Here is a 53,129-nt window from a genome sequence, read left to right as displayed (position 1 = left end):
GCGGTTCAGGGCCTGGCTGACCTGGGCCGATTCCTCGGCCTGGCCGGAGAGGGATTCGGTGACGTCGCGGATCGCCGCCACGTTGCGGTTGATCTCCTCGGCCACCGCGCTCTGTTCCTCGGCGGCGGATGCGATCTGCAGGTTCATGTCGGTGATCACCGTCACCGCCTCGCCGATGCGTTGCAGGGCGGCCACCGCCTGCTCCACCTGCTCGACGCTGCCTTGCGCCTGGCGGTGGCTGCTATGCATCGAGCCGACCACCTCGCGGGTGCCGTGCTGCAGGCCCTCGATCACCTGGCGGATTTCCTCCACCGAGTCCTGGGTGCGCTTGGCCAGGTTGCGCACCTCGTCGGCCACCACCGCGAAGCCGCGCCCGGCCTCGCCGGCCCGCGCCGCCTCGATGGCGGCGTTGAGGGCCAGCAGGTTGGTCTGCTCGGCGATGGCGCGGATCACTTCCAGCACCGAGCCGATCTGCTCGCTGCTGTTGGCCAGCGCCTGCACTTCTTCCATCGCCGCACTCATCTCGCTGGCCAGTTGCTCGATGGCACTGGTGGTCTTGCCGATCACGCCGAGGCCTTCCTGGGTGGCATGGTCGGCGCCGCGAGCGGCTTCGGCAGCCTGGGCGGCGCTGCGGGCGACGTCCTGGGCGGTGGCGCTCATCTCGTGGGAGGCGGTGGCCACCTGGTCGACTTCGCGGTACTGCTGCTGCATGCCGGCGCTGGTCTGGCTGGCCACGGCGGCGGACTGGTCGGCGGTGCCGCGGGCGTCCTGCACCGAGCGTTTCACGTCGGCGATGATCGGCTGCAGCTTGTCGAGGAAGCGGTTGAACCAGCCGGCCAGCTCACCCAGCTCGTCCTGGCGGGCGTAGTCCAGGCGGCGGGTCAGGTCGCCTTCGCCGCTGGCGATGTCCTTGAGCATGCTGGCCACGCCCTGGATCGGCCGGGTCACGCCCCGGGCGGTGAGCCAGACCAGCAGCAGGCCGGCGACGCCAGCGACGAGGCCGATCAGCAGGCCGACGAGGTTGGCGGTGTGGTTCTGCGAATCGAGTTTGGCGTCCAGCTCCAGTGCCGGCGCGAGCAGGACCTTTTCCGGTACTTCCAGCAGCACGCTCCAGGGCGCGGCGGTGGGGATCGGTTTGAACGGTTGCATCACCCGCAGCATGCCGTTGTGCTGGAGCTCCACGGTTTTACCGGCCTGGAGGTTGCCGGCCAGTTCACTGGCGTTTTCGCCAAAAGCTTTTTCCAGCTTTGCACTGAGCAGGCTGGCGTCGCGGCTGTGGCCGGCGAGCAGGCCAGCCGGGCTGAGGATGCTGACGTGGCCGTTGCCGTCATACAGCTCGTGGTTACCGGACATGCTCAGCTGCTGGAGGCTTTCCAGGTTGATGTCCAGGCCCATGACGCCGACGGTCTTGCCGTTGAGCTGCAGCGGGAAGGCGATGCTGGTCATCAGCACCTGGCGGTCGCCGACGTTATCGAAGTAGGGGTCCAGCACGCAGGCCTGGCCGGTTTTCATCGGGCAGGTGTACCAGGCGTTGTAGGGCGCGCCGCTAGGGCCGGTGCTGCTGTCGGCGAGCAGCTCCTCGGTCATGGATTCCGATTCCAGTTTGCCGGGGGTGGGTTGGGCCCAATAAAGAGAGAAGCGGCCTTTGTCGTTGCTGCCCAGTTCCGCCTGGTCGACGAAGAGTTCGTCCTTGCCGTCCAGGGCGTTGGGCTCGAAGACCAGGTAGAGGCCGAGGATTTCCGGGTTGGCTTCCAGGCTGGTGCGGACCTGGCGGGTCAGGTCCTCACGCAGGTCGAAGGCGTCGAGGAAGCGCTTTTCCGCCTGTTCCTTGAGGAACAGCACCTGGCGCGAGAAGCCCTTGCCGTACTGGTAGTTGTCCATGAAGTAGCGCTGGATGCGGATTGCCTGCAACTCCGCGCGGGCCTGCAGGCGCTGACGGGCGCTCTGGTCGAGCATCCGGCTACTGTCGGCCTTCACCAGGCTGGCGCTGCGCTTGGACTGGTAGAGGGACGAACCGACCAGCAGGGTCACGATGGCCAGCAGGCATAGGCCGGTTAGCAGGGTGATTTTCCACTGGATGGACAGGCGATTGAACGGCATTGGGACTTCCTTCTGTCTCGTCGGAACTTCATTCGTTGTCGGCACGGACGGCAATTTCTTGACGCGAAGACGACGAATAGCCGTGCGGAATGCACGAGGGCGCAATTTGCAGGCAAGAATTATGCACGCTACGCCCAATATTCCGAACGCTTTTGACAGTCGCTCCCGGTTTGGGCAGAGTGCGCGCTTTTTTTCGCGGCCGGCATGGCCTGCAAAGCTGAGGAGAGGCGATGAATGCGGTAGTGGCGGCGGTGGGGATCATGCTGGTCCTCAGCCTGTGCCGGGTGCACGTGGTGGTGGCCCTGATCATTGGCGCACTGGTGGGTGGCCTGGTCGGCGGCCTTGGGATCGACGGATCTCTTGCGGCTTTCAACAAGGGGCTGGGTGGCGGCGCCACCGTGGCACTGTCCTACGCGCTGCTGGGCGCATTCGCTGTAGCTATTGCGCGTTCCGGCCTGGCCCATGCGCTGGCGGACAAGGCCCTGGCCCTGGTGGGCCGCCAGGAGGCCAACGGCGGCAATGCACTGAAATGGCTGCTGGTCGCCCTGCTGCTGTGCGTGGCGATCTCCTCGCAGAACATCCTGCCGATCCACATCGCCTTCATCCCGTTGCTGGTTCCTCCTCTTCTGTACGTACTGACGCGGCTTTCCATCGACCGCCGGCTGATCGCCTGCGTGATCACCTTTGGCCTGATCACGCCCTACATGTTCTTGCCGGTGGGCTTCGGCAACATCTTCCTGAACGAGATCCTGCTGGCGAATGTGGTGAAAAGTGGCGTCGACGTTACCGGAGTGAATGTCACCGAGGCGATGTTGATACCGGCGCTGGGTATGGTCGCCGGCCTGTTCATCGCGGTGTTCGTCAGTTATCGCGGCAAGCGTACCTATGACCTGGAGCGCATCGCCCAGGCCGAGCAGGTGAGCGTCGCCTACAACCCGATGAGCCTCGGCGTGGCCGGCGTGGCCATCCTGGTTGCGTTCGTGGTGCAGCTCTGGCTGGACTCGATGATCATCGGCGCGCTGCTGGGCTTCGTGATCTTCTCGTTGTCGGGCGTGGTGCGCTGGAAGGAAGCGGACGACCTGTTCACCGAGGGTATGAAGATGATGGCCATGATCGGCTTCATCATGATCGCCGCGTCGGGCTTTGCCGAGGTGATGCGCGAAACCGGCCAGGTGGCGACCCTGGTGGATGCTTCGGCCGGCTGGATCGGCCACAGCAAGCCGCTGGGGGCGCTGCTGATGCTGCTGGTGGGCCTGCTGGTGACCATGGGCATCGGTTCGTCCTTTTCCACCGTGCCGATCATCGCGGCGATCTTCGTGCCGCTGTGCGTGCAGCTGGGCTTCAGCCCGCTGGCGATCGTCAGCATCGTTGGCACCGCCGGTGCGCTGGGCGACGCCGGGTCTCCCGCGTCTGACTCCACCCTGGGTCCGACTTCGGGTCTGAACGTGGATGGCCAGCACAACCATATCTGGGACACCGTGGTGCCCACGTTCCTGCACTACAACCTGCCCCTGCTGGCCTTTGGCTGGGCCGCGGCGATGGTGCTCTAGGGCACGTCAGCACGGGCGTTCGCTTCATCATTTCGACCCATTAGCAGCGGGGTTGCCGAGAAATCGGCAACCCCGCTGTGCTTTCTGGCTGCGGCTGCATCAACCGGTTTACCCGCTCATAACCCAGCCTTGACCGTCGGCGTTTGCGCCGCTGTCGATAATGTCGCTTGTGGAGGAGGGCGCAGTGGCTGCCCGCAAGGTGGACCCGGCCGCCGGCGGTGGGATGCATGAGCGTTTCGATGCGCAGCAAGGCACCTATACCCAGACCGTCAGCCAGGCCTTCAATGACCTGCAATTGCACCGGTCGGTAGACGCAGACGCATGGTTCGACAACAAGACGGGGCATGGCGCCCAACTGGAAAAGAAGCCCTGAGCTGATTCCCGCGAACAAGAAAAAACCCGGCGCTTGGCCGGGTTTTTTGTTTTGCAGGCTTGCCTTAGTTGGCCAGGGCCACCAGGCCGGAGTGCTGGACCAGGTCCAGCAGCGGCTGCGGGTAGACACCGAGGAAGAAGGCCAGCAGGGCTACGAACAGCAGCATGATGCCGCCAGCGCGTTGGGCCCAGTGCAGGTCTGCATCGTGACGACGCAGGTTCGGCTCCACCAGGAACAGGGTGACCATGACGCGCAGGTAGTAGAACACGCCGATGGCGCTGCCCAGGACCATGGCACCCAGCAGCCACCACAGGCCGGATTCGACACCGGCAGCGATCACGAAGAACTTGCCGATGAAGCCTGCGGTGAGCGGGATGCCGGCGAGCGACAGCATCATCACGGTGAGCACGGCGGTCAGGTACGGACGGCGCCAGAACAGGCCGCGGTACTCGTACAGGGCGTCGCAGTCACGGCCGCTGTAGGGGGTGGACATCAGGGTCACGACACCAAAGGCGCCCAGGCTGGTCAGCACGTAGGTGGCCAGGTAGACACCGATGGCTTCCACGGCCAGGCCCTTGCTCGCGATCAGCGCCACCAGCAGGTAGCCGAAGTGGGCGATGGAGGAGTAGCCCAGCAGACGCTTGATGTTGTTCTGCACCAGCGCCAGCAGGTTGCCGAACAGGATGGAGGCGATGGCGATGACGGTCAGCAGGTCGTTCAGCCAGCCGCCGGCGGTGGCCGGGGACAGCTGGTAGAGACGCAGCAGCACGGCGAACACAGCAACCTTGCTGGCGGTGGCCAGGAAGGCGGCCACCGGCGCCGGGGCGCCTTCGTACACGTCCGGGGTCCAGAGGTGGAAGGGCACCAGGGACAGCTTGAACGCCAGGCCGATCAGCATCATGCCGATGCCGAGCTGAGAGATCACGCTGGAGGTGCCGGCTGCGGCCAGCTGGCTGAAGCTCAGGCTGCCGGCGTCGGCGTAGAGCAGGGCCATGCCGAACAGCAGGAAGGCGGAACCGGCGGCGGACAGCACCATGTACTTGATGCCGGCTTCCAGGGAGCGCTTGTTGAAGAAGGCGTACGCCACCAGGCCGTAGACCGGAACCGACAGCAGCTCCAGGCCGATGAACAGGCCGGCCAGGTGCTGCGCGGTGACCAGCACCAGGCCGCCAGCGGCGGACAGGAGGATCAGCAGGTACATCTCTTCGCGGTTGCCCGGGTAGCCCTTGCCCGATTCACCGCCCAGGTAGGCGTGGATCAGGGTGACGCAGGCGAGGGTGCCGGCCAGGACCAGCGCCATGTAATAGGCACCGAAGTTGTCGATCATCATCAGCGGGGTCACTTCCAGGGGAGCGACCTTGAGTGCCGGGATGATGGACAGCAGGGCGAGGTTCAGACCGATGACCGAGAGGCCGAAGGTCCAGGAGTGGTGCCGCTTCCAGGCGATGGCCAGCATCACCACGACGATGGTGGCGCAGGTGACCAGCAGCGGTAGCAGGGCAATCAGGTGTTGAGTCGTGAATTCCATAACCTACTTACCGGGCAACGAGTTGATTGACGGCGGAATCCAGCCACTGGTGCACGCCATGCATGGTCGCAGCGGAGGTATCCAGTACCGGTTGCGGGTAAACGCCGAGCAGGATCAGCAGGGCGGCGAGGCCCAGGACCATACTCAGCTCGCGATAGCGCAGGCCTTCGTAGGCGTTATCGTTCTTCGCCGGACCGAAGTAGGCGCGGTGGATCATGATCAGCGAGTAGACGGAACCGAACACCAGGCCGGTAGAAGCCAGGACGGCAACCCACGGTACTTGCTGGAAGGAGCCGACCAGGATCAGGAACTCGCCAACGAAGTTGCCGGTGCCCGGCAGGCCCAGTGCAGCGGCAGCGAAGAACAGGCTGATGGCCGGCAGGTAGGGCATGCGGTTCCAGATACCGCCCATCTCGCGCATGTCACGGGTGTGCAGGCGCTCGTACAACTGGCCGCACAGGATAAAGAGTGCGGCGGCGGAGAGGCCGTGGGCGATCATCTGCACGATGGCGCCCTGCAGGGCGATCTGGCTGCTGGAGTAGATGGCGATCAGCACGAAGCCCATGTGGGACACGCTGGAGTAGGCCACCAGGCGCTTGATGTCGGTCTGGGCGAAGGACAGGAAGGCACCGTAGACGATGGCGAACACACCGAGCCACTGGGCGATCGGCGCGAACTCGGCCGAGGCATTGGGGAACAGCGGCAGGGCGAAGCGGATCATGCCGTAGGCGGCGGTTTTCAGCAGGATGCCGGCGAGGTCCACGGAGCCCGCGGTCGGGGCCTGGGCGTGGGCATCGGGCAGCCAGGAGTGGAACGGAACCACCGGGAACTTCACCGCGAAGGCAACGAAGAAGCCGAGCATCAGCAGGTATTCGGTGCCCGGAGCGAGCTGGGCCTTCAGCAGGTCGGCGTAGTTGAAGGTCAGTACGCCGGTGTTGCTGTAGTTCACCAGTACGAGGCCGAGGATGGCCACTAGCATGATCAGGCCGCTGGCCTGGGTGTAGATGAAGAACTTGGTGGCGGCGTTGATGCGGGTCTTGCCCTTGCTGCCGCTGTGACCCCAGAGCGCGATGAGGAAGTACATCGGCACCAGCATCATTTCCCAGAAGAAGAAGAACAGGAACAGGTCGATGGCGAGGAACACGCCAACCACGCCGCCGAGGATCCACATCAGGTTGAGGTGGAAGAAGCCGACGCGGTTCTGGATTTCACGCCAGGAGCAGAGCACGGACAGCACACCGAGCAGGCCGGTGAGGACGATCATCAGGATGGAGATGCCGTCCAGGGCCAGGTGGATGGTGACGCCGAAGCGCTCGATCCACTGCACCTTGAACTCTTGCGCCCATACCGGCTCGGTGCCGGGCGCGGGAGCCAGGGTGAAGTCGCCAGTCGCCCACAGCCAGAGGCCGAGGACGAACAGCAGGGACATGGTGAGCAGGGCGATCCAGCGGGGCAGGGTGGCGCCGAAGCGCTCACCTTGCCAGCAGAGCAGGCCGCCGATGAAGGGAATCAGGATTAGCCAGGGCAGAATCATGACGGGCTCAATTCCTTAAGAAGATTCAGGTCAGCAGCACGGCGCCGAGCACGAGCACGGCTCCGCCGACGATGGATACGGCGTACCAGCGCAGCTGGCCGGTCTGGCTACGGCTGAGGGCGAAGTTGCCGCCCTTCACTACACGCGGGACCAGGCCGATGGTGCCGTCGATGGGATCGCGACGGAGCAGGCGGCAGACCAGCAGGTAGGGTTTGACGAACAGCAGGTCGTAGAGCCAGTCGAAGCCCCAGGCGGCATACCACCAGGCACCGAGGAAGCGGCCCGGGGCGCTCTGGGCAACGGCGCTGACGAAGCGGCGCTTGCCGAGGAAGAGCAGGGCGGCCAGCAGGATGCCCGCCAGGGCGATGGCGCCCGAAGCGATTTCCAGGCTGTGCTTGGCTTCGCCACCGGCATGGCCGACGCTTTCCGGCAGGACGCCAGCCAGCGGCGGGGTGATCAGCGCGCCGACGAAGGTGGACAGCACGATCAGCACGCTCAGCGGCAGCCAGTGGGCAACCCCATGGCCGGCGTGGGCTTCGGTCTGCGCTTCACCGTGGAAGGCGATGAAGATCAGGCGGAAGGTGTAGATCGAGGTCAGGAAGGCACCCGCCAGGCCAGCGTAGAGTAGGCCGGCATGGCCACTGGCGAAGGCTTCCCAGAGGATCTCGTCCTTGGAGTAGAAGCCCGCGGTAACCAGCGGCAGGGCCGCCAGGGCCGCACCACCGACGATGAAGCTCGCGTAGGCCAGCGGCAGCTTCTTCCACAGGCCGCCCATCTTGAAGATGTTCTGCTCATGGTGGCAGGCGTTGATCACTGCACCGGAGGCAAGGAACAGCAGGGCCTTGAAGAAGGCGTGGGTCATCAGGTGGAAGATTGCCGCGTCCCATGCACCCACGCCCAGGGCGAGGAACATGTAGCCGATCTGGCTCATGGTGGAGTAGGCGAGGATGCGCTTGATGTCGGTCTGCACCAGGGCGGCGAAGCCGGCCAGGACCAGGGTCACGCCACCAACGATACCGACCAGTTCGAGGATTTCCGGGGTCAGCAGGAACAGTCCGTGGGTACGGGCGATCAGGTATACGCCCGCGGTCACCATGGTTGCCGCGTGGATCAGTGCGGAAACCGGGGTCGGGCCCGCCATCGCGTCCGCCAGCCAGGTCTGCAGCGGCAGCTGGGCGGATTTGCCCACGGCACCACCGAGCAGCATCAGGGTTGCGACCCAGAGCCAGGCGTCACCGGCCACGTACTTCTCGGGGGCCAGCTTCATCAGCTCCTGGATGTTCAGGGTGCCCAGGTGGAAGAACAGGATGAACAGGCCGATGGCCATGAACACGTCACCCACGCGGGTAACGATGAAGGCCTTGAGCGCTGCGTTGCCGTTGGGCGTGTGCTTGAAGTAGAAGCCGATCAGCAGGTACGAGCACAGACCCACGCCTTCCCAACCGAAGTAGAGGAACAGCAGGTTATCGCCCAGCACCAGGAACAGCATGCTGGCGATGAACAGGTTGGTGTAGGCGAAGAAGCGGGAGTAGCCCTCTTCACCGCGCATGTACCAGGAAGCGAACAGGTGGATCAGGAAGCCAACGCCGGTGACCACGCCGAGCATGGTCAGCGACAGGCCGTCCAGGTAGAGGGTGAAGCTGGGCGCGAAGCCCGCCACGCTCATCCACTGCCAGAGCACCTGGGTGTAGACGCCGCCTTCCGGCGGGGCCACGTTGAACTGCCAGATGATCGAGGCGGCGACCAGGGCCGACAGGCCCACGGAGCCGACGCCGATGACAGCGGAGGTGTTTTCGGAGAGACGCCCGCGGGAGAAGGCCAGGATGAACCAGCCAAGCAGCGGGAACAGGCAAGTGAGGAATAGAAGGTTCATCCGCGCATCTCGCTGGCAGCGTCGATATCGAGGGTATGGAAGCGGCGGTACAGCTGCAGCAGGATCGCCAGGCCGATGGAGGCTTCGGCGGCTGCAAGGCTGATCACCAGAATGAACATGATCTGGCCGTCAGGCTGGGCCCAGCGGGCGCCGGCGACCACGAAGGCCAGCGCGGCGGCGTTCATCATGACTTCCAGGCTCATGAGCACGAAGAGGATGTTGCGGCGCACCATCAGGCCGGTGAGGCCGAGGCAGAAGAGCACGCCGGCGACCGCGAGGCCATGTTCCAGTGGGATTGCGTTCATGGCTTATTCCTTAGCTTCGTGGCGGCCGAGGTGGAAGGCGGCGACCAGGGCTGCGAGCAGCAGCATGGAAGCCAGTTCCACGGCGAGCAGGTACGGGCCGAAGAGGGCGATGCCGACTGCCTTGGAGTCCACGGTTGTGTGACCGATGGTGGCGCCGCTGGCATTGCCGAACAGCACGTACAGCAGTTCGGCCAGCAGGATCAGGGAGAGCAGCGCAGGACCGGTCCAGATACCGGGCTTGAGCCACTTCTTTTCCTGTTCGGCAATTGCCGGTCCGAGGTTCAGCATCATCACCACGAAGACGAACAGCACCATGATGGCGCCCGCGTAGACGATGATTTCCAGGGCGCCGGCAAAGGGGGCGCCGAGGGCGAAGAAGCACATCGACACCGCCAGCAGCGAGACGATGAGGTACAGCAGGGCATGCACCGGATTGGTGTTGGTGATCACACGCAGGGTGGAGAGAACGGCCACACCGGCGGCGAAATAGAAGGCGAATTCCACGCGCGTCTCCTTAGGGCAGCAGGCTCTTCACGTTGATCGGCTCGGCTTCGTTCTGCGCGGCGCCTTTCGGCTTGCCGGCGATGGCCATGCCTGCCACGCGATAGAAGTTGTAGTCCGGGTTCTTGCCCGGGCCGGAGATCAGCAGGTCTTCCTTCTCGTACACCAGGTCCTGGCGCTTGAACTCGCCCATCTCGAAATCCGGGGTCAGCTGGATCGCGGTGGTGGGGCAGGCTTCTTCGCACAGGCCACAGAAGATGCAGCGGGAGAAGTTGATGCGGAAGAACTCGGGGTACCAGCGGCCATCGTCGGTTTCGGCCTTCTGCAGGGAGATGCAGCCAACCGGGCAGGCAACGGCGCAGAGGTTGCAGGCTACGCAACGCTCTTCGCCATCGGGGTCGCGGGTCAGGACGATGCGGCCACGGTAGCGCGGCGGCAGGTATACGGGCTCTTCCGGGTATTGCAGGGTGTCACGCTTGCGGAAGGCATGGCCGAAGATCATCACCAGGCTTCGCAGCTGGGTGAAGGTGCCATGCACGACATGGATGATTTCTTTGATCATGGCATTTCTCCTTACTGGGCCGCGGCCAGCACCAGGGCGCCGGTCACCAGCAGGTTGATCAGGGTCAGCGGCAGGCAGACCTTCCAGCTGAAGGCCATCACCTGGTCATAGCGCGGGCGCGGGATGGACGCGCGCAGCAGAATGAACAGCATGATGAAGAAGCCGGTCTTGAGTGCGAACCAGATGAAGGGGATCTGCGGCAGGATGCCGAACGGGCCGTGCCAGCCGCCGAAGAACAGGGTCACGAGCAGGGCGGAGATCAGCACGATGCCGATGTACTCGCCCACGAAGAACATGCCCCATTTCATGCCGGCGTATTCGATGTGGTAACCGTCGGCCAGTTCCTGTTCCGCTTCCGGCTGGTCGAACGGGTGACGGTGGGTCACGGCGACGCCGGCGATGAAGAAGGTACAGAAGCCGAAGAACTGCGGAATGATGAACCACAGGTGCTGGGCCTGGTATTCAACGATGTCGCGCATGTTGAACGAGCCGACCTGCGCCACGATGCCCATCAGCGACAGGGCCAGGAACACCTCGTAGGAGATGGTCTGGGCCGAGGCGCGCAGGCTGCCGAGCAGGGCGAACTTGTTGTTGCTCGACCAGCCGGCGAAGAGCACGGCGTATACCGCGATACCGGCCATGGCGAAGAAGAACAGGATGCCGATATTCAGGTCGGCCACGCCCCAGGTGGGAGTGACCGGAATGACCGCGAAGGAGATCAGCAGGGCGCTCATCGCGATGATGGGCGCCAGGGTGAAGATCAGCTTGTCGGCGAACGGCGGAGTCCAGTCTTCCTTGAAGAACATCTTGATCATGTCCGCGCCCAGCTGGAAGGCGCCGAAGGGGCCGACGCGGTTCGGACCGTGACGGTCCTGCCACAGGCCCAGCAGGCGACGTTCCACCCAGGAGAGCAGCGCACCGCTCACGACCACCGCCAACAGGATGACGATGGCCTTGAGGACGGCAACGACGATGTCGATCAGTTCGGGCGTCAGCCAGCTCATTGCGCGGACTCCTGTACGGCAGTGACGACGGCACCGGCGAAGACGGCCGGGATACCCGGCAGGCCGGCAGGCAGGCCGATCAGACCGATACCCATCTCTTCCTTGATGGCCAGCGGCAGACGCAGGGTCTGGCCGTTGACGGTCAGGGCGAGCAGGGCGCCGTCATTGACGCCGAGGCGATCAGCTTCGTCCTTGGCCAGGGCCACGTAGGGCTGCGGGATGCGCTCTTGCACCGGAGCGGCGCGGGAGCTGTTCTCCTCGCTGCCGAACAGGTGGTGCAGCGGCACAGCCTGCCAAGTGCCCTGGGCCGGGTTGAAGGCGGCGTTGATGCTGAACCAGGGCAGGGCGTTGCCCTTGGCCTCGATCAGGCGGACGCCCGGGTCGCCAGCGCGCAGATGGCCGCCGACTTCGTCCTGGAACTTGTTCCAGGCTTGCGGGGAGTTCCAACCCGGGGACCAAGCGAACGGAATCTGCTGACGGTCTTCCTTGGTGCCGGCATAACCTTCCATGGAGAAGGCGAATGCGGAGTCCTTGTCCTGGGGCTGACGCGGCTCGTGCACGCTGATGTTGGCGCGCATGGCGGTGCGACCGCTGTAGCGATGCGGTTCGCGAGCGAGCTTCAGGCCCTTGATGCGGAAGGAGGCGGTCGGCGCGGCATCGCGGATGCCAGCCAGCAGCGGGCTGCTGTCGGCACAGGCGGAGGTCACCTGGTCCAGCTGGGTCCAGTCGACGGACTTGCCCTGCAGGGTGCTATGCAGCGCGTGCAGCCAGCGCCAGCCTTCGCGAACGAGGATGTTGGCGTCGTAGTAGGTCGGGTCGAAGACCTGGAAGAAGCGCTGGGCGCGGCCTTCCAGGCTGACCAGGGTGCCGTCGCCTTCGGCGAAGCTGGCGGCCGGCAGCACCAGGTGGGCGCGTTCGACGGTAGCGGTCTGCTGGTGGTCGGCAACGATCACGACCTTGGCTGCTGCCAGGGCGGCATCGACCTTGGCGGCATCGGCGCGGCGATACAGGTCGTTCTCGAGGATGACGACGGCATCGGCCTTGCCTGCGGTCAGGGCTTCCAGGGCGGCATCAACGGACTCGCCGCCGAACAGGGCCAGGCCCATGCTGTTGGCTTCCGGCACCACCAGGCTGAGGGAACCATTCTTCTCACGGTTCTTCAGTGCGCTGGCGATGTTGGCGGCGGCTTCGATCAGGGCCTTCTCGCCCAGGGAAGCGCCGGAGATAACCAGCGGACGCTTGGCTGCGAGCAGGGCATCGGCGATGCGCTTGACCAGCTCGGCAGCTTCGCCTTCCAGCCCTTCCACAGCCGGCGCGCTCGGGTCGATGGCGTGGGCCACGGCGAAACCGATGCGGGCGAGGTCGGCCGGAGCGGCGTGGACGCTTTCGGCGGCAACGTCATCCAGGCGGGTAGCGGTGACGCTGGCGATGAACAGCGGGTTCAGGGCGTCCTGGGCGACGTTCTGCACGGCAGCCATGTGCCAATCCTGGATTTTCATCGAGGCGGCGATATCGGTGGCTTTGCCCTTGACGGCCTGGCGCAGGGCGAGGGCCATGCGGGCAGCGGTCTGGGTCAGGTCTTCACCGAGGACGAAGATCGCGTCGTGCTTCTCGACGTCGCGCAGGGTGGGTACTGGCAGCGGGCCGTTCTGCAGGATGTCGCGGATCAGGCGCAGGTTTGCGAGTTCCTGGGCGGCGATACCAGAGTAGTAGTTCTCGGCGCCTACCAGTTCACGCAGGGCAAAGTTGCCTTCGAGGCTGGCGCGCGGCGAGCCGATGCCGATCACGCGCTTGCCTTTGAGCAGCTCGGCGGCCTTGTCCAGCGCAGCGTCCAGACCAAGGTGCTGGTTGCCCAGCAGCGGCTGGCGCGGACGGTCTTCGCGGTTGACGTAGCCGTAGCCGAAACGGCCGCGGTCGCAGAGGAAGTACTGGTTCACCGAGCCGTTGAAACGGTTTTCGATGCGGCGGATCTCGCCGTAGCGCTCACCGGGGCTGATGTTGCAGCCGCTGGAGCAGCCGTGGCAGATGCTCGGGGCGAACTGCATGTCCCACTTGCGGTTGTAGCGCTCGGAGTGGGTCTTGTCGGTGAACACGCCGGTCGGGCAGACCTCGACCAGGTTGCCGGAGAACTCGCTCTCCAGCACACCGTCTTCGACACGGCCGAAGTAGACGTTGTCGTGGGCACCGTAGACGCCGAGGTCGGTGCCGCCAGCGTAGTCCTTGTAGTAGCGCACGCAGCGATAGCAGGCGATGCAGCGGTTCATCTCGTGGGAAATGAACGGGCCGAGCTGCTGGTTCTGGTGGGTACGCTTGGTGAAGCGGTAGCGACGGGCGTTGTGGCCAGTCATTACCGTCATGTCCTGCAGGTGGCAGTGACCGCCTTCCTCGCACACGGGGCAGTCGTGCGGGTGGTTGGTCATCAGCCATTCGACGACGCTGGCGCGGAACTGCTTGGCCTCTTCGTCGTCGATGGAAATCCAGGTGTTGTCGGTGGCGGGTGTCATGCAGGACATGACGAGGCGACCGCGTTTGTCGTTCTCGTCGGTGTACTGCTTGACCGCGCACTGGCGGCAGGCGCCGACGCTACCGAGCGCCGGGTGCCAGCAGAAGTAGGGGATGTCGAGTCCGAGGGACAGACAGGCCTGCAGGAGGTTGTCTGCACCATCGACTTCGAGCGTCTTGCCGTCTACGTGGATAGTGGCCATGGTTCAGTCTTCATCTGCCCGTGTGACCGGGCTTTGGCTAATGGAATCAGCGTGCGCGCGGGGCCGGGTGAGCGGCCGCCGCTGCGCGAATTCTTCTGTTCAGGCGCCGACGGGAATCGGACGCGCTGCCGGAATCTGGCTGGCGATGCCTGCCTCGAACTCCGGACGGAAATACTTCATCGCACTGCCCAGTGGCTCGACGGCGCCCGGTGCATGGGCGCAGAAGGTCTTGCCTGGGCCGAGGAAGCTGACGAGCTGCTCGAGGGTCTCCAGGTCGCCGGCCTGGCCTTCGCCACGCTCCAGCGCACGGAGCACTTTCACGCTCCACGGCAGGCCGTCACGGCACGGAGTGCACCAGCCGCAGGACTCACGGGCGAAGAACTCTTCCATGTTGCGGAGCAGGGAGACCATGTTGATGCTGTCGTCCACGGCCAGTGCCAGGCCGGTACCCATACGGGTGCCCACCTTGGCGATGCCGGCTGCGTACATGGGCGCATCCAGGTGTTCCGGGAGCAGGAAGCCGGTACCGGCACCGCCGGGCTGCCAGGCTTTCAGTTTGAAACCGTCGCGCATCCCACCAGCGTAGTCTTCGAACAGCTCGCGAGCCGGAACGCCGAAGGGCAGCTCCCACAGACCGGGGTTCTTCACCTTGCCGGAGAAGCCCATGAGCTTGGTGCCCATGTCTTCGCTGCCCGGGCGGGCGAGGGTCTTGTACCAGTCAACACCGTTGGCGACGATCGCCGGCACGTTGCACAGGGTCTCAACGTTGTTGACGCAGGTGGGCTTGCCCCAGACGCCGACGGCGGCAGGGAAGGGCGGCTTGGAACGCGGGTTGGCGCGGCGGCCTTCCAGCGAGTTGATCAGTGCGGTCTCTTCACCACAGATATAGCGGCCTGCGCCGGTGTGGACGAAGAGTTCAAAGTCGAAACCGCTGCCGAGGATGTTCTTGCCCAGCAGGCCAGCGGCCTTGGCTTCGTCGATGGCGCGATTGAGGTTGCGCGCCGCGTCGACGTATTCGCCGCGCAGGAAGATGTAGCCGCGATAGGCCTTGAGGGCGCGCGCGGAAATCAGCATGCCTTCCACCAGCAGGTGGGGCAGCTGCTCCATGAGCATGCGGTCCTTCCAGGTATTGGGTTCCATTTCGTCCGCGTTGCACAGCAGGTAGCGGATGTTCATGGATTCGTCGGCCGGCATCAGGCCCCACTTCACGCCGGTGGGGAAGCCCGCACCGCCGCGGCCCTTGAGGCCGGAGTCCTTGACCTGCTGCACGATATCGGCCTGGGCCATCTCGGTCAGGGCCTTGCGGGCAGCGGCGTAGCCGTTCTTTTGCTGGTACTCATCAAGCCATACCGGCTGTGCGTCTTCACGCAGGCGCCAGGTCAGCGGATGGGTTTCTTCGCTGCGGGCGATGCGGTTGGCCGGACCGATGGAGGTGAGGGTCTTCATTGGTAGGCCTCCAGCAGCTTGGCAACGCCATCAGGTTGTACGTCGCCGAAGGTGTCGTCGTCGATCATCACGGCCGGGGCCTTGTCGCAGTTGCCGAGGCAGCAGACCGGCAGCAGGGTGAAGCGGCTGTCAGTGGTGGTCTGGCCAAGGCCGATGCCGAGTTGCTTCTGCATTTCGGCAACGACGGACTCATGGCCGCCGACGTAGCAGGTCATGCTGTCGCACACGCGGATGACGTGGCGGCCAACCGGCTGGCGGAAGATCTGGCTATAGAAGGTAGCCACGCCTTCGACGTCGCTGGCGGGGATGCCGAGGATCGCGCCGATGGCGTCAGCGGCGCCGTCCGGCACCCAGCCACGCTCTTTCTGGACGATCTTCAGGGCTTCGATGGACGCCGCGCGCGGGTCCTCGTAGTGATGCATTTCGTGCTCGATGGCCGAGCGCTCAGTTTCGCTGAGGACGAAACGGTCGGTCTGGATAAGGGTGCTCATGATCAGCGGTCCACGTCAGCCATTACGAAGTCGATACTGCCCAGGTAGGCGATCAGGTCTGCCACCATGCTGCCGCGGATCACCGAAGGGATCTGCTGCAGGTGGGGGAAGCTGGGCGTCCGGATCCGGGTGCGGTAGCTCATGGTGCTGCCGTCGCTGGTCAGGTAGTAACTGTTGATGCCCTTGGTCGCCTCGATCATCTGGAAGGCTTCGTTGGCCGGCATGACCGGGCCCCAGGAAACCTGCAGGAAGTGGGTGATCAGGGTCTCGATGTGCTGCAGCGTGCGCTCTTTCGGCGGCGGCGTAGTCAGCGGGTGATCCGCCTTGTACGGGCCTTCCGGCATGTTCTTGAGGCACTGGTCGATGATGCGGATGCTCTGGCGCATCTCTTCCACGCGGACCATGCAGCGATCGTAGGCGTCACCGTTGTGGGCCAGGGGCACTTCGAACTCGAAGTTCTCGTAGCCGGAGTAGGGACGTGCCTTGCGCAGGTCGAAGTCGCAGCCGGTGGAGCGCAGGCCAGCACCGGTGACGCCCCATTCCAGGGCTTCCTTGGTGTTGTACTGGGCGACGCCGATAGTACGGCCACGCAGGATGCTGTTCTTCAGGGCAGCCTTTTCGTACTCGTCGAGGCGCTTGGGCAGCCATTCGACGAACTCTTTCACCAGGCCATCCCAGCCGCGCGGCAGGTCATGGGCGACGCCACCGATGCGGTACCAGGCCGGGTGCAGGCGGAAGCCGGTGACGGCTTCGATCACCTTGTAGGCGCGCTGGCGGTCGGTGAAGGTGAAGAACACCGGGGTCATGGCGCCCACGTCCTGGATGTAGGTGCCCAGGAACAGCAGGTGGCTGGTGATCCGGAAGAACTCGGCCATCATCACGCGGATGAAGTCGACGCGTTGCGGCACCTTGATGCCGGCGAGTTTCTCGACCGCGAGGACGTATGGCAGGTTGTTCATCACGCCGCCGAGGTAGTCGATACGGTCGGTGTACGGAATGAAGCTGTGCCAGGACTGGCGCTCAGCCATCTTCTCGGCGCCGCGGTGGTGGTAACCGACTTCCGGCACGCAGTCGACGATCTCTTCGCCGTCCAGCTGCAGGATGATACGGAACGCACCGTGGGCGGAGGGGTGGTTCGGGCCGAGGTTGAGGAACATGTAGTCCTCGTTCTCGCCGTGGCGTTTCATGCCCCAGTCTTCCGGGCGGAAGCGTGCAGCTTCTTCTTCAAGCTGGTGCTTGGCCAGGGTCAGGCTGAAGGGATCGAATTCGGTGGCGCGCGCCGGGTAGTCCTTGCGCAGCGGGTGACCTTCCCAGGTGTTGGGCATCATGATCCGCGACAGGTGCGGATGGCCGGCGAAGGTGATGCCGTACATGTCCCAGACTTCGCGCTCGTACCAGTTGGCGTTCGGCCAGATGCCGGTGACGGTAGGCAGGTTGAGGTCGCCCTCGGACAAGGCCACCTTGATCATCACGTCACTATTACGCTCCAGCGACATGAGGTGGTAGAACACCGTGAAGTCGGCGTTCGGCAGGCCGCGGCGCTGGGTGCGCAGGCGCTCGTCCACGCCGTGCAGGTCGTACAGCATGACGTAGGGGCGCGGCAGGTTGCGCAGGAATTTGAGGACGTCGATCAGCTTGTCACGGGCAACCCAGATCACCGGCATGCCGGTGCGGGTCGACTGAATAGTCAGGCTTTCGGCGCCAAAGCGGGAATTGAGCTCTACGACGACGTCTTGGTCGTCAGCCTTGTAAGGCGGAATAGACAGAACGGTGTCTGCAGTCATGGTCTCGGTCGCTATCGGTCAACGTAAAGAATGAGCCTGGGGTCTTCCGGAGAAGAACAGGCTCAGACTTCGTCGGGGCTGCGCAGGTTGGTGACCTGAATACGCTGTTCGCGGCGCTTTTCTCGCTCGGAGGGCATATCGGCACGATAGACGCCTTGGTCCCCCACGACCCAGGATAGCGGGCGGCGCTCCTGGCCGATGGATTCCTGCAGCAGCATCAGGCCTTGCAGGAACGCCTCCGGACGGGGCGGGCAGCCGGGAATGTAGACGTCCACAGGCAGGAACTTGTCCACGCCCTGAACGACCGAGTAAATGTCGTACATGCCACCGGAGTTCGCGCACGAACCCATGGAGATCACCCACTTGGGCTCCAGCATCTGCTCATAGAGGCGCTGGATGACCGGCGCCATCTTGATGAAGCAGGTGCCGGCGATGACCATGAAGTCAGCCTGGCGCGGTGATGCACGAATGACCTCCGCACCGAATCGCGCGATGTCGTGCGGCGCGGTGAAGGCGGTGGTCATCTCCACGTAGCAGCAGGAGAGGCCGAAGTTGTACGGCCACAGGGAGTTCTTGCGACCCCAGTTGACTGCGCCGTTGAGAACATCCTCAAGCTTGCCCAGGAAGATGTTCTTGTGCACCTGATCTTCTAGCAGCGGGTCGGAAACAGTCTCCCGCTCGCCGATCGGATACTGCTCATAGGTCGCATCCGGATCGATCCGAGTAAGTTTGTATTGCATTGCCAAAGCCTCATTGTTTTAGCTTCGCCTGCCGCTTGCGACGACCTTCGGGAGCCCAATCAAGCGCCCCGATGCGCCAAAGGTAGACAAGACCTGCCAACAGAATTGCTATGAAAATGGTTGCTTCGATAAAACCGGCCCAACCGCTTTCGCGGACGGAGACGGACCAAGCGAAGAGAAAGAGGGCTTCGACGTCGAAGATCACGAAGAGCATCGCGACCAGATAGAATTTTGCGGAGAGGCGGAGGCGGGCGGTGCCAGTGGGCAACATGCCGGACTCGAAGGGATCGTTCTTGCTACGACCGATGGCCTTGCTGCCGAGCAGGCTGGAGACACCGATCATGAAGGCGCAGAGGCCGACGACGCCCAACAGGAAAACAGCGAAACCCCAGTTGTGGGAGATGATGGCAGTTGCTTCCGACATGCCGGAACTCCTTAAGACAAGGAACGGCGTTCACTTGCGTTAAAAGGTTTAATGCCGAGCAGCAAATGATGCCCTGGCAATCGATTCCGACAATTTTATGCCTGACCGGGTGTGCAAGTAAATTTTTCAGGCCAAAAAATTGCCTTCGGAGCCTGATTCTTGACGTCTTGCTCCTCTGCAGGCCACGAAGCACAAGGCTTTCATGATTTTCTTAGGCCTTGGTCTGATTGCGGCCTTATGTCGCAGCAAGGGTCTCGCATGAAGTGCTAATGATAGGCATTAGCATTTGATTGGTGGTTAATTAGTCACTACACGTGAGTTGTCTCGAAGAACTTTGAAATTGCCTGATCAAATATTCCCCGAAAGTCCCGAAGTTGCTCTTCGAATCGCTTTCATAATTGCGACAATTCCATTTGTTTTTGTTCAAGCACTCTTGCGGGTGTAGGAAAAAAGAGGCCGACCCGAGTGGGTCGGCCCAAGCCTTGAGGGGAGTCAGAGAATGCGACGCCCGTCCTCGCGCTGGATGACCACGGTGGAAGAGCGGGGGCGCTTGCCCGGGCCGTCCGGCCAGGCGCTGAGCAGGTTGGTCGCGGTGGAGCCTTCACCCGGGTGCTGGATGTTGATGAACAGGGTGCGGAAGTCCGGTGTTGCACTGATACCGGTGACTTCGGCACCCAGTGGGCCCACCAGGAAGCGCTTGAGTTCGCCGCTGCGCGGGTCGGCTACGAGCATCTGGTTGTTGCCGAAGGGGCCGGCGCTGAGCTGGCTGCCACTCATGTCGGTCTGGATCCACAGACGGCCTTCGTCGTCGAACCAGAGTCCGTCCGGGCTGGCGAGGATGTTCTGCGCGCCCAGGGGCTTGCCATCCGGGCCACGGCTGTCGCCCTCGGGGCCGGCGAGCAGGAAGATGTTCCAATCGAAACGGCTGCCTGCGTGGTCGCGGCTGTTTTCGCGCCAGCGGATGATGTGGCCGTAGGCGTTGGCCGTGCGCGGGTTTGCGGCGTCTGCGGTGGTGCGGGAGGTGTTGTTGGTGAGGGTGAAGTACACCTCGCCATTGTCCGGATTAACTGCGCCCCATTCCGGGCGGTCCATGCGGGTGGCGCCGACGACATCGGCGGCCAGGCGGGTGTTGATCAGCACGTCGCCCTGGTCGGCAAAGGTGACGCCTGCGGCCAGGCAGGCCTTGAGGAAGTTGCGATCGTTGATGTCCAGGGGCAGCCAGTCGCCGCTGCCGTCGGCATTGAAGCGGGCGACGTAGAGGGTGCCTTCGTCCAGCAGACGACCATTGGCCTGGCCGGGGCGGTACTTGTCGCGGCTGACGTACTTGTAGATGTACTCGTTCTGCGAATCGTCGCCGGAATAGCAGACCACGGGGTAGCCGGGTTTGGTCGGGGCGAAGATCAGGCCTTCGTGGGCGAATCGGCCCAGAGCAGTGTGCTTCACCGGGGTGGAATCCGGGTCGAAGGGATCGATCTCGACGATCCAGCCGAAGTGGTTCGGCTCATTGCGGTAGTCGCCCGTGGCGTCGGCGGTTTTGCGGGTCGCGTCGAAGCGTTCGAATTCGTCGCCCGGCAGGGTTTCCCAGCCGAAGCGGCTGCTGCTGCGCAGACCGTAGCGCTGCAGTTCGCGCGGCAGGCCGGTATCGCGGGTGGCGAAGTAGCCGGCCCAGTTCTCCTCGCAGGTGAGGTAGGTGCCCCAGGGCGTGAAGCCGTTGGAGCAGTTGTTCTGGGTGCCACGAGTGGCGGTGCCCTGCGGGCTGTAGCGGGTTTGCAGCAGCTTGTGGCCGCGGGCCGGCCCGGTGATCTGCATCGGCGTGGCGGCGGTGATGCGGCGGTTGCGGCGGCTCGGCACTACTTCCCATTCGCCGTTTACATTGCGGCGGATTTCGACCACTGAAACGCCGTGAGCGTTGATTTCCTTGCGGACTTCTTCAGCGATGGTGCGCTTGCCGCTGACCACGGTCGGGCCGTTGGGGTGCAGCAGCGGGGCATCGATGTACTCGTGGTTGAGAACCAGCAGGCCGTGGTCGGAACGCTTGCCTGGGCCGCGACGGGCGTCGATGGGGAAGAAGTGCATGCCGTCATGGTGCATGCCGATCTGCTCGGCCTGATCCTGGGCGCTGTTGCTGGCATCATCGAGGAAGGCCGGATAGCGGCCCGTGATTGGCGTGCCCCACGGAATGAACGGTGTGGCCTTGTAGCCTGGCGGCACGGTGATGGTGTCGGCGCGGCCAGTGGGGATGGCATCGAAGGGCAGGCGCGAGCGCGGCTTGAGGGGGAAGCCCTTGGCCTGCGAGTCGGCGGCCATCGCGTCGCCTGGAAGGGCTGCACCAAGGAAGGCCAGGGCGCTCGCGGCGGCGCCACCGATCAGTACCTGGCGGCGGTTGAGGCCACCGATCAGGTCGTTGATGTGCGGGTTGTTGGAGGTGTTGCTGGGCAGTTCGTCGCCGTTACCAAAGAGCACGGCGTTGTCGTTGTGTTCGTTCAAGGCGGGTCTCCACGCAGGCGAATCGACGGAGACCTGACGCTAATTCCCAAAAGCGACGGAACAATGACAGAGATGTGGAGATGCTGTTGCGTGGGACCTGGCGCACGTCTTGCGTCATTCGCTGGCGACTGAGGGGAACTTCTGGCTGATGGCGAAAATCAGCGCTCCTCCCGAGAGCTGCTCTATCACGCGGTCGCGATCCACTCTTGCCAGTACCAGGCAGCCATAGCTGCGCCCAGGTACGCCGTGCTCGCGGATGAAGTCGTCTTCCATGTACGCGTTGGCGTGAATGACGATGGCGCGCTCCTCGGCATTGCTATTGCTCGCGCTGAGCCCGATGAGACGCATGGAGCGGCCGTGGCCCGGCTCGTCGCTGTCGAACACCTGTGACGTGCGGAACAGGCCCAGGGAACTGGAGCGGCTTCCGAAATCGTTGGAGAAGCTGTCTGCGAAACCATCGTGATCCGGGTCCGAACCCTTGCCATGGGCGACGCGGAAGCTGCCGAGCAGGGCGTGGCTGCGGCTGTCGAACAGATAGAAGCGCGGCAGGGTGGACGCGCGGCCATAGTCCACTACAGCGAAGTGCGGGTGCCTGTTGGCTTTCAGCTTGTCCAGTATCTCGCCTAGCCGGGGCTGACTGACCAGTAGTTCCAGGTCGCCGGCGCGCAGAGTAGAGGAGGCAAATAGCAGAATCAGCAGCAGGAGGCGCGGCACGACAGGAGCTCCAGGGTTTTCTGCAGATTCTAGGAGTGCGCCACGGCCTGGCAAGACGTTGCAGACCATTGGCCGTGGAGCAGAAAAGAAAAACCCCGGTGCATGCACCGGGGTCTTCTTGACTCGCCATGTCCGGCCGATGCGTGGTCGGCCGGTGGCAGTTCCTCTTAGTGGAACTGGTTCATGGTGTTGTCTTTACCGCTCGCTTTCAGAGCAGCTTCGCCAGCGAAGTACTCTTTGTGGTTGTCGCCGATGTCGGAGCCAGCCATGTTCTGGTGCTTGACGCAGGCGATGCCCTGACGCAGTTCCTGACGCTGAACACCCTTCACGTAGGCCAGCATGCCCTGGTCGGCGAAGTAACCCTTGGCCAGGTTGTCGGTGGACAGGGCCGCGGTGTGGTAGGTCGGCAGGGTGATCAGGTGGTGGAAGATGCCGGCGTGGGCCGAACCGTCGCGCTGGAAGGTGCGGATCTTCTCGTCTGCAACCTGGGCCAGCTCGGTTTCGTCGTACTCGACGCTCATCAGCTTGGTGCGGTCGTAGGCGGAAACATCTTTGCCTTCAGCAACGAACGCATCGAACACTTGCTGACGGAAGTTCAGGGTCCAGTTGAAGGACGGGCTGTTGTTGTAAACCAGCTTGGCGTTCGGGATGACCTGGCGGATGCGGTCAACCATGCCTTTGATCTGGCCAACGTGGGGCTTCTCGGTTTCGATCCACAGCAGGTCGGCGCCGTTCTGCAGCGAGGTGATGCAGTCCAGGACGCAGCGGTCTTCGCCGGTGCCCTTGCGGAACTGGAACAGGTTGCTCGGCAGACGCTTCGGACGCAGCAGCTTGCCACCGCGGTTGATCACCACGTCGCCGTTCTGCAGGTCGGATGCGTTGATTTCGTCGCAGTCCAGGAAGGAGTTGTACTGGTCGCCCAGGTCGCCCGGTTGCTTGGTCACGGCGATCTGCTTGGTCAGGCCTGCACCCAGGGAGTCGGTACGGGCAACGATCACGCCGTCGTCAACGCCCAGCTCGAGGAAGGCGTAGCGAACGGCGTTGATTTTGGCGAGGAAGTCTTCGTGCGGAACGGTCACTTTGCCGTCCTGGTGGCCGCACTGCTTCTCGTCGGAAACCTGGTTCTCGATCTGGATGCAGCAGGCACCAGCTTCGATCATTTTCTTGGCCAGCAGGTAGGTGGCTTCCGGGTTACCGAAACCAGCGTCGATGTCGGCAATGATCGGTACTACGTGAGTTTCGTAGCCGTCGATCTGAGCCTGGATCTCGTCCTGCTTGGCTTTGTCGCCAGCAGCGCGGGCGGCGTCCAGCGCGGTGAACAGCAGGTCCAGTTCGCGGGCGTCAGCCTGGCGCAGGAAGGTGTAGAGCTCTTCGATCAGGCCGGAAACGGCAGTCTTCTCGTGCATGGACTGGTCAGGCAGCGGGCCGAAATCGGAACGCAGCGCGGCAACCATCCAGCCGGACAGGTAGAGGTAACGCTTGTTGGTGGTCTTCAGGTGCTTCTTGATGGAGATCAGCTTCTGCTGACCGATGAAGCCGTGCCAGCAGCCCAGGGATTGGGTGTAGACGGAGGAGTCGGCGTCGTACTCGGCCATGTCCTTACGCATGATGGCCGCAGTGTACTTGGCGATATCCAGACCGGTCTTGAAGCGGTTCTGGGCGCGCATACGGGCAACCGACTCGGGGTTGATAGCGCTCCAGCTGTTGCCGTTCGCTTCTTTCAGAGCGGCAATGGCCTTGATGTCGTTTTGATAAGCGGACATGGTCAATCCTTCAAAGTGTGTATGGGGTTGAGCACCGACTTTCCCACTCAAAAACCTGCGTTCTGAAGGTTATTGCGGGTTGCTCACCGCAGCGCGTCGAAGGACCGACTGGAGAGATGTAGCTGGAGGAGGGGTGACTGACTGCAGACGCTCGCGAAATCGATGGGTGGTTTTGCGCTCTTCGATCACTTGCCGGTTCGTGGAAACCGTTGGGCGATCTGCCGGGCACTGCCTTCGATCCTGCGATTGTTGCGGGTGCTTCCCCGTCCCTCAGGACAACCTCGTTCCAGTCGCAACCTCGTCGCACTGCCTTATGGGCTGTTACAACACGGGTCGGCTCGGCTGGTTGGCTGGAGCGCGACCCGGAGGCCCTTTTCAGAGCCCCTGGCTAGCGGGAGCGAGGCCATCTTGCTCTTTCAAACAAGTGTTCGTCAATCGTTTTGTAGTGTTTTTTTTGGACTACTACATAAGACCTTCGGATGAGACCGGGTGGTCTGAAAAGAGGCTGTCAGTCGACCGCGTCGACCTTGAGGCGCAGGGTCATGTCTTCACGTCCCTGGGTGGTGCGGTGGCGCAGGAAGCCACTCTGGTCGGACTGGCTGTCCTCGTTCACTGCGCCGATGGTGATCCACTCGCCAAGGCGTCCACTCACCTTGGTGTCGGTGCTCTGCACGTCGATCACGCCGGGCTGGCTGCTGTTAAGGCGATCCCGGTTGCTGCTGATGCTGACGTGCACCAGTTCGCCGGAAAGGGTGGCGGTGACGTAGAAGCCGCGGGTCACGTTGCGGTATTCGGTGTTGCTGTAGACCTCGCCGTAGGGACCGCTGCTGGTCGTGGTGAGGGGGACGCTCTGGCCCACCTGGATCAGCGCCGGGTAGCCCTCGGTGGTCTGCACCTGCTGCACGCCCGCGCCACGGCTGTCGGTGCTGCGGCGAATGATGCGGACCTGGTCACGGCCATTCACTTCGCCACGGCCGGCCTGGACTTCGACGCCACCGGCGCTGGCCGAACCATTGACCGCATAGCCGCGGTCGCTCTGGAAGTTGCTGTCGCTGGTATCGACACTGATCAGCAGGCGTCGCGGCTTCGTGTCGAGCTGGTCGAGCAGGTTGCGCAGTTCGCTGATCTTCGCCGGTTCGGCGTTGACGATCAGTTGGTTGCCGTAGGCGCTGACGCGACCCTCGTTGCCCAGCACCGACTGCGCCATCGGCAGCAGCTCATCCGCTGTGCGGTAGCGCAGCTGGATGAGCTCCGTCGCCGCCTGCAGGGGCAGGCAGACGAGCAGGAGGAGGGCTGCGAGCAGGGCGCGTGGGGTCATATCAGGAAGCTCCGCAAATCGGGGTCGGTAATGCTCAGGTCCCAGGCCTGGTCGAAGCGGGTCTGCTGCAGCCGGGTCCTTCCGGGGTCGTTGTACAGGGCGTAGCCGGCCAGTTGCTCGGGCTCGGGGCGTACGAGCAGGCCGCGATCATCGGCGATCAGATAGGCGAGGTCCTCCGAGGGGTGGTCGGGGTTGATCCGGCGAATCTGGAAGTTGCTGGAGAGGCGCCGACTCAGGCTGAGCAGGCGATGGCCTTCCTTCACGGCGCGGCTCAGGTCGCGCACGAGGATGCGCAGTTGGCACTTGGGGTCGCTGACCAGCAGGCGGGTGCAGGCCTGTTGGATGGCGCTGTTGTGGTAGAGCCAGGGTTCGAGGTCCGGGCTGTACAGGCACAGTCGGCGGCGGGCCTGCTGCATCAGCGCAAGGGCATGGGCGCGGGCATCTTCCAGGGTGCTGAAGCGTTCGAGTCGGTCGTGGATGCCGAGGCTGAATGGGGCGGGTTCCCAGTCGGCGGCTTCGGGCTGAGGGGGCGTTGGATTGTGAATGCTGAAACGCCCCGGCGACTGGAACTCGATTGCCGGTAATTCGACTTCGTTCTCGGCAGCTTCCGGGGCGTTTTCGTTCATTCGGACCTCTACTGGCTTTCGCGCACCATGTCCACGTGGGGAATGCCAGCCTCGAGGAACTCGCTGCTGACGATCTTGAAGCCGTGGCGTTCGTAGAACGCGGTGGCGTGGACCTGTGCCGAGAGCATCTGGCGCTTCAGGCCACGGCGTTCGGCTTCAGCGATGGCTGCCTGCAGCAGCCGGTCACCGACTTTGAGTCCGCGCCAGTCCTTGAGGACCGAAACGCGGCCGATGTGGCCATCCGGCAACAAGCGGGCGGTGCCGATAGCATAGTCCCGCTCGAAGGCGAGAAAGTGCACGGCGTCCGCATCTTCGGTGTCCCACTCCAGTTCCGGTGCGACGGATTGCTCGGCGATGAATACGGCCTCACGAATACGGCGCAGGTCGGCATTGTCCTTCTGCCAGTCGGCAACGCGGACGTGTATCTCACTCATCGGCAAACTCCAGACTTCCTTGCTTGATCAGTTCCAGAAGAAGCTTACGCCCGTCCTCATCGCCCAGCCATTGGCCGAGATTGTCGAAATGCAATGCTTCGGCAGCGCAGATCAGTTTGAGGAGTTCGCGCAGGCTGCTCGGCAGCAGGCGGCTCTGGCCGCTGGCGAAGAGCACCAGGCCAATATCGACTTCGGACCAGGCCAGGCGTGCGCTGGGGTTGCGGATCAGTACCGCGCCGTCTTCGATTGCGCCAAGGAAGTCCTCTTCCTCTACGTCTGCGCCGGCGACCAGTTCCGGGTAGCGCGGCTCGGTCATGAACTGGCCGAACCAGGTGAGTAGTAGGCGTTCGTCGCTCATGTGCTCGTTGAGCAGGACCTTGAGGCGGTCCAGGGCGTCGCGCTGGATTTCATGCGGGTCGCTGGCGGGGGCGGTGCCAGCGTCGCTGTAGCGTTCTTCGTCTGGCAGGAATTGCGCGAGGAAGTCGGTGAAGTGGGTCAGTACTTCGGCAGCGCTGGGGGCGCGGAAGCCAACGGAATAGGTCATGCAGTCGTCCTCGGCGATACCGAAATGGGCGAGGCGCGGCGGCAGGTAGAGCATGTCGCCGGGCTCCAGAACCCATTCGTCAGTCTGCTGGAAGTCGGCGAGGATGCGCAGGTCGGCGTGGGGCAGCAGGGCGCTCTCGGCGTCGCACATCTGGCCGATCTTCCAGCGGCGGCGGCCGTGGCCCTGCAGGAGGAACACGTCGTAGTTGTCGAAATGCGGTCCTACACCGCCACCTGGCGCGGCGTAGCTGATCATCACGTCATCGATGCGCCAGCTCGGCAGGAAGCGGAAGTGCTCCAGCAGTTCGGCGACTTCCGGGACGAACTGGTCGACCGCCTGGACCAGCAGGGTCCAGTCGCGCTCGGGAAGGTTCTGATAGGTGTCTTCGGCGAAGGGGCCGCGACGCATTTCCCAGGGGCGCTCGCCGTGCTCGAGAACCACGCGGGATTCAACTTCCTCTTCCAGGGAAAGGCCCGCGAGCTCGTCGGGAGAGATGGGGCTTTCGAATCCGGGGATGGCCTGGCGGATCAGAAGCGGCTTCTGTTGCCAGTAGTCGCGCAGGAATTCACGCGCGGTAAGGCCGCCCAGAAGTTGAAGAGGAGTATCAGGATTCATGTCTAAGCCTTTGAAATAAAAACGCCCGGCACAGCCGGGCGTGCACTGGTTCAAAACCAATCAGATGCGCTTGGCCTGGGCTACAGCGTTACCGATGTAGCTGGCGGGGGTCATTTTGCGCAGTTCGGCCTTGGCCTCGGCCGGAATATCCAGGCCATCGATGAAAGTCTGCAGCGCTTCCGGGCTGATGCCCTTGCCGCGAGTCAGTTCCTTGAGCTTCTCGTACGGATTCTCGATCGCGTAGCGGCGCATCACGGTCTGGATCGGCTCGGCGAGGACTTCCCAGCAGGCGTCCAGGTCTTCAGCAATACGTTGAGCATTCAGCTCCAACTTGCTGATTCCCTTAAGGGTTGCTTCATAGGCGATGACGCTGTGAGCGAAGCCGACACCGAGGTTGCGCAGCACGGTGGAGTCAGTCAGGTCGCGCTGCCAGCGGGAGATCGGCAGTTTGCTGGCCAGGTGCTGGAGCAGGGCGTTGGCGATGCCCAGGTTGCCTTCGGAGTTCTCGAAGTCGATCGGGTTGACCTTGTGCGGCATGGTCGAAGAGCCGATCTCGCCGGCGATGGTCTTCTGCTTGAAGTAGCCGAGCGAAATATAGCCCCAGACGTCGCGGTCGAAGTCGATGAGGATGGTGTTGAAGCGGGCAACGGCGTCGAACAGCTCGGCGATGTAGTCGTGCGGCTCGATCTGGGTGGTGTAGGGGTTGAAGGTAAGCCCCAGGTCACCTTCGATGAACTCGCGGGCGTTGGCTTCCCAGTCGACGTCCGGATAGGCGGACAGGTGGGCGTTGTAGTTGCCCACGGCGCCGTTGATCTTGCCCAGCAGCGGTACGGCGGCTACCTGGGCAATCTGACGCTCCAGGCGGTACACGACGTTGGCCATTTCCTTGCCGAGGGTGGTCGGCGAGGCCGGCTGGCCGTGGGTGCGGGAGAGCATCGGCACGTCGGCGAAGCGCACGGCCAGATCGCGGATAGCGTTGGCCAGTTGGCGCATCAGCGGCAGCACGACCTGGTCGCGGCCCTCGCGCAGCATCAGGGCGTGGGACAGATTGTTGATGTCCTCGCTGGTGCAGGCGAAGTGGATGAATTCGCTGACCTTGGCCAGCTCGGGCAGCTTGGCGGCCTGCTCCTTGAGCAGGTATTCCACGGCTTTCACGTCGTGGTTGGTGGTGCGCTCGATTTCCTTGATGCGCTCGGCATGCTCCAGCTGGAAGTCTTCGGCCAGCTTGTCGAGCAGGGCGTTGGCTTCGGCGGAGAAGGGCGCGACTTCCGGGATACCGGCATGGGCGGCAAGGCGCTGCAACCAGCGGACCTCTACCTGGACGCGAAAACGGATCAGGCCGTATTCGCTGAAGATCGGGCGCAGTGCGCTGGTTTTGCCGGCGTAGCGGCCATCTACGGGGGAAACCGCGGTGAGCGAGGAAAGCTGCATGAGTGCGTTCTCGGACAATCGGTCAACGAAAAGGGGCGCACATCATACATGGTTTTCGTCCCGCTCGCTGCTTGTGCGCCATGGTCGACGACACATGGCGCAGGCGAGTCAGCCGCGCAGGAGCGGGTAAAGCTCGTTGAGCAGCTTGCGACGGCTGAACAGGAGCTGCCAGCGATTGCCACCCAGCTGGCGCCAGAGGCGCGCGGCGCGGATGCCGGTGAGCAGCAGGGCGCGGATCTTCGCGGCGTTGCTGGATTGCTGCAGGTGGCGCATGTCGCCGTGTACCTGGATGCGCTGGCGGAAGGTGCTCAGCGTGTCCTGGTAGAGGCTGGCGCAAGCGGCGATGACGTTGTCGTGCACCAGGCCGAAGTGCTGCACCTGCTGCTGGATCTGGTCCAGGCGGGTGCCGATCACGTCGAGCATATCGCCGCGCTTGGCCAGCTGGCGCTCCAGGGTCAGAAGGGCCAGGGCGTAACGCAGGGGCTCGCGCTGCAGGCTGGAGGGCTCGCGCTCGAGGGCGCTGACCAGGGCCTTGTAGCCGTCGCGCAGGTTGATGTCGTCACCGCCGTAGACGTCGAGCGTGTCTTTCGGGTCCCGGACCAGCAGGCTGCCGAGCATGCAGCCGAGCGGTGGTTCGCTGATCTGGCCGGTCTTGGCAATGCGATCCACCAGGGCGGCCGCTTCGAAGACGGCGCCGAGGGCGACCAATTGCTCACGGGTCTGGTTCATGGGCGTTTCACTCCGGCATCCGAAGGCTCGGCGCTTTCGATCACGCCGCCGCCGAGGCAGATTTCACCGTCGTAGAAGACCACGGATTGTCCCGGGGTGACGGCCCGCTGGGCTTCGTCGAACACCGCAACATAACCGTCAGCAGTCGCTTCCAGGGTGCAGGGCTGGTCGCTCTGGCGATAGCGCACCTTGGCCTTTAGTTGGCGCGGCTGGCGGAGGTCGATGGGGTTTACCCAGTAGATCTCAGACACCTTCAGCGAGCGGGAGTAAAGCCAGGGGTTCTCGTTGCCCTGGCCCACGATCAGTACGTTGCGCGACAGGTCCTTCGCGAGGACGTACCAGGGCTCATCGCTCGCGTCTTTCATGCCGCCGATGCCCAAGCCCTGGCGCTGACCGATGGTGTGGTACATCAGGCCATGATGGCGGCCGATGACATCGCCTTCGGTGGTTTCGATATCGCCGGGTTGTGCGGGCAGGTACTGCTTGAGGAAGTCGGTGAAGCGACGCTCGCCGATGAAGCAGATACCGGTGGAATCCTTCTTGCGCGCGGTGGCCAGGCCGTATTTTTCGGCGATGGCGCGTACTTCGGGCTTCTCCAACTCACCCACGGGGAACAGGGTGCGGGCGATCTGTTCGCCGCCAACCGCGTGGAGGAAGTAGCTCTGGTCCTTGTTCGGGTCCAGGCCCTTGAGCAACTCGGTGCGTCCGTCGATGTCCCGGCGGCGCACGTAGTGGCCGGTGGCGATCAGGTCGGCGCCCAGGGAGAGGGCGTAGTCGAGGAAGGCTTTGAACTTGATCTCGCGGTTGCAGAGGATGTCCGGATTGGGCGTGCGGCCGGCCTTGTATTCCTCAAGGAAGTGCTCGAACACATGGTCCCAATACTCGGCGGCGAAGTTCGCGGTATGCAGCTTGATACCGATGCGGTCGCAGACGGCCTGGGCATCGGCCAGGTCTACCTTGGCGGTGCAGTACTCGGTGCCGTCGTCTTCGTCCCAGTTCTTCATGAACAGGCCTTCAACCTGATAGCCCTGTTCGAGCAGGAGAAGGGCGGAAACCGAGGAGTCGACGCCGCCGGACATGCCGACTATGACGCGGGTGTTGGCTGGATCACGCATGGGAATCTGCACTGGCTAATTACGCAAAAGCGGAATTCTATCAGAACCGGCTCGCGATCAGCTGCGTAGGCCTGCCTTTCGTAGGTGCGCCATTGAGGGCTCAGGCGTCCCGGACGAGGCTGAGGGGGAAGCGCTCGCCTGCCAGGTAGTCATCGATGCAGCGCATGACCAGATGGCTGCGCCAGCGATCCTTCTCGGTCAGGAGTTCTTCGCGGGTCAGCCAACGTGGGCCGATGATGCCGTCGTCCAGCTGCTGGTCCGGGTGGTGGCGCAGCGGCTTGGCGGCGAAGCAGACGCGCTGGTAGGTCACGCCATTGCTGGGTGCGGTGTAGAGGTAGATGCCGGTGACGGCGGTCAGTTCTACTTCCCAGCCGGTTTCCTCGAAGGTTTCGCGCAGCGCGGCTTCAAGGAGAGTCTCGTTGGCTTCAAGGTGGCCGGCGGGCTGGTTGAATACGGCGCGACCATCGGCTTCTTCCTCCACCAGAAGGAAGCGGCCCTGGTCCTCGACAATGGTCGCGACGGTGATGTGGGGTTGCCAGGTCATCGGCAAGGCTCCGGAAAGGGGGCGACATCATAAATCGCCGGTGGCGGAAAAAAGAAACCCCGGGCAATGCCCGGGGTTTCCTGTGTCGCTCTGTCGCTTAAGCCAGCAGGCCGTCGATCGCAGCGTTGAAGGTGGCGCTGGGGCGCATCACCTGGCTGGTCAGCTCCGGGTTCGAACGGTAGTAGCCGCCGATGTCCACGGCCTTGCCCTGGGCGCCGTTCAGTTCAGCGACGATGGTCGCTTCCTTCTCGGTCAGTGTCTTGGCCAGCGGAGCGAAGTGCGCCTTCAGTTCGGCGTCGTCGTTCTGCGCGGCCAGGGCCTGGGCCCAGTACAGTGCCAGGTAGAAGTGGCTGCCACGGTTGTCCAGCTCGCCAACCTTGCGCGCCGGGGACTTGTTGTTGTCCAGCAGCTTGCCGGTGGCTTCGTCGAGGGTCTTGCCCAGGATCTTGGCCTTGGCGTTGCCGGTCTTGATACCGGTTTCTTCCAGGGAAACGGCCAGGGCCAGGAACTCGCCGAGGGAATCCCAGCGCAGGTAGTTCTCTTCAACCAACTGCTGTACGTGCTTGGGAGCCGAACCGCCAGCGCCGGTCTCGTACATGCCGCCGCCTGCCATCAGCGGAACGATGGACAGCATCTTGGCCGAGGTGCCCAGCTCCATGATCGGGAACAGGTCGGTCAGGTAGTCGCGCAGTACGTTGCCGGTCACCGAAATGGTGTCCTGGCCACGCAGCTGGCGCTCCATGCTGGTACGGATGGCTTCGTTGTAGCCCTTGATGCTGATGTCCAGGCCGGTCAGGTCGTGGTCCTGCAGGTACAGTTCGACCTTCTTGCGCAGTTCGCGATCGTGGGCGCGCTCCGGGTCCAGCCAGAAGATGGCCGGGGTGTTGGACAGGCGGGCGCGGGTAACGGCCAGCTTGACCCAATCACGGATCGGGGCGTCCTTGGTCTGGCAGGCGCGCCAGATGTCGCCGGCTTCCACTTCATGCTGCATCAGCACGCTGCCATCGGCGGCCACGACGCGCATGGTGCCGTCGGCGGTCATTTCGAAGGTCTTGTCGTGGGAGCCGTATTCCTCGGCCTTCTGGGCCATCAGGCCGACGTTCGGCACGGTGCCCATAGTGGTCGGGTCGAAGGCGCCATTGGTCTTGCAGAAGTTGATCATCTCTTGGTAGATGCGAGCGTAGGTGCTCTCCGGCATCACCGCTTTGGTGTCTTTCTGCTTGCCGTCCTTGCCCCACATCTGGCCGGAGTTGCGGATCATTGCCGGCATGGAGGCGTCGACGATCACGTCGCTTGGGATGTGCAGGTTGGTGATGCCCTTCACGGAGTCGACCATCGCCATTTCCGGGCGGTGGCTGTACACCTCGTGAATGTCGTGATGGATCTCTTCCTGCTGGGAAGCCGGCAGCACCTTGATCTTGTCGTAGACGCTGCTGATGCCGTTGTTCGGGTTTACGCCCAGTTCCTTGAACAGGTCACCGTACTTGTCGAACACGTCCTTGTAGTAAACGCTGACCGCGTGGCCGAAGACGATCGGGTGGGAGACCTTCATCATGGTCGCCTTGACGTGCAGGGACCACATGACGCCGGTCTCCTTGCAGTCCTGCAGGGTCTGTTCGAAGAAGGTGCGCAGCTTCTTGCAGCTCATGAACATGCTGTCGAGGACTTCGCCATCCTGCAGGGAAAGCTGCTTCTTGACCTCGACCTTGCCGTCCTTGCCAACGAATTCGATGCGTACGTCACCGGCCTTGGCCATGGTGATGGACTGCTCGCTGGAGAAGAAGTCGCCGCCACGCATGTAGTCGGCGTGGGAGCGGGAGGCCATGCTCCACTTGCCCATGGAGTGCGGGTGCTTGCGGGCGTAGGCCTTGACGGCGGCGGGAGCGCGGCGGTCGGAGTTGCCTTCGCGCAGTACCGGGTTCACGGCGCTGCCCAGGACCTTGGCATAGCGGGCGCGGATGTCTTTCTCTTCGTCGGTCTGCGGGTCTTCCGGGAAGTTCGGCACGTCGTAACCCAGGGCCTGCAACTCGGCGATGGCGCCCTTGAGCTGGGGCACGGAGGCACTGATGTTCGGGAGTTTTACGATGTTGGCGTCAGGCGAGGTGGCCAGTACAGCCAGGTAGGCCAGATCGTCTTCGATGCGCTTGTCAGCTGCAAGCTTGTCAGCGAAGGAGGCCAGGATGCGTCCTGCAAGAGAGATGTCGCGGGTTTCGACGTCGATGCCGGCTGAAGCGGAGAAGGCTTTGACGATGGGGAGGAGGGAGTAGGTGGCGAGCGCGGGGGCTTCGTCGGTGAAGGTGTAAGTAATCTTCGGACGGTTGGACATTAACGTTTAACTCTCTTCTTTTCTGGGCGCGCACAGAGTCTCGAAGCGCATTGGTAGACGCATTCGCTCAATGTCGAATTGAGCTATGTCGAGAATTGCCGCGGGGGTAATGGAGCGCCAGTAGAGCGTTGTGCAGTCGATCCATGGTGGTGGCACGGCTGCGACGAGGACAGTGAGTCTGGTCCCAGACTGCTCGCCCCCGATGACTATCAAGTCACGGCGCGCAGTATACCACTCCTTTGGGTGGGCTGACTCAGACGTGCGATTTCGACTAAGGAAGATATGGTCGATGACCGGACAACTGGAGTAGGCTCACGAGCTGCAAGAGCGTTCTCAACCACAACACGGAGCTCAGCATGGGATACCAAAAGATCCAGGTGCCGGCAGTCGGTGACAAAATCACCGTCAATGCAGATATGTCCCTGAACGTACCGAACAACCCGATCATCCCGTTCATCGAGGGTGACGGCATCGGCGTCGACATCAGCCCTGTCATGATCAAGGTAGTGGATGCCGCCGTCGCCAAGGCGTACGGCAATGCCCGCAAGATTTCCTGGATGGAAGTCTATGCCGGTGAGAAGGCCACTCAGGTCTACGATCAGGACACCTGGCTGCCGAAAGAAACCCTCGAAGCCGTTCGCGACTACGTCGTTTCCATCAAGGGCCCGCTGACCACGCCGGTCGGTGGTGGCATTCGTTCGCTCAACGTGGCCCTGCGCCAGGAGCTCGATCTCTATGTCTGCCAGCGTCCGGTGCGCTGGTTCGAAGGCGTGCCCAGCCCGGTGAAAAAACCTGGCGACGTCGACATGGTGATCTTCCGTGAGAACTCTGAAGACATTTATGCCGGCGTCGAGTGGAAGGCCGGCAGCCCCGAGGCCGAGAAGGTCATCAAGTTCCTCACCGAGGAAATGGGCGTCAAGAAGATCCGCTTCACCGAAAACTGCGGCATCGGCATCAAGCCGGTTTCCCAGGATGGCACCAAACGCCTGGTGCGCAAGGCCCTGCAGTACGCCGTGGATAACGATCGCAGCTCCGTGACCATCGTCCACAAGGGCAACATCATGAAGTTCACCGAAGGTGCCTTCAAAGAGTGGGGCTACGAGGTCGCTCGCGACGAATTTGGCGCCGAGCTGCTGGATGGCGGGCCGTGGATGCAGTTCAAGAACCCGCGCACCGGCAAGAACGTCGTGGTCAAGGACGTGATCGCCGACGCCATGCTGCAGCAGATCCTGCTGCGTCCGGCCGAGTACGACGTGATCGCCACCCTCAACCTGAACGGTGACTACCTGTCCGACGCCCTGGCGGCTGAGGTGGGTGGTATCGGCATCGCGCCCGGCGCCAACCTGTCCGACACCGTCGCCATGTTCGAAGCTACTCACGGTACCGCGCCGAAGTATGCTGGCCAGGACAAGGTGAACCCGGGTTCGGTCATCCTCTCCGCCGAGATGATGCTGCGCCACATGGGCTGGACCGAAGCTGCTGACCTGATCATCAAGGGCACCAACGGTGCCATCGCCGCGAAGACCGTAACCTACGACTTCGAGCGTCTGATGGATGGCGCCAAGCTGCTGTCGTGCTCCGAGTTCGGCGACGCCCTCATTGCTCATATGTGAGTCAGAAGGCGGACACGAAAAGGCCGGTCATCTGACCGGCCTTTTTTATGCCCAAATATTGCGGGGCTCAAACTTCTACCGTGCTGCCCTGGGGTTGGCTGATTGAGGCAGGTGCTTCGGTGGTGGCCGTGACTGGTCGAATATTCACGGCGTGTAGCCCTTTCGGGCCCTGGATGATATCGAAGCTTACCGGCTGTCCAGCCTTTAGCGTCTTGTAGCCGTCCATCTGGATGGCCGAATAGTGGGCGAACAGGTCCTCATCTCGGCCTTCGGCGAGGATGAATCCATAGCCTTTGGCGTTGTTGAACCACTTGACCTTACCGCTAAGCATGCTGATATCCCTCTGCAAAGGACTCCATCACTGGAGTATCATCCACTTCGACTCCATGCCCCGAAGGCCGCCATGGCCGCGCGCATGGAACCCCTGATACCCGAAGACGGGTATCCACTGGTTGTAACACCGTTTTGCCGTTAGTCAAGGCGTTCCCCGTAACGCCTGAGAAACGGATCAAAGTCTTTCCAGTAGCCGTTTTCATTCATCCATGACCTTTATTTCCAGCATGCATGCAAGCAGCCAGATTCGACTAACATTCAATCAGGACAGTCCGCAGCATCATGAGGACGACTCCACGGGCCTGGCGGTGCAGGAAGCGAAACCGGCCCTGCAGGCGCCACCTATGTATAAGGTGGTGATGTTTAACGATGACTACACCCCTATGGATTTTGTGGTCGAGGTGCTCGAGACGTTCTTCGGTATGAACCGGGAACTCGCCACCAAGATCATGCTGACCGTGCATACGGAGGGTCGGGCGGTTTGTGGCGTGTTCACTCGCGACATCGCCGAAACCAAGGCCATGCAGGTCAATCAATATGCGAGAGAGAGCCAGCATCCGCTGCTCTGTGAGATCGAGAAGGACGGTTAACGCCGCCGCTTGGGTATGAGGTGAAGCCATGTTGAACCGCGAGCTCGAAGTCACCCTCAATCTTGCCTTCAAGGAGGCCCGCGCCAAGCGCCACGAATTCATGACGGTCGAGCACTTGTTGCTCGCACTGCTGGATAACGAAGCCGCTGCCACCGTATTGCGTGCATGTGGCGCGAACATGGACAAACTGCGGCACGACCTGCAGGAGTTCATCGACTCCACCACCCCGCTGATTCCGCAGCACGACGAAGACCGTGAAACCCAGCCCACGCTTGGATTCCAGCGCGTTCTGCAGCGCGCGGTATTCCACGTGCAGAGTTCCGGGAAGCGTGAAGTCACTGGCGCCAACGTATTGGTCGCCATCTTCAGTGAGCAGGAGAGCCAGGCCGTATTCCTGCTGAAGCAGCAGAGCGTGGCCCGTATCGACGTCGTCAACTACATCGCCCATGGCATCTCCAAGGTGCCGGGCCATGGCGAGCAGCACGAACACGACCAGGAGATGCAGGACGAAGAGGGTGGCGAAGCCTCCGCTTCCGGCCATCCGCTGGATGCCTATGCCAGCAACCTCAACGAGTTGGCGCGCATGGGGCGGATCGATCCGCTGGTCGGTCGCGAGATCGAAGTGGAGCGCGTTGCCCAGATTCTGGCGCGTCGCCGCAAGAACAATCCGCTGCTGGTCGGTGAGGCCGGTGTCGGCAAGACTGCCATCGCCGAAGGCCTGGCCAAGCGCATTGTCGACAATCAGGTACCTGACCTGCTGGCCGACAGCGTGGTCTATTCCCTGGATCTCGGCGCGCTACTGGCGGGTACCAAATATCGCGGTGACTTCGAGAAGCGCTTCAAGGCGCTGCTCAATGAGCTGCGCAAACGCCCGCACGCCATCCTCTTCATCGATGAAATCCACACCATCATTGGTGCGGGCGCAGCATCGGGCGGGGTGATGGATGCGTCGAACCTCCTCAAGCCGCTGCTTTCTTCCGGCGAGATCCGTTGCATCGGCTCCACTACCTTCCAGGAGTTCCGCGGCATTTTCGAGAAGGATCGGGCGCTGGCGCGGCGCTTCCAGAAAGTTGACGTGACAGAACCGTCGGTCGAGGACACCGTGGGCATCCTCAAGGGGCTCAAGGCGCGCTTCGAGCAGCATCACCACATCGAGTACAGCGATGAGGCGCTGCGTGCCGCGGCTGAACTGGCGGCGCGCTACATCAACGACCGGCACATGCCCGACAAGGCAATCGATGTGATCGACGAAGCCGGCGCCTACCAGCGTCTGCAGCCGGAAGAGAAGCGCGCCAAGCGTATCGAGGTGGCGCAGGTCGAAGACATTGTGGCCAAGATCGCGCGGATTCCTCCAAAACACGTCACCAGCTCCGACAAGGAACTGCTGCGTAACCTGGAGCGCGACCTGAAGCTGACGGTGTTCGGCCAGGACGCCGCCATCGATTCCCTGTCGACCGCCATCAAGCTTTCCCGCGCGGGCCTCAAGTCTCCGGATAAGCCGGTCGGTTCCTTCCTGTTCGCCGGCCCAACCGGTGTGGGCAAGACCGAGGTGGCGCGCCAGTTGGCGAAGGCGATGGGTATCGAGCTGCTCCGCTTCGACATGTCCGAGTACATGGAGCGCCACACCGTTTCGCGTCTGATCGGTGCACCTCCGGGGTATGTCGGTTTCGACCAGGGCGGCCTGCTGACCGAAGCCATCACCAAGATGCCGCACTGCGTGTTGCTGCTGGATGAGATCGAAAAGGCTCACCCGGAAGTCTTCAACCTGCTGCTGCAGGTGATGGACCACGGCACTCTGACTGACAACAATGGCCGCAAGGCGGACTTCCGTAACGTGATCCTGATCATGACCACCAACGCCGGCGCCGAAACTGCTGCGCGGGCTTCCATTGGCTTCACCCTGCAGGATCACTCCTCGGATGCCATGGAAGTCATTCGCAAGAGCTTCACGCCGGAATTCCGCAACCGCCTGGATACCATCATCCAGTTCGGCCGCCTGAGCCACGAAGTCATCAAGAACGTCGTGGACAAGTTCCTCACGGAGCTGCAGGCCCAGTTGGAAGACAAGCGGGTGCAGTTGGTTGTCAGTGATGAGGCGCGCGGTTGGCTGGCTGAGCGTGGCTACGATGCGCAAATGGGGGCTCGGCCCATGGCGCGCCTGATCCAGGACAAGATCAAGCGCCCGCTGGCGGAGGAAATCCTGTTTGGCGAACTGGCCGAGCACGGCGGAGTGGTGCACGTCGACGTCAAGGGCGAGGAGCTCAGCTTCGAGTTCGAAACCACTGCAGAGATGGCCTGACGGCCATCCACAAAAAAGCCCGGCAGATGCCGGGCTTTTTTATGACCATTCGATCAGCGGGCGCGGTAGGTGATGCGGCCCTTGCTCAGATCGTACGGCGTCAGCTCGACGCGAACTTTATCGCCGGTGAGGATGCGGATGTAATTCTTGCGCATCTTGCCGGAAATGTGCGCGGTGACGACGTGCCCATTTTCCAACTCCACACGGAACATGGTGTTGGGCAGGGTGTCGATGACAGTGCCTTCCATTTCGAAGCTGTCTTCTTTCGACATGCAGTAAAGCCCTCGGTATTCAATGATGGGCCCTGCCGCAGAGGCGGCGGGCAAAAACGGCGTGCATTGTGCCCGAAAACAGCACTGCTCGCCAAGGGCTTCAGCTAAGCGTCACCCAGCGCTGATTGACGAACAGCTCGATAGGTCGGTACTGGGTCTTGTAGTTCATCTTCCTGCAGTTCTTGATCCAGTAGCCGAGATAGACGGCCTGCAGGCCAAGGCGAGCGGTTTCGCCGATCTGCCAGAGGATGGCATAGCGGCCAAGGCTGCGACGCTCCTCGTCGGGGTCGTAGAAGGTGTAGACCGCTGAAAGCCCATTGGGCAGGACGTCCGTGACGGCCACCGCCTTCAATGCGCCGTTGAGGCGGAATTCGTAGAAGCGCGAAAAGGGCAGGTCGCGCACCAGGAAGGTGGAGAACTGGTCACGGCTGGGCGGATACATGTCACCGTCGGCGTGGCGCTGCTCGATATAGCGAACGTAAAGCGCGTAGTACTCCTCGGTAAATGCCGGGCGTACGGCGATCACGGTGAGGTCCGCGTTGCGCCTGAGGATGCGCTTCTGCTGGCGATTGGGGATGAACTGATCGGCCGGAATGCGCGCCGGTACGCAGGCATTGCAACGCTGGCAGTGGGGGCGGTAGAGGTGGTCGCCGCTGCGGCGGAAACCCATTTCCGAGAGTTCGGCATAGACATCCACGTCCATGGGCTGGCTGGGGTCGAGGAACAGGGTGGTGGCCTGCTCCTCGGGCAAGTAGCTGCATGGATGCGGTTGAGTGGCGTAAAACTTGAGACGAGCCAGCTCGGTCATGATCAACCCCCGGGGGAACCCTTCAGCAAGTGTATGTCAGGCTGCGGGGCTCGCCTAGGCGATCCAGTCAGCGACGTTCGGCTGGTCGAGGTAGAGCTGCAGGTAGCGGGCGAACTTCTCGCGGCTGATGGTGCGGGCGCCAAAACTCTGCAGGTGCTGGGTGGGCATCTGGCAATCGATGAGTACGAATCCCCACTTGTGCAGGTGCTGCACGAGGGTGGCAAAGCCGACCTTGGAGGCGTTGTCGACCCTGCTGAACATGGATTCACCGAAGAACAGCTTGCCCATGGCGAGGCCATACAGGCCGCCGACGAGCTTGTCGTCTTGCCAGACTTCCACGGAATGCGCCACGCCGCGGCGGTGTAGCTCGACATAGGCGGACTGCATGGATGACGTGATCCAGGTGCCGTCGGCGTAGTTGCGCGGCTCGGCACAGCCTTCGATGACCGCGGGGAATGCCTGGTCGAAGGTCACCCGGAAGCGATTCTGGCGCATCAGCTTGGAAAGGCTGCGGGAGATGTGGATCTCCTGCGGTGGCAACACGGTCCGTGGATCGGGAGACCACCATAGGATGGGCTGGCCTTCCTGGTACCAGGGGAAGCAGCCGTGGCGATAAGCCTTGATCAGTCGCTCAGGCGACAGGTCGCCGCCGGCCGCGAGCAGGCCGTTGGGTTCGCGCATGGCGCGCCCGAGTGGCGGGAAGTCGAGAGCGTCGCGTTGCAGCCAGGTGAGCATGGAGGAGGGGAGGGCGGACCCGAAGGTCCGCCGTGCCTGTCAGTTGTCGTCGAGGAACTTTTCGGCGTCCAGCGCGGCCATGCAGCCCGAGCCGGCGGAGGTGATCGCCTGGCGGTACACGTGGTCTGCGACGTCGCCGGCAGCGAATACACCGGGGATGCTAGTGGCGGTGGCGTTGCCTTCGAGGCCACCCTGGACGATCAGGTAGCCATCACGCATTTCCAGCTGGCCCTTGAACAGGTCGGTGTTCGGCTTGTGGCCGATGGCGATGAAGACGCCGGCCAGAGGCAGCTCTTTGGTGCTGCCGTCGGCGGTGCTCTTCAGGCGCACGCCAGTTACGCCGGTGTTGTCGCCTAGAACTTCATCCAGGGTGTGGTTCCAGTGCAGGCGGACGTTGCCGTTGGCGGCTTTCTCGAACAGCTTGTCCTGGAGGATCTTCTCGGAACGCAGCTTGTCGCGGCGGTGGATGAGGTGCACTTCCTTGGCGATGTTGGCCAGGTAGAGTGCTTCTTCAACCGCAGTGTTGCCGCCGCCGACCACGCAGACCACCTGGTTGCGATAGAAGAAACCGTCGCAAGTGGCGCAGGCGGAGACGCCCTTGCCGGCGAAGGCTTCCTCGGACGGAAGGCCGAGGTACTGGGCGGAGGCGCCGGTGGCGAGGATCAGTGCGTCGCAGCTGTAGGTGCCGCTGTCACCCTTGAGGATGAACGGGCGCTTCTGCAACTCGGCGGTGTGGATGTGGTCGTAAACAATCTCAGTGTCGAAGCGCTCGGCGTGCTTCTGCATGCGCTCCATCAGGGCCGGACCGGTCAGGCCTTCGACATCACCGGGCCAGTTGTCCACTTCGGTGGTGGTGGTCAGTTGGCCGCCAGGCTGGATGCCGGTGATGACCACCGGCTTGAGGTTGGCGCGAGCGGCATATACGGCCGCGGTGTAACCCGCTGGGCCGGAGCCCAGGACGATCAATCGGGAATGCTTGACTTCGCTCATAAAAAGGCTCCATAAGTCTTTGTCACGAAAGAGAATGCATGCTCCAATTGAGCATTGCGCAAATCGTTGGCGGCTATGCTACACCGAAGCGCGAGACGTCGCCAAAACGCCGGAGCGACAATCCGTTCCCACATGGCGTCGCGCGGGCAAATCCGTACAATGGGCCACGTTCCGAATGGGTTGGAGCCCGTGATGGCACACTGCCTGGCGGACTTTCACCCTCGACCGACTCTTGAACGCGCCACGGGCGCAGGAAAAGACGCGTTTTGAAGAATTCCACGACCAGAGCCCAGATTCCTGTCTGGCGCCAGCAATTGCATTATCGCCTCAAGGAAGGTGCGTTGATCGCGCTGGGCGCAGTCTGCCTCTACCTGTGGATGGCGCTGCTCACCTACGATTCCTCGGATCCGGGCTGGACGCACACCAGCAACGTCGAGCAGGTGCAGAATGCGGCTGGCCGACTCGGTGCCTGGTTCGCCGATATCCTGTTCATGGCACTGGGCTACTTCGCCTATATCTTCCCGCTGCTGCTGGCCATCAAGACGCTGCAAGTCTTCCGGCACCGCCATGAGTCTATCGACTGGAGCGGCTGGCTCTTCTCCTGGCGCCTGATCGGCCTGGTCTTCCTGGTGCTGTCCGGCGCCGCGCTGGCCGATATCCACTTCCAGGACCACGCGGGCCTGCCGGCTTCCGCTGGCGGCGCCCTCGGCGAAAGCCTCAGTCATCTGTCGGTCAATGCCCTCAATGTGCAAGGCAGCACGCTGCTGTTCTTCGCCCTGTTCCTGTTCGGTCTGACCGTGTTCACCGACCTGTCCTGGTTCAAGGTCATGGACTTGACCGGGAAGATCACCCTCGATCTCTTCGAACTCATCCAGAGCGCCGTCAACCGCTGGTGGAGCGCCCGTCTGGAGCGCAAGCAGCTAGTGGCCAAGTTGCGTGAAGTGGATGTGCGTGTGAATGAAGTGGCCGCGCCTGTGGTGCCTGATCGTCGCGAGCAGGCCAAGGTCAAGGAACGTCTCATCGAGCGCGAAGAAGCCCTGACCAAACACATGACCGAACGGGAGAAGCGCCCTGCGCCGGTCATAGCACCTCCGCCGTCGCCCAAGCCGGCCGAGCCGAGCAAGCGCGTACAAAAGGAAAAGCAGGCGCCGCTGTTCGTCGATACGGCGATCGAAGGCACTCTGCCGCCCATTTCCATCCTCGACGCGGCGGAAAAGAAGCAGAAGAGCTTCTCGCCGGAATCCCTGGAAGCGATGTCGCGTCTTCTGGAAATCAAGCTGAAGGAATTCGGCGTCGAAGTGATTGTGGAGTCGGTTCATCCGGGCCCGGTGATTACCCGATTCGAGATTCAGCCGGCTGCCGGCGTGAAGGTGAGCCGCATCTCCAACCTGGCGAAGGACCTGGCACGCTCCCTGGCTGTGATCAGTGTTCGCGTCGTAGAGGTGATTCCCGGCAAGACCACCGTCGGCATCGAGATTCCCAACGAAGACCGTCAGATCGTGCGCTTCTCCGAAGTACTGGAGTCGTCCGAATACGACGAAGCCAAGTCGCCGGTCACCCTGGCCCTTGGCCATGACATCGGCGGTAAACCGATCATCACTGACCTCGCCAAGATGCCTCACCTGCTGGTGGCCGGTACCACGGGTTCCGGTAAGTCGGTGGGCGTGAATGCCATGATCCTGTCGATCCTGTTCAAGTCAACGCCGGAGCAGGCGCGGATGATCATGATCGACCCGAAGATGCTGGAGCTGTCCATCTACGAAGGCATTCCGCACCTGCTGTGTCCGGTGGTCACTGACATGAAGGAAGCGGCCAACGCCCTGCGCTGGAGCGTCGCCGAGATGGAGCGGCGCTACAAGCTGATGGCCGCCATGGGCGTGCGTAACCTCGCGGGCTTCAACCGCAAGGTGAAGGATGCCGAGGAAGCTGGCACGCCGCTGACCGACCCGCTCTATCGTCGTGAGAGCATGGAAGATGAGGCGCCGCTGCTGAAGACACTGCCAACCATCGTGGTCGTGGTCGACGAGTTCGCCGACATGATGATGATCGTCGGCAAGAAGGTCGAAGAGCTGATCGCTCGTATCGCCCAGAAGGCGCGTGCCGCCGGTATCCACCTCATCCTCGCGACCCAGCGCCCCTCGGTGGACGTAATCACCGGCCTGATCAAGGCCAACATCCCAACCCGCATGGCGTTCCAGGTATCCAGCAAGATCGACTCGCGCACCATCCTCGACCAGGGCGGTGCGGAACAGTTGCTCGGTCACGGTGACATGCTCTACCTGCCGCCGGGCACGGGCTTGCCGATCCGCGTGCATGGCGCCTTCGTTTCCGACGACGAAGTGCACCGCGTGGTAGAGGCCTGGAAGCTGCGTGGCGCACCGGACTACATCGAAGACATCCTCGCCGGTGCGGAAGAGGGGGGTGGCGGTTCTTCCGGCGGCTTCGACGGCGGTGAAGGTAGCAGCGAGGGCAGCGAAGACGATCCGCTTTACGACGAGGCTGTTCGCTTCGTTACCGAAAGCCGCCGCGCTTCGATTTCCGCGGTACAGCGCAAGCTGAAGATTGGCTACAACCGCGCCGCGCGCATGATCGAGGCGATGGAAATGGCTGGGGTGGTGAGCCCCATGAACGGCAACGGTTCGCGCGAGGTCATCGCGCCGTCACCGGTGCGAGACTGATCCGAAACGGATTTTTGACGAGGATTTCCATGCGACTGATCCGCATGCTCATGGTGGCCGTACTTGGTCTGGCTGCCCTGAACGCCCAGGCTGATGACAATGTGGCCATCAACCGCCTGACTGAAATGCTGAACAAGGCCCAGACCATCACGGGTCGCTTCTCCCAGCTGACGCTGGACGGCTCCGGTACCCAGCTGCAGGAAACTTCTGGCGAGTTGTCACTCAAGCGTCCAGGGCTCTTCCGTTGGCACACCGATGCGCCAATGGAGCAATTGCTGGTGTCCAATGGTGAAAAGGTTTGGCTCTATGACCCGGACCTGCAACAGGTGACCATCCAGACCCTGGACCAGCGCCTGACTCACACTCCGGCGCTGCTGCTGTCAGGTGACGTCTCGAAGATCAGTGAGAATTTCGAGATCACCCACAAGGAAGGCGGCGACGTGGTGGACTTCATCCTCAAGCCCAAGGCCAAGGACACCCTGTTTGACACTCTGCGACTGTCATTCCGCAATGGCGTGATCAATGACATGCAGCTGATCGACAGCGTTGGCCAGCGCACCAACATCCTCTTCCTCGGGATCAAGATGAACCAGGCAATCGACGCCGCGCAGTTCAACTTCCAGATTCCGGAAGGCGCCGACGTCATCCAGGAATAAGCTGTAACGCCCATGGACCTCTTCCGCTCCGAACCCATCGCCCAGCCGCTGGCAGCGCGCTTGCGTGCCGCCAGCCTGGACGAGTACGTCGGCCAGGAGCACCTGCTGGCGCCTGGCAAGCCGCTGCGCGAGGCGCTGGAGCAGGGCGCGCTGCACTCGATGATCTTCTGGGGGCCGCCGGGCGTAGGAAAGACCACCCTGGCCAAGCTGCTGGCACAGGTCACCGACGCTCATTTCGAGACCATCTCGGCCGTGCTTTCCGGGGTGAAGGAAATCCGTCAGTCGGTGGAAATGGCCAAGCAACAGGCTGCCCAGTACGGTCGCCGCACCATCCTCTTCGTGGATGAGGTGCACCGCTTCAACAAGTCCCAGCAGGACGCCTTTCTGCCCTACGTGGAAGACGGCACCCTGATCTTCATCGGCGCCACCACCGAGAACCCCTCCTTCGAGCTCAACAACGCGCTGTTGTCCCGCGCTCGCGTCTACGTGCTGAAAAGCCTGGACGAAGCTGCTCTACGCAAGCTGGTGGCCCGTGCCTTGAGCGAAGACAAGGGGCTGGGCAAGCGCCAGCTGAGTCTGCCGGACGAAAGCTTCTCCATTCTCATGGCAGCTGCCGACGGTGATGGCCGGCGTCTGCTCAATCTGCTGGAAAACGCGGCGGACCTAGCCGAAGACGGCGGTGAGATTGGCGCTGAATTGCTGCAGAACCTGCTGGGAGATAGCCGTCGCCGCTTCGACAAGGGCGGTGAGGCGTTCTACGACCAGATATCCGCCCTGCACAAGTCGGTGCGCGGCTCCGACCCGGATGCGGCGCTCTACTGGTACGCACGCATGCTCGACGGCGGTTGTGATCCGCTGTACATCGCGCGTCGGGTCGTGCGCATGGCCAGCGAGGACATCGGCAACGCCGACCCGCGCGCTCTGAGCCTTTGCCTGTCCGCCTGGGATGTCCAGGAGCGCCTCGGGAGCCCCGAAGGCGAACTGGCCGTCGCCCAGGCCATCACCTATCTGGCTTGCGCGCCGAAGAGCAACGCTGTCTACATGGCCTTCAAGGCTGCCATGCGCGACGCTGCCGAGAACGGTTCGCTGGAAGTGCCGCTGCACCTGCGTAATGCTCCGACCAAGTTGATGAAGCAACTCGGCTATGGCGAGGAGTATCGTTATGCCCATGACGAGCCGGATGCCTATGCGGCAGGGGAAGACTACTTCCCCGACCAGCTCGAGCCACGGCAGTACTACCAACCGGTACCGCGCGGCCTGGAGTTGAAGATCCGCGACAAGCTGCAGCACCTGAAGAACCTGGACCGCAGCAGTCCCTGGCAACGGAGAAAGTCGTGATCGGACTTGTTCTGGCGGTCTCTGCCGGCGGCGTGGCGGGTACGCTGCTTCGATTCGCTACTGGCAATCTGGTCGCTGCCTACTGGCCACGCTACTTCTACGCCGGTACCCTTGCGGTCAACATCGTCGGCTGCCTGCTGATCGGCTATTTATATGGCTTGTTCCTGCTGCGTCCCGAGGTGCCGGTGGAAATCCGCTCGGGCCTCATGGTGGGATTCCTGGGTGGCCTGACGACTTTTTCATCCTTTTCCCTCGACACGCTGCGCCTGCTGGAAAGCGGCCAGCTGCCACTGGCCATGGGCTATGCGGCGCTGAGCGTGTTGGGCGGCCTGTTCGCCACCTGGGCAGGCCTGATACTGACGAAAATCTGAGAGACGAGAACCTGACATGCTCGATGCCAAACTGGTCCGCACCCAGCCCCGGGAAATCGCGGAACGCCTTGCCACCCGTGGCTTTGAACTGGACGTAGCGCGCCTGGAGGCGCTGGAAAACCAGCGCAAGTCCGTGCAGACCCGCACCGAACAGCTGCAGGCCGAGCGCAACACCCGTTCCAAATCCATCGGCCAGGCCAAGCAACGTGGTGAAGACATCGCGCCGCTGCTGGCTGATGTCGATCGCATGGGCAGCGAGCTGGAAGAGGGCAAGCGCGAACTGGAAAGCATCCAGGCCGAGCTGGACAACCTGCTGCTGAACATTCCGAACCTGCCCCACGAATCCGTGCCGGTTGGTGCGGACGAAGAGGCCAACGTCGAAGTGCGTCGCTGGGGCGCTCCGCGTAGCTTCGACTTCGAGGTCAAGGACCACGTCGCCCTCGGCGAGCAGCACGGCTGGCTGGACTTCGAAACCGCCGCCAAGCTCTCCGGTGCCCGTTTCGCGTTGCTGCGCGGCCCCATTGCTCGCCTGCACCGCGCCCTGGCGCAGTTCATGATCAACCTGCACGTCACCGACCACGGCTATGAAGAGGCCTATACGCCTTACCTGGTCCAGGCTCCGGCCCTGCAGGGCACTGGCCAGCTGCCGAAGTTCGAGGAAGACCTGTTCAAGATCTCCCGCGAGAACGAGGCTGACTTCTACCTGATCCCGACTGCCGAGGTCTCTCTGACCAACATCGTCGCGGGCGAGATCGTCGACGCCAAGCAACTGCCGATCAAGTTCGTCGCCCATACGCCGTGCTTCCGTAGCGAGGCAGGCGCTTCTGGCCGTGATACCCGCGGCATGATTCGCCAGCACCAGTTCGACAAGGTCGAGATGGTCCAGATCGTCGAGCCGTCCAAGTCTTTCGAAGCCCTGGAAGGCATGACCGCCAATGCCGAGCGCGTACTGCAGCTGCTCGAACTGCCGTACCGCGTACTCGCGCTCTGCACCGGCGACATGGGCTTCAGCGCCACCAAGACCTACGACCTGGAAGTCTGGGTGCCGAGCCAAGACAAGTACCGCGAGATTTCCTCCTGCTCCAACTGCGGTGATTTCCAGGCCCGTCGCATGCAAGCGCGCTACCGCAACCCGGAAACCGGCAAGCCGGAGCTGGTGCACACCCTGAACGGCTCCGGTCTGGCTGTTGGCCGCACTCTGGTTGCGGTGCTGGAGAACTACCAGCAGGCCGACGGCAGCATCCGCGTACCTGAAGTGCTCAAGCCCTACATGGGCGGCATTGAAGTCATCGGCTGATTGCTTTTCCCCTGCTATGGCAGGGGTTGCGCAACGTCCTACCGCCCGCGTCGTAGCCAGGCTGCACGCGGGCGGTGACCATTCAAGCTCCACCACCCGTTATTGCTAGAAGGCGCTGCTATGGATTTCCTCCCGCTGTTCCACAATCTTCAAGGGCGCCAGGTGCTCGTGGTAGGTGGGGGCGAAGTAGCCCTGCGCAAGGCGCGCTTGCTGGCGGATGCCGGCGCGCGGCTGCGGGTGGTTGCGCCAGAGATCGATGCTCAACTGCTGGAAATGGTGGAGCAGGGCGGTGGCGAGTCCCTTCTGCGTGGCTACCAGGAGGCGGATCTGGATGCCTGCGTACTGGTCATTGCCGCCAGTGACGACGAGCAACTGAACGCTGAGATTTCAGCCCAGGCCCAGGCGCGCGGCGTTCCAGTCAATGTCGTGGACGCACCGAAGCTGTGCAGCGTGATCTTCCCTGCCATCGTCGATCGTTCGCCCTTGATCGTCGCAGTCTCCAGTGCCGGCGATGCGCCGGTGCTGGCTCGGCTGATTCGCGCGAAGATCGAAACCTGGATTCCCGCTGCGTATGGCCAGTTGGCTGGCCTGGCGAAGAAATTCCGTGATCAGGTAAAGACCCTCTTCCCGGATGTACAGCAGCGTCGGGTGTTCTGGGAGGAGGTGTTCCAGGGGCCGGTGGCCGAGCGCATGCTGGCCGGGCAGGGCGTTGAGGCCGAGCGCCTCCTGGCCGAGCGGGTCGCCGGTGGCGCCCCCAAAGCTCTGGGCGAGGTCTATCTGGTGGGTGCCGGGCCGGGTGATCCGGACCTGCTGACCTTCCGCGCCTTGCGTCTGATGCAACAGGCCGATGTAGTGCTCTACGACCGTTTGGTGGCAGCGCCAATCATCGAACTCTGCCGTCGTGACGCCGAGCGCATCTACGTGGGCAAGCGCCGGGCCGATCATGCCGTGCCGCAGGATGAGATCAACCGCCTGTTGATTGAACAGGCCAAGCTGGGCAAGCGCGTGCTGCGCCTGAAAGGCGGGGACCCCTTCATCTTCGGTCGCGGTGGCGAGGAGATCGAAGAGTTGGCGGCCAACGACATTCCCTTCCAGGTCGTGCCCGGTATCACTGCCGCTTCGGGTTGCTCCACCTATGCCGGTATTCCGTTGACCCATCGCGACTATGCGCAATCGGTGCGCTTCGTCACTGGCCACCTGAAGGACGGAAGCTGTGATCTGCCCTGGAGTGATCTCGTTGCGCCGGGGCAGACCCTGGTTTTCTACATGGGCCTGGTCGGCTTGCCGGTAATCTGCGAGCAGTTGATCAAACATGGCCGCGCTGCTGAAACGCCGGCGGCACTGATACAACAGGGCACCACCAGTCACCAGCGAGTATTCACCGGCACCCTGGCCAACTTGCCGCAACTGGTGGCGGAGCACGAAGTCCACGCGCCCACCCTGGTGATCGTGGGTGAAGTCGTGACCCTGCGTGACAAGTTGGCCTGGTTCGAAGGCGATCAGGCCGGAGCCTGATCCTTCTCCGCGACTGGCAGGGCCTTCAGATGCTCGCGGCCATGGGGGCGAGTGAAGTCCTGCACTGGCCCCAGCGGCACCACGCCTGTGGGATTGATGGTGCGATGGCTGGCGTAATAGTGGTGCTTGATGTGGGTGAAGTTCACCGTCTCCGCCACGCCCGGCCACTGGTACAGCTCACGAAGCCAGCCTGAAAGATTGGGGTAGTCCTCCAGGCGCCGCAGGTTGCACTTGAAGTGCCCGTGGTACACCGCATCGAAGCGAATCAGAGTGGTGAAGAGGCGCCAGTCCGCCTCGGTGATCTGTTCGCCGGTCAGGTAGCGACGCGTTTCCAGCAGGGCATCCAACTGATCCAGTTCGTCGAAGAGGGCGTGGAAGGCTTCCTCGTAAGCGTCCTGGGAGGTGGCAAAGCCGGCGCGATACACGCCATTGTTGATCGCCGGGTAAATGCGTTCGTTGAGTGCATCGATCTCGGCTCGCAGCGGATCCGGGTAGAAGTCGAGACGATTGCCAGTGAGGTGATCGAAGGCGCTGTTGAACATCCGGATGATCTCGGACGACTCGTTGCTGACGATGCGTCCGGTCTGCTTGTCCCACAGCAAGGGCACGGTAACCCGACCGCTGTAGTCGGCGGTGTCCTGGGTATAGCGCTGGTGCAGGTAGGCCAGTCCTCCCAACTGATCGCCGGTGGATCCGAATTGCGGGTCGAAGGTCCAGCCCTGTTCCCGCATCAGCCAGCTCACCACCGAAACGTCGATCAGCGATTCCAGGCCTTTTAGCTTGCGGAAGATCAGCGTGCGGTGTGCCCAGGGGCACGCCAGGGATACATAAAGGTGATAGCGGCCGGCTTCGGCGGGGAAGCCGCCTATGCCCGAAGGACCTGGTGAGCCATCGGCAGTGATCCAGTTGCGTCGCCGCGCGCTTTCACGCTGGAAGCGGCCATCCTTGGCGGTGTCGTACCACTTGTCTTGCCATTTTCCATCGATCAACAGGCCCATGGTTGGTCTCCGAAATTGAGTTCGGATTAGAGTCTATCGATAGCAGTTCGATGGAAAAGCGTAAATTAGTGGTCCTGACTATCGATCAGTTCGATGACTTGCGTGCTTCCCAGATGCGATCCGCTTCCGCAAAGGCCTGTTCACGTTCCGTGCCGAGCCCGCGCAGGGCCAGGGCCAGGGTGGCTCGAATAGCCAGTCGGCCATATTCGTCTTCGCATTCACCGCGCCAGACACGGACGAGCTGGGTGGCATCCAGGCTTTCCGGCTTCACATGGCGCATTGGGGAAAGCGCGGGCCACTCTTCATCCCAGGCTGCGCCAACGGTCGTGCCGTAGAGATGGCATATGGCGTCCGGGTTGGCTTCGATCTCGCCACCTTCGCCTTTGATGACGATGGCGTGATCACCGAGGAGCCTGCTGGCTTCGCGGTGTTCCGCCTGGTATCCGGGATGGAAGATGCTCTGCAGGCCACAGCGGGCGCCGAGCGGGTTGAGGATGCGTGCCAGGGAGTGGATGGGAGAGCGCAGGCCGAGGGTGTTGCGCAGGTCGATCATCCGCTGCAATTGCGGCGCCCAGGCTCCCAAGGGGATGAAGGCCAGTTGGCGCTCGTCGAGGGCAGTGGCGACCTGTTCCCAGCTCTGGCACAGGGGGATATCCAGCAGCTCCAGCAACTGCTCGCTGTAGAGACGCCCGGCGGTATGGGCGCCGCCGCCGTGCAGCAGGATGCGTATGCCGCTGTCGGCCAGGGCTTTGGCGGCCAGGAGGTACCAGGGCAGGTGGCGCTTCTTGCCTGCGTAGCTTGGCCAGTCCAGATCGACGGCGATCGCCGGCGCCTGGTTGCGTTGCCGGAATGCTTCGGTGAACCCGGCCAGCTCCTCGGCGTTCTCCTCCTTGTGGCGCAGCAACATGAGGAAGGCACCAAGCTGGGTGTCTTCCACTTCGCCGTCCAGAAGCATGCCCATGGCTTCGCGCGCTTCCTCACGGGTCATGTTTCGGGCGCCGCGCTTGCCCTTGCCGAGTATCCGTACGAACTGGGCGAAGGGATGTTCAGGTGGGGTGACGAGATTCATAGGCAGTTGGTCGGCTTCGGCAGTCCGGCGAGCTTGGCAGCAAGCTTGGCCGGTGCGCCCTTGAACAGGCGGTTCAGGTGCAGGCTGTTGCCCTTGTCAGGACCGAGCTTCTGCGCCACGTATTTGACCAGCGGGCGGTTGGCCGGGGAGAGCTGGAATTCGGCATAGAAGCCTCGCAACAGCTCAAGGATCTCCCAGTGCTCCGGCTGCAACTCCAGTTCTTCGCGTACGGCCAGGGCATTGGCCACCGCCGGGCTCCAGTCGGCCAGCTCCTGGAGGTAGCCATCCTTGTCCAGCGGGATGCTGCGGCCGTCGATCAGAAGTTCGCTCATATCCAGCTGTTCACCTTGTCGTAGCGGCAGCACAGCTCGACGAACGCCGGGTAGTCCGCTGCATTCAGGCGTGAGGGCAGGTCGGTCAGGGCTCGGGCCTCGAGGTCTTCGGCAAGCGCGTGCAAGGCAATCGATTCGGGCATCAGCTCCAGGGCCTGACGAGCCACGCTGCCTGGTTGCAGGGCGTAGACCGCTTCACCGCTGAGTAGCAGGCCATCATTGGGTCCCAGCAATCGGATGCAGCTGCCGAGGCGGCTGTCGGAGAACGGGGAGTGGGAAAGGATATGCAGCGTGGCCATCAGAGAGTGAGCACCTGGTCGTAACGGTCGATAAGGGCAGTCAGGGCGCTGTCGTCGAGAACTTCCACCGCGAGTTTCAGGGTGGCGTCTTCCAATCCACGCTCCTGCAGGCTGCGTCTAGAGGCGTAAAGCGACTCCACGCCAAACAGCGGCAGGGCCTGGAGGTTGGCGGTCAGGTCCTTTTGCTCAAGCGTAGTGGGCTGTTGATTGGCGACGAGCTGGAACACGCCATCATCCAGGAACAGCAAACCAAGGGGCAGATCGAAGGCGCCGCCGGCGAGGGCAATATCCAGTGCCTCGCGGGCGCCAGGACCGCTCCACGGACCCTGGCGGCTGATGATCAGCATGGACTTCATCTCAATTGCCTCCAAAGCTGACCAATCGATCGGCCATCTGCGCCGCCTCGTGCAGCTGGCCCAGGCCAGAAAGCTCCCAGCCCTCGGCCAGGTTGGCAGCCGGGCGCTCATAGCGTCGTGCCTCTTCCTGGTTCAGCACGCCCCGGCGTAACGCCGCGGCAATGCAGACGACACCGTCCAGCTTGTGCTTGCGCACGAAATCACTCCATTCGGCGGAGAGGTTCGGCTCGTCCTGGGGGGCGACGACATTGACGGAGGCGCTGTGTACGCCGTCCTGATAGAAGAACAGGCGGACGATTTCATGGCCGCCGGCCAGGCACGCTTCCGCAAAGCGCAGGGCGCGACGGGAGGAAGGCGCGTGGGGCGGGGCGAACAAGGCAATGGCGAATTTCATGGTCGCTCGGGCGAATGGAAAACTGCTGGAATGATACGGCCAGACGCATTCTTTTGCCCGTCCGGACAGAAAAAAGCCCGCCGAAGCGGGCTAGTCCGAGGAGCGGTTGGCGATCAATCGTCGCTGCTGAATACGCCAACCAGTTGCAGCAAGCTGATGAACAGGTTGTAGATGGATACGTACAGGCTGATGGTGGCCATGATGTAGTTGCGCTCGCCACCATGGATGATGGCGCTGGTCTGGAACAGGATGCAGACCGACGAGAACACCACGAAGCCGGCGCTGATCGCCAACTGCAGACCGCTGATGTTGAAGAAGAGGCTGACCAGCGTGGCACCGATCAGCACGAAGAAGCCTGCAGTGATGAAGCCGCCGAGGAAGCTCATGTCCTTGCGGGTGGTCAGCACGTAGGCGGACAGGCCGAAGAACACCAGGGCGGTCATGGCGAAGGCCGAGCTCACCACCTCGCCGCCGTTTGGCATGCCGAGGTACATGTTGAGGATCGGGCCCAGGGTGTAGCCCATGAAACCGGTCAGGGCGAAGGTGGATACCAGGCCCCAGGCGGAGTCGCGCAGCTTCACAGTCAGGAAGAACAGGCCGTAGAAACCGATCAGTACGAC

At 62.9% G+C, this 53,129-nt stretch carries 49 protein-coding genes (1 of these 49 running past the window's edge); 11 read left to right on the top strand and 38 right to left on the bottom strand.

Features of this window, described 5'->3' with window-relative positions:
• On the bottom strand, positions 1–2,100 hold a 2,100-nt coding region (locus E8E91_RS23590), incomplete at its 3' end, for a methyl-accepting chemotaxis protein (RefSeq protein ID WP_280379260.1).
• A 230-nt stretch (positions 2,101–2,330) separates the two neighbouring features.
• On the opposite strand from E8E91_RS23590, the gene E8E91_RS23585 reads away from it, so the two are divergent.
• Positions 2,331–3,650, top strand: coding sequence for a Na+/H+ antiporter NhaC family protein (locus tag E8E91_RS23585; protein ID WP_280379258.1), 1,320 nt, complete (start codon positions 2,331–2,333; stop codon positions 3,648–3,650).
• A gap of 184 nt (positions 3,651–3,834) precedes the next feature.
• Positions 3,835–4,023 carry a hypothetical protein gene (locus E8E91_RS23580; protein WP_280379256.1) on the top strand — a complete coding sequence of 63 codons (189 nt, stop codon included), beginning with the start codon at positions 3,835–3,837 and terminating at the stop codon, positions 4,021–4,023.
• 64 nt (positions 4,024–4,087) lie between these two features.
• Here the strand turns inward: E8E91_RS23580 and nuoN are convergent, their stop codons facing one another.
• From nuoN to E8E91_RS23455, 25 genes are all read right to left on the bottom strand, one after another.
• Positions 4,088–5,551 (bottom strand): NADH-quinone oxidoreductase subunit NuoN, encoded by a 1,464-nt coding sequence (nuoN, locus tag E8E91_RS23575; protein WP_190833418.1) that lies wholly within the window; start codon positions 5,549–5,551, stop codon positions 4,088–4,090.
• Positions 5,552–5,558: 7 nt separating this feature from the next.
• Complete coding sequence (gene nuoM, locus E8E91_RS23570) at positions 5,559–7,085, bottom strand: NADH-quinone oxidoreductase subunit M (RefSeq protein WP_280379254.1); 1,527 nt, start codon at positions 7,083–7,085, stop codon at positions 5,559–5,561.
• A 25-nt stretch (positions 7,086–7,110) separates the two neighbouring features.
• On the bottom strand, positions 7,111–8,958 hold the full coding sequence (gene nuoL / locus E8E91_RS23565) for an NADH-quinone oxidoreductase subunit L (protein WP_280365329.1): 1,848 nt from the start codon (positions 8,956–8,958) through the stop codon (positions 7,111–7,113).
• Entirely contained in the window at positions 8,955–9,263 is a 309-nt protein-coding gene (gene nuoK, locus E8E91_RS23560) for an NADH-quinone oxidoreductase subunit NuoK (RefSeq protein ID WP_077524442.1), read from the bottom strand. Before nuoK ends, nuoL begins: the two co-directional genes overlap by 4 nt.
• A 3-nt stretch (positions 9,264–9,266) precedes the next feature.
• The gene (gene nuoJ, locus E8E91_RS23555; protein WP_280379251.1) at positions 9,267–9,767 is read right to left on the bottom strand and encodes an NADH-quinone oxidoreductase subunit J; all 501 of its coding nucleotides are present in this window, start codon (positions 9,765–9,767) and stop codon (positions 9,267–9,269) included.
• Between the two features lie 10 nt (positions 9,768–9,777).
• Positions 9,778–10,326: an NADH-quinone oxidoreductase subunit NuoI gene (nuoI, locus tag E8E91_RS23550; RefSeq protein WP_077524440.1), complete on the bottom strand. Its 549-nt coding sequence runs from the start codon at positions 10,324–10,326 to the stop codon at positions 9,778–9,780.
• Positions 10,327–10,337: 11 nt separating this feature from the next.
• Entirely contained in the window at positions 10,338–11,330 is a 993-nt protein-coding gene (gene nuoH, locus E8E91_RS23545) for an NADH-quinone oxidoreductase subunit NuoH (protein ID WP_280379250.1), read from the bottom strand.
• Positions 11,327–14,035 carry an NADH-quinone oxidoreductase subunit NuoG gene (nuoG, locus tag E8E91_RS23540; protein ID WP_280379248.1) on the bottom strand — a complete coding sequence of 903 codons (2,709 nt, stop codon included), beginning with the start codon at positions 14,033–14,035 and terminating at the stop codon, positions 11,327–11,329. Before nuoG ends, nuoH begins: the two co-directional genes overlap by 4 nt.
• A 99-nt stretch (positions 14,036–14,134) precedes the next feature.
• The gene (gene nuoF / locus E8E91_RS23535; protein ID WP_179058399.1) at positions 14,135–15,481 is read right to left on the bottom strand and encodes an NADH-quinone oxidoreductase subunit NuoF; all 1,347 of its coding nucleotides are present in this window, start codon (positions 15,479–15,481) and stop codon (positions 14,135–14,137) included.
• Positions 15,478–15,978 (bottom strand): NADH-quinone oxidoreductase subunit NuoE, encoded by a 501-nt coding sequence (nuoE, locus tag E8E91_RS23530; RefSeq protein WP_107504067.1) that lies wholly within the window; start codon positions 15,976–15,978, stop codon positions 15,478–15,480. Before nuoE ends, nuoF begins: the two co-directional genes overlap by 4 nt.
• A complete protein-coding gene (nuoC, locus tag E8E91_RS23525; RefSeq protein WP_280379244.1) occupies positions 15,975–17,756 on the bottom strand; it encodes an NADH-quinone oxidoreductase subunit C/D in 1,782 nt (593 codons plus the stop codon). The genes nuoE and nuoC overlap by 4 nt, the downstream gene beginning before the upstream one ends.
• 62 nt (positions 17,757–17,818) lie before the next feature.
• Positions 17,819–18,496: an NADH-quinone oxidoreductase subunit B gene (locus E8E91_RS23520; protein WP_077524434.1), complete on the bottom strand. Its 678-nt coding sequence runs from the start codon at positions 18,494–18,496 to the stop codon at positions 17,819–17,821.
• Positions 18,497–18,506: 10 nt separating this feature from the next.
• Positions 18,507–18,920, bottom strand: coding sequence for an NADH-quinone oxidoreductase subunit A (locus E8E91_RS23515; RefSeq protein ID WP_077524433.1), 414 nt, complete (start codon positions 18,918–18,920; stop codon positions 18,507–18,509).
• Positions 18,921–19,412: 492 nt separating this feature from the next.
• A complete protein-coding gene (locus E8E91_RS23510; RefSeq protein WP_280379241.1) occupies positions 19,413–21,407 on the bottom strand; it encodes a PhoX family phosphatase in 1,995 nt (664 codons plus the stop codon).
• Positions 21,408–21,521: 114 nt separating this feature from the next.
• On the bottom strand, positions 21,522–22,121 hold the full coding sequence (locus tag E8E91_RS23505) for a murein L,D-transpeptidase catalytic domain-containing protein (RefSeq protein WP_280379238.1): 600 nt from the start codon (positions 22,119–22,121) through the stop codon (positions 21,522–21,524).
• A gap of 167 nt (positions 22,122–22,288) precedes the next feature.
• Positions 22,289–23,884: an isocitrate lyase gene (locus tag E8E91_RS23500; RefSeq protein ID WP_280379236.1), complete on the bottom strand. Its 1,596-nt coding sequence runs from the start codon at positions 23,882–23,884 to the stop codon at positions 22,289–22,291.
• A 508-nt stretch (positions 23,885–24,392) separates the two neighbouring features.
• Positions 24,393–25,202 (bottom strand): secretin N-terminal domain-containing protein, encoded by an 810-nt coding sequence (locus tag E8E91_RS23495; RefSeq protein ID WP_280379233.1) that lies wholly within the window; start codon positions 25,200–25,202, stop codon positions 24,393–24,395.
• On the bottom strand, positions 25,199–25,828 hold the full coding sequence (locus tag E8E91_RS23490; protein WP_280379230.1) for a histone acetyltransferase HPA2: 630 nt from the start codon (positions 25,826–25,828) through the stop codon (positions 25,199–25,201). Before E8E91_RS23490 ends, E8E91_RS23495 begins: the two co-directional genes overlap by 4 nt.
• An 8-nt stretch (positions 25,829–25,836) precedes the next feature.
• Entirely contained in the window at positions 25,837–26,262 is a 426-nt protein-coding gene (locus tag E8E91_RS23485; RefSeq protein WP_028628738.1) for a GNAT family N-acetyltransferase, read from the bottom strand.
• On the bottom strand, positions 26,255–27,421 hold the full coding sequence (locus E8E91_RS23480) for a cupin domain-containing protein (protein WP_280379228.1): 1,167 nt from the start codon (positions 27,419–27,421) through the stop codon (positions 26,255–26,257). Before E8E91_RS23480 ends, E8E91_RS23485 begins: the two co-directional genes overlap by 8 nt.
• A gap of 60 nt (positions 27,422–27,481) precedes the next feature.
• On the bottom strand, positions 27,482–28,852 hold the full coding sequence (purB, locus tag E8E91_RS23475; RefSeq protein WP_153922512.1) for an adenylosuccinate lyase: 1,371 nt from the start codon (positions 28,850–28,852) through the stop codon (positions 27,482–27,484).
• A 108-nt stretch (positions 28,853–28,960) separates the two neighbouring features.
• Positions 28,961–29,581, bottom strand: a complete 621-nt coding sequence (gene hflD, locus E8E91_RS23470) for a high frequency lysogenization protein HflD (protein ID WP_280379226.1) — start codon at positions 29,579–29,581, stop codon at positions 28,961–28,963.
• On the bottom strand, positions 29,578–30,696 hold the full coding sequence (gene mnmA, locus E8E91_RS23465) for a tRNA 2-thiouridine(34) synthase MnmA (protein ID WP_280379224.1): 1,119 nt from the start codon (positions 30,694–30,696) through the stop codon (positions 29,578–29,580). The genes hflD and mnmA overlap by 4 nt, the downstream gene beginning before the upstream one ends.
• Positions 30,697–30,796: 100 nt before the next feature.
• Positions 30,797–31,240, bottom strand: a complete 444-nt coding sequence (locus E8E91_RS23460) for an NUDIX hydrolase (RefSeq protein WP_280379221.1) — start codon at positions 31,238–31,240, stop codon at positions 30,797–30,799.
• A gap of 97 nt (positions 31,241–31,337) precedes the next feature.
• Positions 31,338–33,566 carry an NADP-dependent isocitrate dehydrogenase gene (locus tag E8E91_RS23455; RefSeq protein ID WP_280379220.1) on the bottom strand — a complete coding sequence of 743 codons (2,229 nt, stop codon included), beginning with the start codon at positions 33,564–33,566 and terminating at the stop codon, positions 31,338–31,340.
• Positions 33,567–33,922: 356 nt separating this feature from the next.
• On the opposite strand from E8E91_RS23455, the gene icd reads away from it, so the two are divergent.
• Positions 33,923–35,179: an NADP-dependent isocitrate dehydrogenase gene (gene icd, locus E8E91_RS23450; RefSeq protein WP_280379219.1), complete on the top strand. Its 1,257-nt coding sequence runs from the start codon at positions 33,923–33,925 to the stop codon at positions 35,177–35,179.
• Positions 35,180–35,246: 67 nt separating this feature from the next.
• Here the strand turns inward: icd and cspD are convergent, their stop codons facing one another.
• Positions 35,247–35,510 carry a cold shock domain-containing protein CspD gene (gene cspD / locus E8E91_RS23445; protein ID WP_280328677.1) on the bottom strand — a complete coding sequence of 88 codons (264 nt, stop codon included), beginning with the start codon at positions 35,508–35,510 and terminating at the stop codon, positions 35,247–35,249.
• Between the two features lie 229 nt (positions 35,511–35,739).
• Between cspD and clpS the strand changes: the two genes are divergently transcribed.
• Positions 35,740–36,102 (top strand): ATP-dependent Clp protease adapter ClpS, encoded by a 363-nt coding sequence (gene clpS / locus E8E91_RS23440; protein WP_120655211.1) that lies wholly within the window; start codon positions 35,740–35,742, stop codon positions 36,100–36,102.
• A 28-nt stretch (positions 36,103–36,130) separates the two neighbouring features.
• On the top strand, positions 36,131–38,401 hold the full coding sequence (gene clpA, locus E8E91_RS23435) for an ATP-dependent Clp protease ATP-binding subunit ClpA (RefSeq protein ID WP_280379216.1): 2,271 nt from the start codon (positions 36,131–36,133) through the stop codon (positions 38,399–38,401).
• Between the two features lie 53 nt (positions 38,402–38,454).
• Here clpA and infA read toward each other — a convergent pair whose 3' ends face one another.
• From infA to trxB, 4 genes are all read right to left on the bottom strand, one after another.
• A complete protein-coding gene (infA, locus tag E8E91_RS23430; RefSeq protein ID WP_016492441.1) occupies positions 38,455–38,673 on the bottom strand; it encodes a translation initiation factor IF-1 in 219 nt (72 codons plus the stop codon).
• A gap of 100 nt (positions 38,674–38,773) precedes the next feature.
• Positions 38,774–39,481 (bottom strand): arginyltransferase, encoded by a 708-nt coding sequence (locus tag E8E91_RS23425; protein WP_280379214.1) that lies wholly within the window; start codon positions 39,479–39,481, stop codon positions 38,774–38,776.
• 54 nt (positions 39,482–39,535) lie between these two features.
• Positions 39,536–40,216 (bottom strand): leucyl/phenylalanyl-tRNA--protein transferase, encoded by a 681-nt coding sequence (aat, locus tag E8E91_RS23420; protein ID WP_280379212.1) that lies wholly within the window; start codon positions 40,214–40,216, stop codon positions 39,536–39,538.
• 39 nt (positions 40,217–40,255) lie between these two features.
• Positions 40,256–41,206 carry a thioredoxin-disulfide reductase gene (trxB, locus tag E8E91_RS23415; protein ID WP_280365374.1) on the bottom strand — a complete coding sequence of 317 codons (951 nt, stop codon included), beginning with the start codon at positions 41,204–41,206 and terminating at the stop codon, positions 40,256–40,258.
• 266 nt (positions 41,207–41,472) lie between these two features.
• Between trxB and ftsK the strand changes: the two genes are divergently transcribed.
• The 6 genes from ftsK to cysG all read left to right on the top strand — a co-directional run bounded on the left by ftsK (position 41,473) and on the right by cysG (position 49,061).
• Positions 41,473–43,884 carry a DNA translocase FtsK gene (gene ftsK, locus E8E91_RS23410; RefSeq protein ID WP_280379209.1) on the top strand — a complete coding sequence of 804 codons (2,412 nt, stop codon included), beginning with the start codon at positions 41,473–41,475 and terminating at the stop codon, positions 43,882–43,884.
• A gap of 29 nt (positions 43,885–43,913) precedes the next feature.
• Positions 43,914–44,540: an outer membrane lipoprotein chaperone LolA gene (gene lolA / locus E8E91_RS23405; RefSeq protein ID WP_280365377.1), complete on the top strand. Its 627-nt coding sequence runs from the start codon at positions 43,914–43,916 to the stop codon at positions 44,538–44,540.
• Positions 44,541–44,552: 12 nt separating this feature from the next.
• Positions 44,553–45,878, top strand: coding sequence for a replication-associated recombination protein A (locus E8E91_RS23400; protein WP_280379207.1), 1,326 nt, complete (start codon positions 44,553–44,555; stop codon positions 45,876–45,878).
• The gene (gene crcB, locus E8E91_RS23395; RefSeq protein WP_280365381.1) at positions 45,875–46,249 is read left to right on the top strand and encodes a fluoride efflux transporter CrcB; all 375 of its coding nucleotides are present in this window, start codon (positions 45,875–45,877) and stop codon (positions 46,247–46,249) included. Before E8E91_RS23400 ends, crcB begins: the two co-directional genes overlap by 4 nt.
• Positions 46,250–46,265: 16 nt before the next feature.
• Positions 46,266–47,546 carry a serine--tRNA ligase gene (gene serS, locus E8E91_RS23390; protein ID WP_280365383.1) on the top strand — a complete coding sequence of 427 codons (1,281 nt, stop codon included), beginning with the start codon at positions 46,266–46,268 and terminating at the stop codon, positions 47,544–47,546.
• Positions 47,547–47,666: 120 nt separating this feature from the next.
• Positions 47,667–49,061, top strand: a complete 1,395-nt coding sequence (cysG, locus tag E8E91_RS23385) for a siroheme synthase CysG (RefSeq protein WP_280379205.1) — start codon at positions 47,667–47,669, stop codon at positions 49,059–49,061.
• On the opposite strand, the gene E8E91_RS23380 is transcribed toward cysG, so the two are convergent.
• The 7 genes from E8E91_RS23380 to E8E91_RS23350 form a co-directional block, all read right to left on the bottom strand.
• Positions 49,046–50,059, bottom strand: coding sequence for a glutathione S-transferase family protein (locus tag E8E91_RS23380; RefSeq protein ID WP_280379204.1), 1,014 nt, complete (start codon positions 50,057–50,059; stop codon positions 49,046–49,048). The two genes, cysG and E8E91_RS23380, sit on opposite strands and share 16 nt — an antisense overlap.
• An 85-nt stretch (positions 50,060–50,144) precedes the next feature.
• Positions 50,145–51,128 carry a glycosyl transferase family protein gene (locus E8E91_RS23375; RefSeq protein ID WP_280379202.1) on the bottom strand — a complete coding sequence of 328 codons (984 nt, stop codon included), beginning with the start codon at positions 51,126–51,128 and terminating at the stop codon, positions 50,145–50,147.
• Positions 51,125–51,460: a TusE/DsrC/DsvC family sulfur relay protein gene (locus E8E91_RS23370; protein WP_280379200.1), complete on the bottom strand. Its 336-nt coding sequence runs from the start codon at positions 51,458–51,460 to the stop codon at positions 51,125–51,127. The genes E8E91_RS23375 and E8E91_RS23370 overlap by 4 nt, the downstream gene beginning before the upstream one ends.
• Entirely contained in the window at positions 51,457–51,759 is a 303-nt protein-coding gene (tusB, locus tag E8E91_RS23365) for a sulfurtransferase complex subunit TusB (RefSeq protein ID WP_280365395.1), read from the bottom strand. Before tusB ends, E8E91_RS23370 begins: the two co-directional genes overlap by 4 nt.
• Positions 51,759–52,115 (bottom strand): sulfurtransferase complex subunit TusC, encoded by a 357-nt coding sequence (tusC, locus tag E8E91_RS23360; RefSeq protein WP_280379197.1) that lies wholly within the window; start codon positions 52,113–52,115, stop codon positions 51,759–51,761. The genes tusB and tusC overlap by 1 nt, the downstream gene beginning before the upstream one ends.
• A 1-nt stretch (position 52,116) precedes the next feature.
• Positions 52,117–52,509 carry a sulfurtransferase complex subunit TusD gene (gene tusD, locus E8E91_RS23355; protein ID WP_271471218.1) on the bottom strand — a complete coding sequence of 131 codons (393 nt, stop codon included), beginning with the start codon at positions 52,507–52,509 and terminating at the stop codon, positions 52,117–52,119.
• 113 nt (positions 52,510–52,622) lie between these two features.
• A protein-coding gene (locus tag E8E91_RS23350; protein WP_280365403.1) for a Bax inhibitor-1/YccA family protein crosses the window boundary here: on the bottom strand, positions 52,623–53,129 show its 3' portion. Its footprint extends 162 nt past the window's final position; only the last 507 of its 669 coding nucleotides appear in the window; its start codon lies off the right edge, out of view; its stop codon occupies positions 52,623–52,625.

The organism is Pseudomonas sp. BN515 (genome assembly GCF_029873155.1).
Lineage (GTDB): Bacteria > Pseudomonadota > Gammaproteobacteria > Pseudomonadales > Pseudomonadaceae > Metapseudomonas.
Note: the sequence above shows the minus strand (reverse complement) of the source record. Positions and strands in the feature narration are given on the sequence as shown.

What these genes read in the sequence shown, in the direction of transcription:
- E8E91_RS23585 (WP_280379258.1), top strand. Translation starts at nt 2,331, where the DNA reads ATGAATGCGGTAGTGGCGGCGGTGGGGATCATGCTGGTCCTCAGCCTG.
- nuoN (WP_190833418.1), bottom strand. Translation starts at nt 5,551, where the DNA reads ATGGAATTCACGACTCAACACCTGATTGCCCTGCTACCGCTGCTGGTC.
- nuoM (WP_280379254.1), bottom strand. Translation starts at nt 7,085, where the DNA reads ATGATTCTGCCCTGGCTAATCCTGATTCCCTTCATCGGCGGCCTGCTC.
- nuoL (WP_280365329.1), bottom strand. Translation starts at nt 8,958, where the DNA reads ATGAACCTTCTATTCCTCACTTGCCTGTTCCCGCTGCTTGGCTGGTTC.
- nuoK (WP_077524442.1), bottom strand. Translation starts at nt 9,263, where the DNA reads ATGAACGCAATCCCACTGGAACATGGCCTCGCGGTCGCCGGCGTGCTC.
- nuoI (WP_077524440.1), bottom strand. Translation starts at nt 10,326, where the DNA reads ATGATCAAAGAAATCATCCATGTCGTGCATGGCACCTTCACCCAGCTG.
- nuoH (WP_280379250.1), bottom strand. Translation starts at nt 11,330, where the DNA reads ATGAGCTGGCTGACGCCCGAACTGATCGACATCGTCGTTGCCGTCCTC.
- nuoG (WP_280379248.1), bottom strand. Translation starts at nt 14,035, where the DNA reads ATGGCCACTATCCACGTAGACGGCAAGACGCTCGAAGTCGATGGTGCA.
- nuoF (WP_179058399.1), bottom strand. Translation starts at nt 15,481, where the DNA reads ATGAAGACCCTCACCTCCATCGGTCCGGCCAACCGCATCGCCCGCAGC.
- nuoC (WP_280379244.1), bottom strand. Translation starts at nt 17,756, where the DNA reads ATGACTGCAGACACCGTTCTGTCTATTCCGCCTTACAAGGCTGACGAC.
- E8E91_RS23520 (WP_077524434.1), bottom strand. Translation starts at nt 18,496, where the DNA reads ATGCAATACAAACTTACTCGGATCGATCCGGATGCGACCTATGAGCAG.
- E8E91_RS23515 (WP_077524433.1), bottom strand. Translation starts at nt 18,920, where the DNA reads ATGTCGGAAGCAACTGCCATCATCTCCCACAACTGGGGTTTCGCTGTT.
- E8E91_RS23500 (WP_280379236.1), bottom strand. Translation starts at nt 23,884, where the DNA reads ATGTCCGCTTATCAAAACGACATCAAGGCCATTGCCGCTCTGAAAGAA.
- E8E91_RS23495 (WP_280379233.1), bottom strand. Translation starts at nt 25,202, where the DNA reads ATGACCCCACGCGCCCTGCTCGCAGCCCTCCTCCTGCTCGTCTGCCTG.
- E8E91_RS23490 (WP_280379230.1), bottom strand. Translation starts at nt 25,828, where the DNA reads ATGAACGAAAACGCCCCGGAAGCTGCCGAGAACGAAGTCGAATTACCG.
- E8E91_RS23485 (WP_028628738.1), bottom strand. Translation starts at nt 26,262, where the DNA reads ATGAGTGAGATACACGTCCGCGTTGCCGACTGGCAGAAGGACAATGCC.
- E8E91_RS23480 (WP_280379228.1), bottom strand. Translation starts at nt 27,421, where the DNA reads ATGAATCCTGATACTCCTCTTCAACTTCTGGGCGGCCTTACCGCGCGT.
- purB (WP_153922512.1), bottom strand. Translation starts at nt 28,852, where the DNA reads ATGCAGCTTTCCTCGCTCACCGCGGTTTCCCCCGTAGATGGCCGCTAC.
- hflD (WP_280379226.1), bottom strand. Translation starts at nt 29,581, where the DNA reads ATGAACCAGACCCGTGAGCAATTGGTCGCCCTCGGCGCCGTCTTCGAA.
- mnmA (WP_280379224.1), bottom strand. Translation starts at nt 30,696, where the DNA reads ATGCGTGATCCAGCCAACACCCGCGTCATAGTCGGCATGTCCGGCGGC.
- E8E91_RS23460 (WP_280379221.1), bottom strand. Translation starts at nt 31,240, where the DNA reads ATGACCTGGCAACCCCACATCACCGTCGCGACCATTGTCGAGGACCAG.
- E8E91_RS23455 (WP_280379220.1), bottom strand. Translation starts at nt 33,566, where the DNA reads ATGTCCAACCGTCCGAAGATTACTTACACCTTCACCGACGAAGCCCCC.
- icd (WP_280379219.1), top strand. Translation starts at nt 33,923, where the DNA reads ATGGGATACCAAAAGATCCAGGTGCCGGCAGTCGGTGACAAAATCACC.
- cspD (WP_280328677.1), bottom strand. Translation starts at nt 35,510, where the DNA reads ATGCTTAGCGGTAAGGTCAAGTGGTTCAACAACGCCAAAGGCTATGGA.
- clpS (WP_120655211.1), top strand. Translation starts at nt 35,740, where the DNA reads ATGCATGCAAGCAGCCAGATTCGACTAACATTCAATCAGGACAGTCCG.
- clpA (WP_280379216.1), top strand. Translation starts at nt 36,131, where the DNA reads ATGTTGAACCGCGAGCTCGAAGTCACCCTCAATCTTGCCTTCAAGGAG.
- infA (WP_016492441.1), bottom strand. Translation starts at nt 38,673, where the DNA reads ATGTCGAAAGAAGACAGCTTCGAAATGGAAGGCACTGTCATCGACACC.
- E8E91_RS23425 (WP_280379214.1), bottom strand. Translation starts at nt 39,481, where the DNA reads ATGACCGAGCTGGCTCGTCTCAAGTTTTACGCCACTCAACCGCATCCA.
- aat (WP_280379212.1), bottom strand. Translation starts at nt 40,216, where the DNA reads ATGCTCACCTGGCTGCAACGCGACGCTCTCGACTTCCCGCCACTCGGG.
- trxB (WP_280365374.1), bottom strand. Translation starts at nt 41,206, where the DNA reads ATGAGCGAAGTCAAGCATTCCCGATTGATCGTCCTGGGCTCCGGCCCA.
- lolA (WP_280365377.1), top strand. Translation starts at nt 43,914, where the DNA reads ATGCGACTGATCCGCATGCTCATGGTGGCCGTACTTGGTCTGGCTGCC.
- E8E91_RS23400 (WP_280379207.1), top strand. Translation starts at nt 44,553, where the DNA reads ATGGACCTCTTCCGCTCCGAACCCATCGCCCAGCCGCTGGCAGCGCGC.
- serS (WP_280365383.1), top strand. Translation starts at nt 46,266, where the DNA reads ATGCTCGATGCCAAACTGGTCCGCACCCAGCCCCGGGAAATCGCGGAA.
- cysG (WP_280379205.1), top strand. Translation starts at nt 47,667, where the DNA reads ATGGATTTCCTCCCGCTGTTCCACAATCTTCAAGGGCGCCAGGTGCTC.
- E8E91_RS23380 (WP_280379204.1), bottom strand. Translation starts at nt 50,059, where the DNA reads ATGGGCCTGTTGATCGATGGAAAATGGCAAGACAAGTGGTACGACACC.
- E8E91_RS23375 (WP_280379202.1), bottom strand. Translation starts at nt 51,128, where the DNA reads ATGAATCTCGTCACCCCACCTGAACATCCCTTCGCCCAGTTCGTACGG.
- E8E91_RS23370 (WP_280379200.1), bottom strand. Translation starts at nt 51,460, where the DNA reads ATGAGCGAACTTCTGATCGACGGCCGCAGCATCCCGCTGGACAAGGAT.
- tusB (WP_280365395.1), bottom strand. Translation starts at nt 51,759, where the DNA reads ATGGCCACGCTGCATATCCTTTCCCACTCCCCGTTCTCCGACAGCCGC.
- tusC (WP_280379197.1), bottom strand. Translation starts at nt 52,115, where the DNA reads ATGAAGTCCATGCTGATCATCAGCCGCCAGGGTCCGTGGAGCGGTCCT.
- tusD (WP_271471218.1), bottom strand. Translation starts at nt 52,509, where the DNA reads ATGAAATTCGCCATTGCCTTGTTCGCCCCGCCCCACGCGCCTTCCTCC.